Raw genomic sequence first — 54,672 nt, forward strand, 5'->3', positions numbered from 1 at the left:
ATCTTGGTGGTCAGTCCACCTCGGGAACGCCCCAGCGCCTGATCTTTGGCCCCCCTTTTCCGCTCGTCGCCTGCTGGTGGGCGCGAACGATGGTGCTGTCGATCATCAGATACTGGTTGTCGCGATCGGCGGTCAGAGCAGCGAACACGCGCTCCCAGACGCCGGCATGGCACCAGCGGCTGAAGCGCTGATGCACCGTTTTCCACTTGCCGTACCGTTCCGGCAGGTCGCTCCAGTGTGCGCCCGATCGCAAAACCCACAAACATCCGTTGACGAACAGTCGATTGTCCGCAGCCGTACGTCCCGGGTCGCCAGCTTTCCCCGGCAGCAGTGGCGCAATCCTCGCCCATTGCGCCTCCGTCCGCTCATATCGTTTCGCCGCCACCATCTGCTCCGTGTCTCGAATCACGGAACTCTATGAATCAGCGATCAAACCGCTTGGGAATCCTGAATGTCGATCGGTCCTAGGGAACGAGAAATATGTCTTCGCCGGCGGCGTTGTTGCCGCCTTTGAATGCAAATTGACCTTACGGACCAGCGACATCAAGCGAGCATTTTCAACCGCGTCCATTGTCAAACGAAAGGCGCCCACCCGCCTAGGAACCCCATATGACGAATTGAACGGGGCACCAATTTTTGGATTGTTGGCCCATTCCAAGTCTTTGGGTAACGACCAAGGCTGGCACCGCTTATATGACGCGGTTCAAAAGTACGCCGCTGAAACCTCTGATCATCCTCGCGAATTGCTAGACGTCATTTGCGTTGCAGATACAGCTACAATTGCCTTGGGCAAGCATGTTTTGGTCGGCAAGGGGCTAAGCGAACAAGAACTCCAAGAGCTTAATGAGATCGGCGAGCAAAGCGCCGTTGCAGCAATGTACGTGGTCCAAGACGAAGCTAAGCGCCATGTAGACCTAGATTTCTCTGGAGCAATCTTAGCTGGCCTCGTTTACGACCTCACCTACAGGATGGCTTTCGACGACCCGACGATTCGTCCTTGGGCAGATCATCTGTCGGGCTTAGGATTCTATGGCGGAATTGGAATCCCGCTCTATTGTTCGGAAGAAGTTCTATCGGACGAAGTGCGCCAGCGTCTCAAGCACGACGGAGCCAGCAAAGACCATTGGAGCAAATGGAATCGAAATTTGCCTTAGCAAGTAGCCCGAATGAGCGAAGCGATATCCGGGGTCACCGGCCGAACAAGTTGACGGCCTCCGCATGTCGCTTCGCTCATGCGGGCCACAACAACCGCCCCTCGCCTCCGCGCTACACCGCCCAATAGTTCGGGTGCGTGTACGTCTGCGAGCGGTCGCCCCAGTCGAATTCGTCGCCGTCGAATTCGGACGGCCCGGCGCGCAGATCCTCCAGCGTCACCTCGGCCTCGAAGGCCTGGCGCACAGGATCGAATCGCAGCGCGGCCCATCTGACGGGATAGTGGTGGTGGGTACTCAGCACGCCGCCGGTCTTGATGATGGCGTAGGCCACCGTTCCGCTCACCTTGTCGAGCATCAGCCGCTCGATCGACCCGAGCTTGGCGCCATCGCGCCCGAAGACGCAGACATGCTCGACCCGGTCACTGGGCACCAAGGTATGATGCATGGCATCCTCCCTGTGTTCCGCTTATTTGCCCGATAATATATGCCTGCCGCGCTGGTGAGCCAATGGGGCGCGGCTCGGCGACAGGCCGCAGGGGCCGGTTGGCTCTACCCTGCGGCGGCGGACGCTTGCACAATTTCGGATTAATAAAAACGTACCGCTGATTTGCCCGACGCGTCAAGTCGCTTTTCCGAGTCTCGGCGGCAGCCTGCTCCTTTGCATGGGGTTGTTTTCGATATTTTGGGACACCCCACGCACCTTCCGCCTACTCGGTCCGTCTGAGGAACGCCCCGAACGCGCGCGGGCCATCGCCGACCTTGACCTCGCCAATCACCTTCAGCTCGGCGGCGTCGATCACGCTCAGCGTGTTGCTCTCCCAGTTCGCGACCAGGATACGCTTGCCGTCGGCGGTCGCCTCGATGCCTTCGGGGTAATCGCCGACCGTAATCCGCTTCATGGGCTGCAACGTCACGAGGTCGAACACGCTGACCTTGCCGTCATACTGGTCGGTGACGAAGCCGCGGCCCTGCGCCAGCGCCACCGCGTAGGGGCGCAGGCCGACATGCACGCGGCCGATCTCGCGCGCGGTCGCGACGTCGATTACCGAGACGTCGTTGGTGCCGACGTTGGCCGTGTAGGCACGCTTGCCATCGGCATCGATGGTGACACCAAACGGCCGACTCCCGACCTTCACGATCCCCCTCCGCTCGCGCGAGGCGGTATCGATGATGGAGACGCTGTCATCGTCGCGATCCGCCGACAGCAGCAGCAGCCCATCCGGTGTCACCGCCAGCCCGGACGGCGATGCACCGACCGCGATACTTGCGACGACACGCCGCTCTCTGGCATCGATCACCCGCACCGCGGCGGCGTACCAGTCGGCGACATAGACCATCGCGCCGTCGGGCGCGACCGCGATGCCGAGCGGCCCGCCGCCGACATCGACCCGGCCCACCACCTTTCGCGCCGGCGCGTCGACTACCGTGACCGCCTTGGCATCCGGGCTGGTCACATAAGCGAAGCGGCCGTCATTGCTGACGGCAACGCCGGCGGGCTTGCCGCCGATCGCGATGGTCGCGACCGGCTTCGAGGTCGCGAGATCGACCACCGTGAGATCGTCGCTGAGCTGGTTGGTGACGAACGCCTCCTCGGCGCGCGCGGCGCCGAGGCTGGCAAGCAGCGCGACGAGCGCAATCGCGCGCACGCTCAGGTCCCGCTCTCGATCTTCTTCTTCAGCGCTTCGAGCCCGGCCTTGTAGAGCCCGCTCACCGCCTTCACCGCGGCCTCGTCGCTCAGCTCCGGCGGCGGGTCGTTGTTGGGAAAGCCGCGATAGAACGCGCCGTTCCATTCCAGCTTCGACTTGCCGTCGGGCGCCGGCGACACCGTCAGCGTCGAGGAATAATTGGTGACCGGCAGCACCTTCACATCGACGGCCGTGATCCGGTACGAATAGCTCATCATCTCCGGCTCGTATTTGTAGAGCTCCTCGTCGACGGTGGCGCCGGGCCCCAGCGTCAGCCGCCGGGTGGCGCCGATCTCGTTGCCCTTCTCGCCCTCGGTCTTGGTGACGCCGGCGAGCCAGCTCATGTCCTGGAAATTGCTGATCACCGCCCACACCTTGGCCTGCGGTGCGTCGATCTCGATCGATTCCCGCACCTTCTGGCGGGTCGGCCCATGGGCCCAGGCGGCCCCCAACACGGCCAATGCCGCCACCACCACGAAAGTCCGTGCGATCGACCGCCTCATCCTTGGTCCTCTCCCGATGTCTGTCGGCCCTGCGCCGCCTGGCGCATGCCGCAGTTTATGATTGGAGGTTCTAGACTAGACCGGCAACCTGCTTCTTGCACCAGAGCGAACTCGCACCCGCCGGCTTCCCCGGGAGGCAAGTCCGCCGGGCGGTGGTCTCACTCCTCGATCGCCGCCTCGACGAACCCTTTCGGATCGTCGCAGAACTCGCGCATCAGCCGGTAGTGATCGGTGTCCCTCAGGCTCACCGGCTCCAGTGCGTATTTGCTCAGCCGCAGCAGCGTCGCATTCGGATAGGCCATCAGCACCGGCGAATGCGTCGCCATGATCACCTGGCAGTGGCCGGTGCCGTTCATCCGGTGCAACAATTTGAGGAATTCGATCTGCCGCGACGGCGACAGCGCGGATTCCGGCTCGTCGAAGATGAAGATGCCCTGCCGCTGGCAACGCTCGTTGAAGAAGCGCAGGAAGCCTTCGCCGTGGGAATAGGACAGGAAGTTCGGCGGCACGTCCCCGACATCCAGCGCGGCCTCATCGACATAGCGCGCCACCGAGAAAAAGCTCTCGGCGCGGAAGAACCAGCCATTCGTGATCTTAGGTAGCCAGCTGGCACGCAGCGCCGACGCAAGCGAGCCGCCCATCTTCTCAACGGCATTGCCGTGGTCGACCGCGCGATAGCCCTTGCCGCCGCCGGCGTCGTCATAGCCGGCCATCACGGCGATGCCTTCGAGCAGCGTCGATTTGCCGGTGCCGTTCTCGCCGACGATGATCGTGATCGCCTTGTCGAAGCTCAGCTCGAAATCGTCGCGCAGCAGCGGCAGTACGAACGGATAGGCATCGCGGTTCGGAATTCGCGCAGGATCGAGCCAGACCCGCTTCAGATACGGCGCAGGCATGTTGATCGGGCGGTTTCGTCTGGCCATGTGCGCGGATCCGGGGAAACAATGGCGGGCGGCCCAGTTTATGATAAGAGCCCGCAACAATCCTAGATGGCCGGATGCCCCATGCCCAGCAAGTCTTACGCACTCTTCCGCAAGGCTGTCAGCACCGAACAGCAGGTCGTCTGCATCTATGACGGCCGGCCGCGCGAACTCTGTCCGCACATCATCGGCCACAACAAGAGCGGTGAAGAGGTCGTGCTGGCCTGGCAGTTCGCCGGCTCGAGTTCGGGCAGGCTGCCGCAATGGCGCTGCCTGCGGCTCGCTCACGTCCAGCGACATTAGCCTGCGCAACGGCCCTTGGCACGAGGGCGGATCGCATCGCACCGAGCAGACCTGCGTCAGCGAGATCGACCTCGACATCAACATCCATGTCCGCAAGCGGAGGTGAGCGGCCCCTGCGCCCCCTGGTCAAGAGAGGGCGGCGAAGGCGGCAAGCCTCGGACAATTCATGTCGCGAGAATGCGGATATGTGACTCGCAGATCGCGCAACAAATTAGGTGTCGTCCCGGGCAAGCGAAGCGCGACCCGGGACCCATAACCACCGAAGGTCATTATTGCATAACGCTGGAGCCACAGCTCGCTTCGACAACGAATGTCTGTGGTTATGGGACAGCGGAGGCCGCGGCGCGATATCGGCTCCGGCGAACGCCAGGACGACCGCCGGGAGAAAGCGCCCGCCCCTACGGCTGCTCCGCCTCCGCCAGCACCTCCAGCGCCAGCTCCATCGTCATCAGCACCGGATTGTCGCCGCGCACCAGGCGTCCCTCGGCGATGCCGCCGAGATAGTCGACCAGCGCGATGTCGAGCTCGGCATGCAGCCGGCCATCCGCGTCCGGTGCGATCTCGCCCGCGGTCACCGCGAGCTCGGTCGCGAACGGCACCACGCTGTGGCCGTCGGTGAAGACGGCGCCGATGGTCGAGCCGACGCCGCCATGCAGCCGCGCGCGCAGGATGCCGTGCTGGCGGCAGAAGGCTTCCAGCGCGCAGGCAAAATCCTGGTTCGGCCGCAGCCGCAGCGCGAAGGCATGGCTCGTGGTCCTGGCCCCACGCGGCTCGGCTGCGACCGGACCGAACAGCTTGAAATTGGTTTCGCTGTCCGCCTCGGCCAGGAACGTCGCGCCGTCAATCCCGAACGCGTTCACCTCGAACGGCTCGGCGACAATGGTTTCTTCCGGCAGCATGTGGCCGCCATTGAAACGGCCGTCGGCCTCAGTCCACAGGCCGTGGCAATGAAAGAACGGCGCGCCGTCGCGTTCGCCGAAGGTCAACGCCGCCAGCTTGAGCCGGGTCACGCCGTCGGGACGGAACGTGTCGCTGTAGAACGCGGCGTTGACGCCGTCCTTCGATAGCGCCGGCATCACATAGGCGAACGGCCCGAGCGCGCCGCTTTTCGCGCTCAGGACGCCGCTGCAAAAGCCCTCCGCCGCAAAGCCGCTGCGCACGGCTTCGAGCAAGGGAATGCCGGCCTCGAGCACGAATGAAAAGGCGCGGCCGCGCGCGCTGACCCATTGGATGCGCTCTGGATGCGGAGCGCCAGGCTGGGCGATGCTGCGCATCGCCTCACGCTCCCGTCGATTTGGCGATCACCTCGAGCAATCCGCGCGCCTCGAGTTCGTCGCGGATCAGCCGCTTCGGCACCTTGCCGTAGCCGGACTTCGGCAGCGCCTCCCAGAAGAAGAAGCGTTTCGGCATCTTGTAGCGCGGCACTTTTGGCGCGAGATAGGCGGCAAGCTCCGCCTCCGCGACCGCCTCGGCGCCCTCGCGCGCGACGCAGACGGCGACGCCGACCTCGCCCCAGAAGGGATCGGGTACGCCGAGCACCGCGACCTCGCCGACCGCGGGATGGGTCAAGAGCTTCTCCTCGATCTCGCGCGGATAGATGTTGGAGCCGCCCGAGATGTACATGTCGGAGGCACGGCCGGTGATGTAGACGAAGCCCTCCTCGTCCATGTGGCCGAGGTCGCCGGTGCGGAACCAGCCGTCGCGAAACGCCTTCGCATTGGCCTCGGGGTTGTCGTAGTAGCCCGCGAACACGCCGGGACCGATCACGCAGATCTCGCCGGTCTCGTGCGCCTTCAGCTCGCTTCCATCGTCGCCCTGGATCGAGACCTGCATCCCGGTGCGCTCGAAGCCGCAGGTGCCGATCCGCGCATGCGGCCCGTCCTCGGGATCGTGCAGGCCGGGCGGCAGCACGGTGATGTTGCCGGTGACCTCGCCGAGACCGAAATACTGCACCAGCACGCCGCCGAGCTTGTTCAGCGCCGCCTTCTGGTCCTCGCGATACATCGGCGCGCCGGCGTAGATGATGTAGCGCAGCGAGGAATGGTCGTGCTGGTCGGCGGCGGGATGCTCGACCATCATCTTCAGGATGGTCGGCACCGTGAACATGTTGCTGACGCGATGCTTGGCGATCAGCCGGAAGGCTTCGGCGATGTCGAACTTCTCCGACGGCAGCAGGATGGTCGGCACGCCGCGCGCGGTCTGCACCAATTGATGTACGCCGGCGCCATGCGACAGCGGCGCCACCACCAGCGAGGCGTCCTCTTCCGTGGTGCCGGGCATCAAGTCGGCGAGATGGTTGGTGATGACGAAGGCCATCTGGCCATGGGTCAAGACCGCGGCCTTGGAGCGGCCGGTGGTGCCGGAGGTGAAGAAGAACCAGCAGGGATCGTCGTAATCGACGGTAACGTTCTCGACCACAGCGCCGGCGTGCTTGGCGATGACGTCGCCGAGCGTCGCCTCGCCGAACGTGCCCTCCTCCCCGATCCGCCAGACGAATTCGAGCGCGGGATGGGCGGCCGCCTTGGCATGTTCGGGGAAGTCGGCGTGGCACAGAAACGCCTTGGCGCCGGAGGCCGCCCCGAGATAGGCGACCTCGTCCGGCATCAGGCGGAAATTGGTCGGCACCCAGACCGCGCCGAGCCGGAAGGCCGCGAACATCGACCAGAACATCTCGTCGCAGTTCTTGGAATGCACCAGGATGCGGTCGCCCTTGACGATGCCGCGCGCCGCCAATGCCGCCGCCAGCGCCGAGACGTTCTGGTCGATGTGACGCCAGGACCAGGCCTTCTCGTTCCAGACGAAGCCGGGGCGATCGCCGTGGCGGCGGGCGTTCTGTGTCAGGATGTAGGCGAGGTTCATCACCCGGCGCGACACCCGCGCGATCCCGCCGCGCGGCGCGGCAGCAGCCGTCCCGCTCATTGCCGCCCCGCCGATACGCACAACAGACAGGGCAAGGTCAGGACGATCATCGGGTGTTTCCTCGGTCAGAACCGGGCGTCTTCAAGCGCCGCAAGGGATTGGTACCGCCCGGTTTATCGCCAAGCCGCCGCCTTCGGCAAGGCCCGCCGGGCGCGGCCCGATGATACCGCGCGCCGGCGGCGGTCAACCCGTTGTTTTCTGCCCAGCCCGCTACTGCGGGTGCTTGGCAAGTTCCTGCTCGCTCAGGTTCCAGTCCTGCCACAGCTGCAACGCGCCTATAAAGGCGACCAGCGCGCCGAGCAGGATGTGCCAGAACTGCAGCGCGTGGTCCTCGGCGTAACCAAAGACCATGGGCGATGCCATCAGCCAGAGACCGAGCAGGATGCTGGCCACCTCCTCCCAGCGGTGCAGCGCGACATATTCGAGCTGGGCGATGCCGAGCACCAGCATGCCGACCATGAAGCTGTTGAGGACGAGGTGGCTGCGCTCGATATCGACGGCGCCGCTCACCTGCATCGGAAACCAGGGCGAGACCATGATCAGCACGCCGAGCAGCATGCCGAGCCAGTCCTCCCAGGGACGGTGTGTGTTGAATAAACGATTGTCCGACATGACGAACCTCCTCCGACAAGAGGCATACGTCGGCGGCCGGCTCCGCCACTCCGTACCAGACGACCATCCAGCCGCATCAGGGGCGTATGTCTGTCATCAAACGTAATCGAACTGCATCCATCCGCAAGGCCCGTCCCGCGTATGTGCGACACGGCAGGAGCGATCGTTGCCGGCAAGATGTCACCGCGCTCCGCCGAGCCGCGCCAGCGCTCCCTTGGCGCTCTGCAAATCGGGCTGCAGCTCGAGCGCCTTGCGGAAATCGGCCGCCGCGCCCTTTTTGTCGCCGAGCCGCAGCTTGGCCTGACCGCGATTATTCCAGGAATAGACGTCGTTCGGATCGTATTGCAGCGCCTTGTCGTAATCGGCGAGCCCGCCCTTGTTGTCCCCTTGAAAGAGACGGATCATGCCGCGGTTGCGCCAGCCGCGCGCATCGGTCGGCGCGATCCTCGCAGCCTCGCCATAGTCGGCGGCGGCGCGATCGAGCTGCTCGGTATCGCGATAGACATTGCCGCGGTTGATGTAGGCGAGCACGTTGGGCTCGAGCTTGATCTCGGTGGTGAAGTCGGCGATCGCATGCGCCGCGTCGCGCTTGCGGTAGTAGACGAAGCCACGATTGCCATAGGCGGTGGCGAGCTGCGGATTGTATTTGATGGCGAGGCTGAGATCGGCCAGCGCGCGGTCGAGATCGCCCTTGTTGAGCCAGGCATCGCCGCGATTGTTGTAGGCCAGCGCAAATGCCGGATCGATGCGGATCGCCTCTTCGTAATCGGCAATCGCATGATCGAGATCGCGCTTGAAGGCGTAGACGCGGCCGCGATTGGTATAGGCGCAGGCGTAGGCGGGATCGAGCTTGATGGCCTCGTTGAGGTCGGCGAGCGCTGCATCGAGCTCGCGCTTCTCGGTCAGCCCATGGCCGCGATTGCAATAGGCCCCGGCCAGCCGCTTGCCGGTCTCGGTCTTGCCGTCGATCACCGTGGTGCAGGCGGCCACGCGGTCGCCGGGCGCCGTCGTCAGGCCGACGCAGGTCTGCCAGCTCGGATCGTCGCCGGCGGCGGCTTGCGGCGGGTCTGGAAGCGTCAACGCGGCGCCGAGCAACACGGCGGTCAGGCAGGCCAAAATGCGCATATCGTCAATCCACAAATGCCAATTTGCGGGTTGGTCGCGGCTTTGCATCGGCGGGTTCACACGCTTACATCAGGGCCTGCGAATCAACCGGGATTTTGCGATGGCCGCCGTCCGCGACAACAGGGACCAAAACCGCTTCGAACTCGACACCGAGGGCGGCCTCGCTTTTGCGAATTACCGGCGGACGCCCGCGGCCGTGATCATCACCCATACCGAGACACCGCGCGCCCTGCGCGGCCGCGGCATCGCATCGGAGCTGGTCAGGGGGGCGCTGGAGCTGATCCGCACCGACGGCCACAAGGTGATCGCCGGCTGCGGCTTCGTGGTCGACTACCTCAACAAGCATCCGGAATACGCGGATCTTGCAGGTTAGAGCCCTGCCCCTCAGACGATCTTGATCGACATATCGGGCAGGCCCTCGAGCTTGCACAGCAACACGTCGCCCTTGACGACCGGGCCGACATTCTCCGGCGTGCCAGAATAGATGATGTCGCCGGCCTTCAGCTCGAAGGCCTCGGAAAGCTTCGCGATCTGCTCGGCGACGCTCCAGATCATGTTCTTCAGATCCGAGCTCTGCCGCACCGTGCCGTTGACCGCGAGCGATATCGCACCTTGCGTGAAGTGGCCGGTCTTATCAGCCGGATGGATCGGCCCCAGCACTGCGGCATGATCAAAGCTCTTGCCGATCTCCCACGGCTTCTTTTCCGCCGCCATGCCGTTCTGCAAATCGCGCCGCGTCATGTCGAGGCCGAGCGCGTAGCCATAGACGTGGTCGAGCGCCTTGTCGGCTGGGATGTTGGTGCCGCCGGATTTCAACGCGGCGACCAGCTCGACCTCATGGTGATAGTTCTTGGTCAGCGACGGATAGGGATGATCGGCGACCGTGCCGATCGCGACATTCTGGATCGCGTCGGTCGGTTTCTGGAAGAAGAACGGCGGCTCGCGGGTCGGATCGGAGCCGCGCTCGATCGCATGCGCCGCGTAGTTGCGGCCGATGCAGTAGATGCGGCGGACCTGGAACACTTCGCTGGCGCCAACGATCGGGATCGTCACCGCCGGTACCGGAAACATCGCCTTCGACGCGGTCTCGGCATGGGCCGGCGCGGATTGCGCGGCGGCGCCGGCCAGTGCGAGGGCGCCGGTCGCAAGCATCGTCCGGCGATCGAGATCAGTCATGAGCGTTCTCCTTCTTGTTCGCCGATCTATAGATGCTCGCCGATCCATAAAAAAGGCCCGCGCTGGCGCGGGCCCTGGCCGTGTGCGGGATGATGATCCGCTCAGTGCTTGATGTCCGGGGGCAGCTTGCCGCCATTGGCCGCGAGCTTCGTCATCACCTGCTTGTGCAGCCAGATGTTCATGCTGGCGGAATCGCTGGTGTCGCCGGAGTAGCCGAGCTCCTTGGCGAGCTCCTTGCGCGCCGACAGGCTGGAGTCGATGTCGAGCGCCTTCATCAGGTCGACGATCGAGGTGCGCCATTCGAGCTTCTCGCCCTTCGCGGCCACCGCCTTGTCGAGAATGGGGGCGACGTCAACGGACTGCGCGGGCGCTGCGCCGGCCGGCACCGCTGCAGGAGACGACGATGCACTGCCGGATCCACCGGCGGGAGCTGCGCTTGTGGCCGATCCGCCTGCGGGCGCGGCGCTGGCGCTGCTACCGAAGATCGCGCCCATGATTTTTCCGAAAATGCTCATCGTTCGCTCCCAAGACTGTTGAGATGTGAAAGCCAGACGGCGCTGGGACGCCTGACCGCGGTCGCAGTTGAAGTCTATAGCCCCCTCCATAGCTTGCCAATGCGACATTCACTTAAGCGTGAGTGCTTTTGCCACGGTTTGGGAGTAGCCTTGCCGGACAGTTCGCGACACGGCCAGTTCCCTGCTCTGTCTTTCGCGTCTGGCTTGCTCGTGATCGCTTCGAGAGGCGGTACGTTTGTGCCCTGTTGCGGGCGCAGAATGCGACCGCCCAGAGGGAGACAACGACCATGGCCACGTCATACCAAGGCAATGTCAGTTCGATGACGCAGAGCGGACAAGGCGCCGCGTCTGCGCCGGTCATCCGCACCATCGGCTTGTCCGATTTGCATCATGCGCTGCGTCTCGGCTGGGAAGACTTCAAGGCGGTGCCAAGTCACGCCATCGTCCTCTGCCTGATCTATCCGGTGCTCGGCCTCGTGCTTGCGCGCACCGTGCACGGCTATTCCGTGCTGCCCCTGCTGTTTCCGCTGGCCGCGGGCTTTGCCCTGCTCGGCCCGTTTGCCGCCATCGGCCTCTACGAAATGAGCCGCCGCCGCGAGGACGGCGGGGAAGCATCTGCGTGGGATGCCATGGAGGTATTCCGCTCACCGTCATTCGGCGCGATGCTTGGGGTCGGAACGCTGCTTTTCGCACTGTTCGTGACCTGGATCGCCACCGCCCAGGCCATCTACACGGCGGTGTTCGGCTATGAGACCGCGGCCAACATTCCCGATTTTGCCGCGCGCGTGCTGACCACCCAGCAAGGCTGGTGGCTTGTCGTGGTCGGCTGCGGCGTCGGCTTCCTGTTCGCGCTCGTCGCGCTTTGCATCAGCGTGATCGCCTTCCCCATGATGCTCGACCGCCAGGCGACCGCCGGCGAAGCCATGGTGACGTCGATGCGCGCCGTCGCACAGAACCCGGTGCCGATGGCGGCCTGGGGCCTGATCGTCGCGGTGCTGCTGGTGCTGGGCACGATCCCGTTCTTCCTCGGGCTTGCCGTGGTGATCCCGCTGCTTGGTCACGCCACCTGGCATCTCTATCGCGAGGTCATCGTCAAGGATCCGAATGCGCGGCCGGTGATCCCCGAACCGCGCGAGCGCAAGCCCGCCGCGGACTTCCCGGCCAATCTGTTTCCGTGGCGGCGCAGCGATCGCGGCTAAGCGCCGCTAACCGGATTCGTAAACGTCAAAGCAACCGCCGGCCGATATGTTCGGCCGGCGGTTTATCGTTCAGGATCGTCAAATGGGTGTGAAACTGGCGTGGCATTTGCAGCGCTGCCTGAGAAAAAACGGCTCGGTCACGAGCCTTGTTTTGGCCGCTGTTGCCGCGAACATACCCGCCGCCCTTCGCGACCAATCGACGACATCGCAGACTCCGGAGTGAATTGCCTATGACCTCTCGCTCTTGCTTTCGCACGCTCGCCATCGGCGCGTGGCTCCTGACCTCGACGGCATCGGCGCTGGCCGCTCAATGCGGCACGGGCACGTTCGAATCCTGGCTCGACGATTTCAAGAAAGAGGCTGCGACGAAGGGCATTTCGCAGAACGCGATCCAGGCCGGGCTGGCTGGCGTCACGCAGGACAAGGCGATCCTCGCCCGCGACCATTCGCAGCAGGTGTTCAGCCAGACCTTCGAGCAATTCTCGAGCCGCATGGTGCCGCCGCGGCTCAATCGCGGCTCCGACATGATGAAGCGCTACGGCTCGGTGCTGTCGCGAATCGAGGAGGCCTACGGCGTACCGGGCGAAATCCTGGTCGCGATCTGGGGACTGGAGACCGATTTCGGCGTCAACACCGGAAAGTTTCCGACCATACGTTCACTGGCGACGCTCGCCTATGATTGCCGCCGCTCCGACATGTTCAAGGCCGAGTTGATGGATGCCTTGCGCATCGTCGAGCGCGGCGATCTGCCGCCGCAGGAGATGCGCGGCGCCTGGGCCGGCGAGATCGGCCAGACTCAATTCATGCCGTCGTCCTACATCAAGTTTGCGGTCGACTTTGACGGCAACGGCAAGCGCGACCTCCTGCACAACGTGCCCGACGTGCTGGCGTCGACGGCGAACTACCTGAAGAGCTATGGCTGGAAGAAGGGCAAGGGCTGGGAGCCCGGCAGCGAGAATTTTGCGGTGATCCAGCAGTGGAACAAGAGCGAGGTCTACGCCAAGACGATCGGCTACTTCGCCACCCAGCTCGCCAAGGCTCCGTAGCGCTTTCACACCAGCTCGCGTGGCGCAGCGAGCCAAGGACGAGGCCACCCTTCTGCTCTGACTAGATCAAAGCCGGTCCAGCTGCGGATGAATCAAAAAGGGCCGACTGCCCCAGGCAATCGGCCCCTATCGCCATGATCAAAACCTACTTCGCCATGCTGGCTTCGGCAGCCTTGCTGAGATGCGCGCCGCAAGCACCCCACTGGTTGTTCAGCATCGCGTCCTGAGCGAGCGAGACTTCCTTCTCCGCCGCGAATTTGACCTCATTGTCAGCCATAGCTTCGACTGCAGCTTCGGTCTTGCCGAGATTGGCACCGCTGCAGCCGAGGCCCGCGTGATGACGATGCGCGGCCTGAGCGGGAGCGACAGCGTAGGCAACGGCAGCCACGGTGGCTGCTGCGATCAATGTCTTAATCATGGGATGATCCATCTGTTGTTCTTGGACAGATCCCAGCGTGATTGCGGAATCTGCGGAACGATTATTCGCTGTTCCCGACACCGTTCAGAATGAACTTCGCGCGATACAAACGTGATGAGCGCTGCGCGCGCATCGCGCATGCGTTGCATAGTGTTTTGATTACATGTCGGTAAGGAAGCGGCGCCGCAATAGCTTTGCTCGACGCGTTCACTTCAATCGAGCTGCACTTCCGATAATCAGCAGCGCGTTCGCGCGGCCGGCGAAAATCTGAGCGGGCGGGAGGGGCCGAACTACCTCCGAGGTCAATGCGACTGATTGACGCTGCGTCCGCCTAGGTGCCAACCCTATCATACTATGAATATTAAATCATTCATACGGCAATATTCCGCATGCGAATCACGCATGGAACACGCCGCCGTGATCTGGCGTCAGACGCGCGCCATCCCTTGACCGAACGGTCTGTAATTACCATATGAACGGCGTAGTTCAAGTCACTACCATTCTTCTAACTGACTGATCTCAAGAAGATTTTGACGCCGTCGCCCGGCTCTGCGGAACTTTGGTCCGCTGGACCTGGCTCGATGCGCCAAACGGTTAAGCGGTGCTTATCGCCGCTATGCGTTTTGAGCTTAGCTGCATCGCAACATCGGAACTACCGCACTGCACTATATCATCTATATTCACTTCAACGATAAGGCTTTTGAAAAGCTGAATCTGAATTACTAGGAGACTACCATGTTGCTCTCGCTCATCCGCATGATCCAGGCTTTCCGGGATTATCAGCGCAATGTCAGCGAACTGTCCCAGCTCAGCGATCGCGAACTCGCCGATATCGGCCTCGACCGCTCGGACATTCCGCGCGTTGCCGCCGGCACCTACAACGGCTAATCGGCCGCAAGCCATCTGCTAAACGGATAACGCCCGCCTCCACAGCGGGCGTTGTCGTTTGTGGTGCGGTTTCAGATGCATATGAGATCAAAACGCGCTAACGCTGCGCGATGACACCGCATCAATCCCCTTCCCAACCCGTGCACATCGTGGGCGCGGGGCTCGCCGGCTCGGAAGCCGCCTGGCAGGTCGCCAATGCCGGCGTCCGCGCCGTGCTGCACGAAATGCGCCCGCACCGGATGACCGAGGCGCATCGGACCGAAGGCTGCGCCGAACTGGTCTGCTCGAACTCCTTCCGCTCCGACGATGCCGCCAACAACGCGGTCGGGCTGCTGCACGCCGAGATGCGGCGGCTGGGCTCCCTGATCATGCGCTCGGCCGACGCCAACCAGGTGCCCGCCGGCGGGGCGCTGGCGGTCGACCGCGACGGCTTTTCGGCCGCCGTCACCAAGGTGCTCAACGAACATCCGCTGATCGAGATCAGCCGCGAGGAAGTCGCAGGGCTGCCGCCGGCCGACTGGAGCAACGTCATCGTCGCGACCGGCCCCCTCACCTCGGCACCGCTTGCCGACGCCATCAGGCTTCTGACCGACGAGAGCGCGCTGGCATTCTTCGACGCGATCGCGCCGATCGTGCACAAGGATTCCATCGACATGTCGGTGGCCTGGTTTCAGTCGCGCTACGACAAGGTCGGCCCCGGCGGCACCGGCGCCGACTACATCAACTGCCCGATGACGAAGGAGCAGTATGACGCCTTCGTCGCGGCGCTGCTCGACGGCGAGAAGGTCGACTTCAAGGACTGGGAGACCAACACGCCCTATTTCGACGGCTGCCTGCCGGTCGAGGTGATGGCCGAGCGCGGTCACGAGACGCTGCGCCACGGGCCGATGAAGCCGGTGGGATTGACCAATCCGCATAACCCGACGGTCAAGCCGTATGCGATCGTCCAGCTGCGGCAGGACAACAAGCTCGGCACGCTCTACAACATCGTCGGCTTCCAGACCAAGCTGAAGCACGGCGCGCAGCAGCGCGTGTTCCGCACGATCCCCGGCCTCGAGAACGCGGAGTTCGCCCGCCTCGGCGGCCTGCATCGCAACACCTTCCTGAATTCGCCGAAGCTGCTCGACGGGCAGCTACGTCTGCGCGCGCAGCCGCGGCTGCGCTTCGCCGGGCAGATGACAGGCTGCGAGGGTTACGTCGAGTCGGCCAGCGTCGGCCTGATCGCCGGCCTTTGTGCCGCCGCCGACATGCGCGGTGCCGCGCTGACGCCGCCGCCGGCGACGACCGCGCTCGGCGCGCTGCTCGGCCACATCACCGGCGGCCACATCGAAACGATCGAGGCCGGTTCGCGCTCGTTCCAGCCGATGAACATCAATTTCGGTCTGTTCCCGCCGCTGGCCAGTGCGCCGACCAAGAAGCCGGACGGCTCGCGGCTGCGCGGCAACGAGAAGACCGTCGCCAAAAAGCAGGCGATCAGCGCGCGCGCGCTCGCCGATCTCGACCACTGGATCGCAGAGCATCTGCGCGTTGCGGCAGCGGCCTGACAGTCATGAGCTTGCCGAAAGACGATGACGCCACCCTGTCGGTGCGGTGGAGCCAGGGCGTGCTGCTCAAGCGCGACGTGTTCTCGACCGTCGAGCGCGGCCGCTTCCGCGCCGATGACGGCGAGGTCGACGGCGTGCTGCGCCGGCTCGATCAGGTGCCGTTCTGGTCGTTCGCCCTGGCGCTGCATCTGTTCTCCCGCGAGCGCCGCGCGCTGACCTTGGCGCGCGACCTCGACGTCGGGCCGAAGCTGTTGTGGGCCGGCCGTCGCGCACTGGTGCGCGGCTTCATCGACGGCGCGGCGCTGCATCTGGCGAAGCCGCACGGCGACGTCGCCTATTTTCGTTCCGCCAAGGCCGCGTTGCGCAAGCTGCATCGCGCCGGTATCTGCCACAACGATCTCGCCAAGGAGCAGAACTGGCTGGTCGGCCGCGATGGCCGCGCCTACCTCACCGACTTCCAGCTTGCCGCCTGCTTCAAGACCCGCAGCCGGCTGTTCCGCATCGCCGCCTATGAGGATCTGCGGCATCTGTTGAAGCACAAGCGCAGCTACGCGCCGGAGGCGTTGACGCCGAAAGAGCGCAAGGTGCTCGCAAAGAAGTCCGCGGTCGCCAGCATCTGGCTCAAGACCGGCAAGAAGGTCTATCAGGCGATCACGCGCGGCATCTTCAATTTCACCGACCGCGAAGGCGGCGGCCGGAGGCTGGTCAACGACGCCCCGGTATTGATCGATCTGATCCGCAAGAATCCGCAGGTGCGCGACACCGCGATCGTCGCCTTTGCCGACCGGCGCGTCGGCGTCGGACTCTACGCCTTCGTCGAGGCGGACCAGTCCGCGCTGGAAAAGACGCTGCGCAACGAGCTTGCCGCGGCCGGGGGCGTCAAGCCGCCCGAACACATCCAGATCGTGCACGCGCTGCCGCGCGATGCCGCCGGCAAGCCGCGCACCGAAATCCTGCAGCTCGTCGCCATGAACCAGATCGACCTGATCGAACCGATGATGCGCAGCGACGCCGATCGCGAGTTCCTCAAGGACATCCTCGAGCAACGCAAGAATCTGCGCGACCGCTTCAATTTTGAAGTCGCCGAGATGGACCGGCCGGCAGGTTAGCGCGCGCTTGTCGGCGCGGGGCCCTCGACAAACGCGGCGCGAAGCTTCACTCTTTGCGAGGGGTAGCGCGCTCAAGGGACAAGTTTAATGCCACTCACCCGTGGCCGGATCGGGGGATACGATTCCGAACGACTGGCGTTCGGATTCACCATGATGAACGGCGACCAGGAAATCGAATGCCAGATCAGCGACGCCGCACTGGACGAGTTGGCCGGCACGCGTGGAACGGCGAGCATGGCGCGGCAAGCCCAGTTCGTTGCGCTGCGCGACGCGGTCGAACAGATCGCATCCGACATCTATGACAGCGGCCCGATGGTCAAGGGCAGAACGATCCGGATCTTCACCAAGCACATCCCGAAGGAGCAGAGCTAGCGACCGAACTCCTCCGTGCGCGCGGCTCGCCACAACGTCCAGAGCGTGCGCAGGCGCGAAACCGGCTTCGGCGAGAACGGGTCGTAGTCCTCCCTCCTCGCCCGGTTCAACTCGCGCCTCACGCAAGCGAGCGGCAGGAAGATCGGCCTCACGCCGGACGGGACATCCGCAAGCAGCCCGAATGCGGTCTTGAGATGGCCCTGGGCCTCGTCCGCAAGCTGATCGATGGCGGCACGGATGTTCGGCGTCACCTTGCCGGCAAACACCTCCTCCTTGCTGCCGCCGTGCTGCTGCAGCAGCTGTAACGGCAGAAACAGCTGCTGCTGTGCGGCGTCGCGTCCGAACGAAGCGATGACCTGCGCCATGCCCTGGGCAAGACCCGCATGACGGGCCAGGTGATCGATCGCCTCCGACGGTCGCGCCACCACGCGCGTAGCCTGCGAGAACAGCACTGAGGACGTGGCGTCGAGATAGCCCTCGAGCGCGGTCAGCGACGGCATCGGGTCGTTGTAGAGATCGAACTGGTGCTCCTCGACCAGCCGGGAGAATGGCGAGACCGGCAGACGGTGATTGCGGATCGTGTGCAGCAGTTCTGCCGCGACCGGATTGCCCTCGACGCCGCCATGGCCCGCGCCGGCCAGCATGTCGGTCCACCATTGCAGCCGCATCTCGCCGGGCAGCGGCTGGCTAACCTGCTCGTGCACGCGCGAGACCTCGATGTTGAAGGCATAGATCGCAAGCATCGCCCGCCGTTCCGGACCCGGCAGGAACAGGGTCGACGCGTAGCGTACGAAGTCATGGCTCCGCACCAGATCGGCGCAGAAGGCCGCGCCGTCCTTCGGTGCCTCCGTCGCGCTCATGGCACCGCGATCAGCGCCGCCGCGACGCGACGCCGCTCGCCCAGCATGATGTTGTAGGTGCGGATCGCGGGTCCCGTCTGCATCGGATCGAGCACCACCCGCACGGCCCGCAGGGCCTCGCGCAGGCCCTTTGGCGGGACCCAGACGTCGGTGCCGGTGCCGACGATCAGCGTGTCGATCGCATTGGCGGCCGCGAACACCTTTTGCAGCGAGTATTCGTCGATCTCCTGCGGCCTGGTGACCGGCCAGGCCCAGATCGAGTCAGGCAGGCACAAGAGCGAGCCGCGGTGCGACATATCGGCAAACGCGAAGCCGCCCTTGCCGTAGGCCTCGATCGGCGCCGACCTCGGAAGATGGGGAGCGTCCGAGGAGTTGCTCATGACCGGCTACTTCTTGGCTGCCGCCGTGTCCGGCTTCTTGGCCGGCGCGTCCTGCGCCGCCTCTCCACCCCGCGTGGTGTGAACACCGAGATAGATCAGGATCGGCGCCGCGATGAAAATCGAGGTGTAGGTGCCGACCAGCACCACGCCGAACATCATGACCGCGGTGAAGCTGTGGATCGCCTGGCCGCCGAACAGCAGCAGCGCGAGCAAAGCCAGCGTCACCGTGACGTGGGTGATGATCGAGCGCGACAGCGTCGAATTGATCGATTCGTTCAGCAGCTGCGGCATCGGCATCTTCTTGTAGCGCCGCAGCATCTCGCGGATGCGATCGTAGATGACGACGGTGTCGTTGAGCGAGTAGCCGAGAATCGTCAGCAGCGCCGCGATGCTGGTAAGGTCGAAATCGACCTGGGTGATCGACATGAAGCCGATCGTGAGCACGATGTCGTGGACGTTGGCGATCATGGCGCCGAGCGCGAACTGCCATTCGAACCGGAACCAAAGGTAGATCAGGATGCCCATGATCGCGAACATCAGGCCGATCATGCCGTAGGCCAGCAGTTCGCCGGAGACGCGCGGTCCCACCACCTCGACGCGACGGTAGTCGACGGATTCGCCGAGCGCGCCGCGCACTTTCGTCACCGCATCCTGCTGCGCCTTGTCGCCGCCGGGCTGCTCGGCGACGCGGATCAGGACTTCCGCCGGACCGCCGAACTGCTGCAGCTGCACCTCGCCGAGGCCAAGACCGTTCAAGGTGGTGCGCATCGCGGCGATGTCGGCAGTGCCGGATTTCGCCTGCACCTCCAGCAGCGTGCCGCCCTTGAAGTCGATGCCGAAATTCAGGCCGTGGGTGAAGAACAACGTGATGGCAAGGATCGAGAGCAGCGCCGAGATCGGGAAGCTGATGCGGCGAAAGCGGGTGAAATCGAAATGGGTGTCGTCCGGCACGATGCGCAGCGGCGGCAGCAGGCCGAGCGCCGCGACCACGGTCAACACGGCGATCAGGATGCCAAGGCCAATGAGAACGGTATGAGTCACAACAGGCCTCTCAGATCGGCACGGTTTGCGGCCGCTTCCACCGCACCCAGCCGGCGACGATCAGGCGCGTCAGGGTAAAGGCGGTGAACACCGTGGTGATGATGCCGATGCCGAGCGTCACGGCAAAGCCGCGGACCGGTCCGGTGCCGATGTAGAACAGCACGGCGGCGGCGATGAAGGTGGTGATGTTGGAGTCGAGGATGGTCGCCAATGCCCGCTTGAAGCCGGCGTCGATCGCCGAGATCGCGCTGCGGCCGCCGCGCAGTTCCTCGCGGATGCGCTCGTAGATCAGCACGTTGGAGTCGACCGCGATGCCGACGGTGAGCACGATGCCGGCGATGCCCGGCAACGTCAGCGTGGCGTTGAGCAGCGACAGCAGTCCGAAGATCATGGCGACGTTGATCGCCACCGCGATGTTGGCGAACACGCCGAACAGCCGATAGGTGATCAGCATGAACACGATGACCAGGATCGAGCCGACATAGGCCGCGAGCTCGCCCTTCTCGATCGAGTCCTGCCCGAGGCCGGGACCGACGGTACGCTCTTCGATCACGGTCAGCGGCGCCGGCAGCGCGCCGGCACGCATCAGGATCGCCAGATCGTTGGCCGACTGCACCGTGAAGCTGCCAGAGATCTGGCCCTGTCCGCCGGTGATCGGTTCACGGATCACGGGTGCCGAGATCACCTTGTTGTCGAGCACGATCGCAAACGGCTGGCCGACATTTTCGGCCGTCGCCTGGGCAAATTTGCGCGCTCCCGACGTATTGAACTTGAAGCTGACGATCGCCTCGCCGGTGCGCTGGTCAAAGCCGGGCTGGGCATCGGAGAGCTCGCCTCCGGAAACCAGAACCTGCTTCTTGACGACATACGGAACCGGCGGCGGTGACGCGCTCATCAAGAGCTCGGAGTCCGGTGGCAGGCGGCCCTGCTGGGCCTGGTCCGGCGACACCGAGCTGTCGACCATGCGGAATTCCATCTTGGCGGTCTTGCCGAGCAGCTCCTTCAGGCGGGTCGGATCCTGCAGGCCCGGCACCTGGACCAGGATGCGGTCGGTGCCCTGACGCTGGATCACCGGCTCGACCGTGCCGAGCTCGTTGACGCGCCGTTCGACGATCTGGATCGATTGCTCGATGGTCTGCCGGATGCGCTCGGTGATCGCGGCCTGCGGGACCGTCAGGCGGATCAGGCCGCCGCCGGCGTCGGCAACCTCGAGGCTGCGCTGGCCGCTGGAGCCGAGCAGGCCGCCGAGCGGCTGGGACAGCTCGCGGAGCTTCGACAGCGCCGTCGCCTGGTCGCCTTCCCTGGAGATGCGGACTTCCACCGCGTCGTTACGCGTGTTGAGGCCGGTGTAGCCGATCTTGGCTTCACGAAGCACCTTCCGGACATCGTCGCGGATCTGGTCGAGCTTCTCCTTCTTCACGTAGTTGGAGTCGACTTCGAGCAGCAGATAGGAGCCGCCCTGCAAATCGAGGCCGAGGACCAGGCGCCGCTGCGCCCAGGCCGGCCAGGTCTTCACCTGCGCTTCGGGGAAGAAATTGGGCACGGCGCACAGGCAGACCACCAGCGCTGTCAGGATAATCCCCAGCGCTCGCCACCGCGTGAAATACAACATCGAGTTGACCCGTCAGATTCCAAAAAGGCGCCGCGGCAATCAGCTCGCGGACGCCTCGTCCTTGGCGTCGCCCTTCGCCGGCTCACCCTTGGTACGCACACCCGAGATCATCTGGCGCATCTGGCGCACGCGAACGCCGTCCGAAATCTCGAACTCGATCTGGTCGTCGTCGACCACCTTGGTCACCTTGCCGACGAGGCCGCCCGAGGTCACCACGGTGTCGCCGCGGCGGATGTTCTTCACGAGGTCCGCATGGTCGCGCACTTTCTTCTGCTGCGGGCGCAGAATCAGGAAGTACATGATGACGAAGATCAGCGCGAATGGCAGCAGCGACATCAACATGCTGTTGGTGTCACCAGTCGCTCCAGCCTGGGCAAACGCAGGAGTAATCAGCATTCGGACGATCCTCGGATAAGACGGGAAAGAACCGGCAGCGCCCTCGGATTCGGGGCGGTATGGCGGTCCGGACAAATTCGCGCGGACTATAGCGGCCGCGGTCCCAATTGCAACGTTAACGGACCTTCATTTAGGGCGCTTGCGGGACCGCCGCCAGCCCGATAAGGCTGCGCCGTCAGGAACTGGACAAATGCCGAAAAAAGCCAAGAAAACGACCAGTAAAACAACCCGCAAAACCACCCCCAAGGCTGCCGCCAAGCGCGCTGAAAACGCCGCGACAAAACGCCCGGTAACGGCGCTCGACGGCGCAGCGGCCGAGCGGATCGCGAACGCCCTGGAGGTCATCGCCAGCCGCCTCGCGGACGCCTCCCCGGCCCTCGATCCGGCCGAGACCTTCGGCGCCGCGGACGCCTTCGTCTGGCATCCGGACGGGCGCCTCGCCCCGGTGCCGCGCGTCAGCCGCGTCGAGATCGGCCTGCTCAAGGGCGTCGACCGGATGCGCGATATCCTGATGGAGAACACCGAGCGCTTCGCCGACGGCCTGCCCGCTAACAATGCGCTGCTCTGGGGCGCCCGCGGCATGGGCAAGTCGTCGCTGGTCAAGGCCACCCATGCCAGCATCAATCTCGACCGCAAGCCGGCCGACCGGCTGAAGCTGATCGAGATCCACCGCGAGGACATCGAGAGCCTGCCCGGCCTGATGGAGCTGCTGCGCGGCTCGTCCTTCCGCTTCATCGTGTTCTGCGACGACCTCTCGTTCGACGGCAACGATGCCTCATACAAGTCGCTGAAGGCCGTGCTGGAAGGTGGCATCGAGGGGCGCCCCGACAACGTCATCCTCTATGCGACCTCGAACCGGCGGCATCTGCTGGCGCGCGAGATGATCGAGAACGAACGCTCGACCGCGATCAATCCCGGCGAAGCGGTCGAGGAAAAGGTGTCGCTGTCGGACCGCTTCGGCCTCTGGCTCGGCTTCCATCGCTGCAGCCAGGACGAATACCTCGCGATGGTGAAGGGCTATTGCGACCACTACGGCATCAAGATCGCCGAGGACGAACTCGAGCGCGAGGCGCTCGAATGGTCGACCACCCGCGGATCGCGCTCGGGCCGCGTGGCCTGGCAGTACACGCAGGAGCTCGCAGGCCGGCTCGGTGTGCGGCTTAGTGGCAATTAACAGGGATGGGAGGCATAGCTCTCCCGTCATCGCCTGTGTAGCCCGGATGGAGCGCAGCGCAATCCGGGATCGTGCACGCCGCGGGTGAGCTCCCGGATTTCGCTTCGCTCCATCCGGGCTACGCGGCTGAGCGGCAAGTAATCGTCGCAGCAATCGTCAAAACAAAGCGGGGGAGGCTTGCGCCACCCCCGCTGTCTTTGTTGTGAGACTTGGAAGTCCCTTGAAGTCCCGACGCGTAGCTTACGCGCCGTTGAGGAACTGGAGCGGATCCACCGGCGACGATCCCTTGCGGATCTCGAAGTGGAGCTGCGGCGAGCCCGCCTCGCCGGACTGGCCCGACTTGGCAATCACCTGACCGCGCTTGATGGTATCGCCGCGCTTCACCAGGATTTCGCTCGCATGGGCGTAGGCGGTGACGTAGCCATTGGAATGACGGACCAGCACGAGATTGCCGTAGCCCTTCAGCTCATTGCCCGAATAGGCGACGACGCCGTCTTCGGCAGCTTTCACCGGCGTACCCTCGGGCACCGCGACGTTGATGCCGTCATTGACCTTGCCGTTGGTCTTCGAGCCGTAGGCGGTGATGACCTTGCCGCGCACCGGCCAGCGGAAGGTCGGCAACGCGCCGGTGGCCTCGCTCGACTTGGTGACGACGGGCGCTTCAGCGGCGGCCGCCGGCTGCTCGACCGTCGCGGTTGGCTGGACCAGCCGCGCGCTCTGCTGCGGCAACGCGGTTGCAACAACCTTCGGGGCCGCGACCGCCGGCGCCGGAGCCACGGCAGCAACCGGCGCGGCGGCAACAGGTTGCGCAACGGGCGCGGGTGCCGCCATCGCCGTCTTGGCGCCGGGCACCACGAGCTTCATGCCGAGGCTCAGCCGGGCCGACTGGTCGAGGTTGTTGGCGCGGGCGAGCTCGGCCACCGGGATGTGGTGCTGACGCGCGATGCTGTGCAGCGTGTCGCCGCGATTGACATAGTGGACGCCGGCGGGCGCGGCTGCCACGGCGACAGGGCGCGCGGCCGGTGCGGCCATTGCCGGCGCCGCGGCCGATGCGGTCGGACGCGGAATGACCAGCTGCTGGCCGGGCGACAGCGCGCGCGGTCCCTTGTAGCCGTTGGCGCGCAGGATCTCGGCGGTCGAGACGTTGTAGCGGCGTGCCAGCACTTCCAGCGTATCGCTGGTGCCGACGATGATGGTGGTGCCGTTGTGCCCGGCAGGGGCTGCGGCGACCGAATGCGGAACGGTGCCGGTGGATTCGATCTGCGGACGCGCGGGCGGCGGCGTGTAGGACGAGACCCCGCGCCCTCCTCCGGAGACGCCGGCATTGCCATTGGCGACCGGATAGGACTGCGGCGCCGCTGCGACCGGCGGCGGCAACGGCTGTGACTGGTATTGCGAGTACTGCGGTTGCGTTCGCGGCCGCGCGTATTGCGGCAACTCGCGCGGCGGCGGCGCCTGCTGCACGGTGCCGGTCGGCTGCGGATCAAACGCAAACGGATTTTGGGAGTAGGAGTTTTGCGAGAAGCGCGACGACATATCGGCGCTGCAACCGGCAAAAGCCATGGACATCAGCGTCAGCACCGCAACCTGCGGTACGCGACGCGAGCGAAGCAACTCAACAACCCCAGACATGGTTACTCACTCGTACGCAACAAAAGACTGTTTTGAGTAAACACGTACCGAGTAAATAACCGCTTAACCCTGCAAATAAGGCGTTGGTGCCAAGCAGCAAATCGCCAAATCTACAATTCGCGCGCGATTCCCGGCAACGCCGGCACAAAGCGGACGTCGACCAATTCCTTGCGGTCGAAGCGGTTCTCGGTCCGCACCACGCGGACGAGGGTCTGGATACCCTGATGCGGCCCGACCGGGGCGATCAGGATGCCGCCGGGTTCGAGCCGCTCCAAGAGCTTCTCCGGGATCTGCTCCATCGCCGCGGTGACGATGATGCGGTCGAAGTCGCCTGCCCCGGCCGGAACGTTGAAACCGTCCCCGAGCAGCACCTCGATATTGTAATAACCCAGCTTTTCGAGGCGCTTGCGGGCGCCGTCGGCCAGCGTCCGGTAGCGCTCGATGGTCAGCACCTGCTTGCACAACCGGGACAGCACGGCCGCCTGATAGCCCGAGCCGGTGCCGATTTCGAGCACGCGATGGTCCTTCTGCAGTTTCAACTGCTCGGTCATGTAGGCCACGACGAAAGGCTGGCTGATGGTCTGCCCACAGGCGATCGCAAGCGCGCTGTCGCGATAGGCCTCGTTGCGATCGCGCGGATCGACGAAGACCTCGCGCGGCACCTCCTCCATCGTACGCAGCACCGCCTGATCGCTCACCCCACGCCGCCGCAGGGTCAGCTGAAACATCATCTTCTCGGTCGGATCGGGGTTCACGGCCATGTTCATCAGCGTCTCTGGGCGGCAGCGCGGAATCTTGCCCTCTAGTGTGCTGAATGCGAAGTTCGTGCGATTTTTCGCGGCAGCCACTTTCACGAACTTCGCATTCATAAAGCACACTAGAATCATAAGTTTGCTAGTGTCCTTATCGAATACGAAGTTCGCTCCGAAGGTGCGGCAAATGATGCGAACTTCGGATTCGGGACACTAGATGCCATTGAAATCCGAAATACCGCGTTAAGGAAAAATTTCCCGTCGCGTTTTGTTCCCGGCCAGGAACCATCGCCAGATTTGGCATTGGCGCCGGCCCGGCCCCCTCACATATAATTGGCGGCGATGCGCAGTTAACGTCTGGGTGGCGCAGATCAGGGCGCTCGTAGGGTCAACACACCTCGCTGGCTGTTGGGCAAATCTTGCGCAGCAAAGCCCGCCAGCGCGATGCGGAAAACGCTGTGGCGCGCCGGAAAAGGACCAATTCCCGAACGTTTGCATTGCGCGCTGTAATGTTATTTGCGAGCCTGATTCAGGGAAGGGCAAGGATTCCATCATGACAGCGATACGGCCGGCGGGCTGTTCAGTTTTCCTCGTAGAGGACGAGGTCATGATCCGGATGATGGTCGCCGATATGCTGGAGGAACTCGGCCATAGCGTTGCGGCCGAGGCCGGCGAGATCGGCGAAGCGGTCAAGCTTGCGCAATCGACCGAATTCGACCTCGCGATCCTCGACGTCAACGTCAATGGCAAGGTGATCACCCCGGTCGCCGAACTGATCAACGCCCGCAACCGCCCCTTCATCTTCGCGACCGGCTATGGCTCGTCCGGCCTGCCTCCGGAGTATCGCGACCGTCCGGCGCTGCAAAAGCCCTTCCAGCTGGAAACGCTGGCCCAGGTGATCTCCAGCGCGATGAAGGGCGCGCCGGTCTAGCCGCAAGTTGCGCGCGTAGCCCGGATGGAGCGAAGCGTAATCCGGGGACTTCACAATACGGGTTCCGGATTTCGCTTCGCTCCATCCGGGCTACAGATTCCCCGAGGATTACTTCAGCGTATCAATCAGCGTTTCCGAAAATGCTTCATCGGTGCGGTCGAGCCGCAGCGGTGTGACCGAGACGTAGCGCGCCGCAAGCGCGGCGAGATCGGTGCCTTCGGCCGGCGCATCCATCATCGCCGCGCGCTCGAAGCCGATCCAGAAATACGGATTGCCGCGTCCGTCGTGACGGCGATCGATCTTCAGGAACCCCTGATTGCGCTTGCCCTGCCGCGTGATCCGGATGCCCTTCACGTCATCGGGCATGCAGGACGGGAAGTTGACGTTGATGACGGTGTTTCTGGGGACGCCGGCGCCGATCACCTTGCGAATGATGTCGGGTCCGAATTTCAGCGCGGTGTCCCACAGCGGCGCGTTGCGCGTCTCAATGGAGAATTCCTGCGACAGCGCGAATGACGGAAAGCCCAGAATGGTGCCTTCGAGCGCGCCGGCGATGGTGCCGGAATAGACCACGTCCTCGGCGACATTGCGGCCCTTGTTGACGCCGCTCAGCACGAGATCGGGCAGCTTGTCTCCGAGAATGTGGCGCGCGCCCATGATGACGCAATCGGTCGGCGTGCCGCGCACCGCGAAGTGACGCGGGCTGACTTCGCGGAGACGCAGCGGATCGTTGAGCGACAGCGAATGCGAGACGCCGGACTGATCGAGCTCGGGGGCAACGATCCAGACGTCGTCGGACAACGCGCGTGCGATCTGCTCGACGACCTGCAGGCCTGGAGCATGGATGCCGTCATCATTGGTGCAGAGAATTCGCATCCGTCAAAGTGCCTTTTGTTCCGATTCGGCGCGGGTATCTTACGCTGCGGCTTCTTGAGTTGACTGCCGTCTTAACCGGCTAGGGCCGCGGAGGCAAACCTGGCGATGGCCCGCGCCATCGTGCCGACGTCACGCGCCATGGACGGACAAATCGCGCGCTGCCGGCGATCTTGCGCTCGAACACCGGCCAGGCTGCTCTGGCCGGCCGCCGAACAACCGCGATCACGGGCGTTGGCCGCGGCGCCTCCGGCACTTTGACCCGTGGGGTCTGACGCAGTTCGGCCCCGAGCCCCCGGGACGCGACAGCTTCTGACCTTGGAGGCTCGGGCTTGGCAGGTTCAGGCTTTGCTTCAACCTTGGGAGCTTCAGATTTGAGAGCTTCAACCTTGGGAGCTTCAACCTTGGGCGGCTCAACCCTCCGAGCTTCCGGCCTGGCCGGCTCAAGAGCAATTGGTGCGGTTTGGCGAGGCTCAGGCTTGGGAGGCTTCGGAAGCTCCGATGTGGGGAGCTCGGACTTGATGGGATCGGCCGTGATGGGATCGGCCTTGGCCGGCGCGGTCGTGAGCGACTCAGCCTTCGGAGCTTGTAACGCGCGAGACTCAGCCCTGGACGGTTCGGGGGCGACCGAAGCCGCTTGGGGGAGCTCGGACCGCGCCGGCTCGACCTTCCGAGGCTCAACCCCGAGCGGTTCGGGTTTGGGCGGCACCGGAGCGAGCGCTTCGCCCGGCGCCGTCGCAGCCGATTTCGATTTCAGCCTGGCCAGCAGCTCCTCGATCGAGGGCACCGATGTCGCGTCAAGCGGCGCGCGCGGCGCGGCCGGCGGCGTCGCCCGGACCGGCGGTGGCGGCGACGCAATCGGTGCAGGTGGTGGCGGCAGATCTGCCGGCGCCAATTGGGCGAACTTGCCGCGCGCGATCTCCAGCGCCTTGTCGAAGTCGGGCCTGTCGATCCAGGCCTTCGATTGCACCTCGGTCACGCGCGCGTCCCACAGGCGCGCGGCCTCGATGTCGTAATAGCCCATCTGCTTCTGATTGATCAGCTGCAGACCGTGGCCCGTGACGGCCCATTGTCGACCTAGCCAGTGGATGTCACGGTGCAGCGGCATCACACTGGCCCTCGCCTCACATGCCGTGCTCGATGACCTTGAGCCCGCCCATATAGGGCTGCAGCACATCGGGCACCGCGATCGAACCATCCTGCTGCTGATAAGTCTCCATGACGGCGATCAGAGCGCGCCCGACCGCCGTGCCGGAGCCATTCAGCGTATGCACGAAGCGCGGCTTGCCGTCGGGGCCGCGATAGCGCGCGTCCATGCGACGGGCCTGGAAATCGCCGCACACCGAGCAGCTCGAAATCTCGCGATAGGCGCCGCCATCGCCCTGCCCCGGCATCCACACTTCGATGTCGTAGGTCTTCTGCGCGGAGAAGCCCATGTCGCCGGCGCACAGCGTCATTACGCGATAATGCAGGTCGAGCTTTTGCAGAACCTGCTCGGCGCAGGACAGCATGCGCTCGAGCTCATCCTTGCCGGCTTCCGGCGTCGTGATCGACACCAGCTCAACCTTTGTGAACTGGTGCTGGCGGATCATACCGCGCGTATCGCGTCCCGCCGCGCCGGCTTCGGCACGGAAGCAAGGCGTCAGCGCGGTGAGCCGCATCGGCAGCTCCTTCTCGTCGAGGATGGATTCGCGCGCGAGGTTGGTCAGCGAGACTTCGGCGGTCGGGATCAGGCCGAGGCGCTCGCTGCGCAGATCGGCATTCGGCGACGCGAGCAATTCGCCCTTGATCGCCCAGAACTGGTCGTCCTCGAATTTCGGTAGCTGTCCGGTGCCGAACATCACGGCGTCGCGCACCAGCAGCGGCGGATTGATCTCGGTATAGCCATGCTCGCCGGTGTGCAGGTCGAGCATGAATTGCCCAATCGCGCGCTCGAGCCGCGCCAGCCCCTTCTTCAGCACGACGAAACGTGCGCCGGACAGTTTCGCCGCCGCCTCGAAATCCATATAGCCGAGCGCGGTGCCGAGATCGTCATGCAGCTTCGGCGCAAAGCCGTAGTCGCGCGTCTTGCCGTACACATGGTGCTGGACGTTGCCGTGCTCGTCGGTACCGTCGGGCACCTCGTCGAGCGGCAGGTTCGGAATCGACGACAGCTCTTTGGTCAGCTGTTCATCGGCCGTCTTCGCCGCCGCCTCGAGTTCTGGCATCGTGGTCTTCAGCTCGGCAACTTCAGCCATCAGCTTGGCCGCGCGCGCCTCGTCCTTTGCCTTCTTGGCCTCGCCGATCTCCTTCGAGGCCGCATTGCGCCGCGCCTGGGCCTGCTCCGACGCCAGGATCGCCGCCCGCCGCTTCTCGTCGATCGCCAGCAGCGACGGCGACAGGGCCTCTAACCCGCGGCGCTTCAGGCCGGCGTCGAAGGCTGTCGGGTTGTCGCGGATCGCTTTGATGTCGTGCATAAGTCAGTCCTGGCAGGCTATGCGTAAGCAACCAACATTGCGTTGGCAAACTACGGTTTGCAGTTCCACTACCACGACCGTCATCGTCAGCGAAAGCGGGTGATCCAGCATTCCAGAGACGTCGGCGTGTCACCGAGAAGCCGCGGCGTACGGGATACCCCGCTTTCGCGGGGTATGACACCGACTGTGAGGTGAAATCACCCTATTCGGCCGGATTGGTCGCCCCGGACGCCGCATTCGAGGTCGCGGCCTTCTTCTCCACGATCCGGACCGCGATAATGGCGCCCTCGTAGAGCGCGAGCAGCGGGATCGCGAGCGAGGCCTGGCTCAGCACGTCGGGCGGCGTCAGCACAGCGGCGATGATGAAGGCGATCACGATGAAGTAGCGCCGCTTCTCCTTCAGCATCTTCGAGGTGACGATGCCGATGCGGCCGAGCAGCGTCAGGATCACCGGCAGCTGGAACGCGATGCCGAAGGCGAAGATCAGCGACATCATCAGCGAAAGATATTCGCCGACCTTGGGCAGCAGCTGGATCTGCGCGGTCTCCGCGCCGCCGGCCTGCTGCATGCCGAGCGAGAACCGCACCAGCATCGGCAGCACAACGAAATAGACGAGCGCCGCGCCCATCACGAAGAACACCGGGGTGGCGATCAGATACGGCAGGAACGCGTTGCGCTCATGCCGGTAGAGACCGGGCGCGACGAATTTGTAGATCTGGGTGGCGACGATCGGAAACGAGATGAAGCCGGCGCCGAACAATGCGAGCTTCAGCTGGGTGATGAAATATTCCAGCAGCGCGGTGTAGATGAACTTCGAATTCTCCGGCCCCGCGATCCAGACGAACGGCCAGACCAGCACGTTGTAGATCTGCTTGGCGAAGAAGAAGCAGATGATGAAGGCCACGCCGAAGCCGAGCAGCGCCTTGATCAGCCGCGAGCGCAGCTCGATCAGGTGATCCATCAAGGGGGCCTTGCTGGCCTCGATGTCTTCGGCGCTCATGACGCCCTCGCGTCCTTGAGCGCGTCGGGCTGTACCGGCGTCACGTCCTGCGGCGCCGGCTCGGCCTTCACCTCATTGGTGATCGCAAGCGGCTCGCTGGCTGCCGCGTGCGCCTCGGCCTCGACGAAGGTTTCCGGCGTCGGCTCGACGGGAGTCGTGGGCGTCACCGGTGTGTCACTTGACGCCACCGGTGCGTCGATTGCGGACGCAACCTGCGCATCGACCGGCTTGTCGATCTGCAGGGCGTCGCTGACGTCCTTCTGCAGCGAGGTCATGATGTTGCCGCTGGTGATGCCGGTTGCGGCCTCCTTGACCTCGTCAAAGCTCTTCTTGAGGTCGGCCATCTCGGCCTCGCGCATGGCTTCCTGGAACTGGCCCTGGAATTCGGAGGCCATCTTGCGGGCCTTGCCCATCCATTGCCCGACCATGCGCAGCACGCCCGGCAGTTCTTTCGGGCCGATGGCGATCAGCGCGACGACCGCGATGACGACCAGTTCACTCCACCCGATATCGAACATGAATTCTTCCGCCTAAGCGCGCCGCCATCGGCCCCATCGCTCCTAACAGGATCTGGGGCTGCCGGCGCCTTTTCTCAATCGGCGTCCATAGCGCGTCTGTGCGACGGCGTCACCGTTTCGCGCAAGAAAAAACGTCGAAATATGCGTCAGTACAAGCGCGTTAGACGGCCTTGCTGCCGACGTCCTGGCGCGCGGCCGACGTCGCCGCATTGTGATCGATCGACTTGGTGGGCTCGGTCTTCTCGGCGACCTTGTCGTCGTCCTGCATGCCCTTCTTGAAGGCCTTGATGCCCTGGGCGACGTCACCCATCAGATCAGAAATCTTGCCGCGTCCGAACAGCAGCAGGACCACTGCGATCACGACGATCCAGTGCCAAATGCTCAACGAACCCATCCTGCAACCCTCCAGAAATGGCCGGCGGACCGGCCTGAACTTTGCCGGAAGGTAGGCCCGCGGGGTGTCAAAAACAAGGACCTCGGCCGCGGCAAATCGCTGTCGCGGCTACGTAATATTGCTAGGCTTAACCGGGAATATTCAGGCTTATTCGCCCTTGTCCTCGGTGTCGGCGTCATCACCCGCGTGGTCGGCGCGGTCTTCCGGCTCGCCGGTGTCAGGTTCGGCCGCATCCGCGTCAGAGGGAACGTCCGCCTCGACCTCCGCTTGGGCGGTCGTTTCGACCTCAGCAGTCCCGACCTCATCAGTCGTTTCTGCGTCGGCCTTCGGTTCCTCGGCTTCCGGCTCGACGGCCGGCGCCAGCAGCAGTTCCAGCGTATCACCCGGCTCGAGCGGCTCCTCGTCCTCCCGCAGCGTCGCGTCATCCGACGGCGACGGAACGGAAAATCCGGTCGGCAGACGCGAGTCGAGCAGACCCGTGCCCTTCAGCTCCTCAAGCCCCGGCAGGTCGCCGAGCGCTTCCAGGCTGAACTGCGACAGGAACGCGTCGGTGGTTCCGAAGGTGAGCGGACGGCCCGGGGTCTTGCGGCGGCCGCGCGGCCGGATCCAGCCGGTCTCGAGCAGCACGTCGATCGTGCCCTTCGACGTGACCACGCCGCGAATCTCTTCGATCTCGGCGCGAGTCACCGGCTGGTGATAGGCGACGATCGCCAGCACCTCGATCGCGGCGCGCGACAGCTTCCGCGTCTCGGTGCTCTCGCGCGTCATCAGCCACGACAGATCGCCGGCGGTGCGGAACGTCCACTTGTTGGCGACACGCACCAGGTTGACGCCGCGCGGCGCGTATTCCGCCTGCAGCTGCGCGAGCGCCGCCTTGACGTCGACGCCGTCGGGCATCCGCTTTGCCAGCGTTGCCTGATCGATCGGCTCGGCCGATGCAAACAACAGGGCTTCCAGGAGCCGCAATTCCTCAGGACGCGCCACCGGATCCATAGGAGAAACCTCCTCCTCGGGCTCTTCTCTGCGCACTTCCGCCAAGCTTGCCATGGGCTTGCTCTCCTTCTTCCACTTACTCAACCGACAGGTCCGGCGCTGCCATTGCGGCCTGCGCTTGACGCTTTCGGAAATAGATCGGCGCGAACGCCTGCTTCTGGTTGATCTCCATCTCGCCCTCGCGAACCAGCTCGAGGGCGGCAGCGAAGCTCGATGCGAACACCGTCGCCTTCTGGGTGGGATCGGCGACGTAATTCATCAGATACTCGTCGAGGCAGCTCCAGTCCTCGGCGATGCCGACCAGCCGCTCCAGCGACGCACGCGCTTCGGCCAGCGACCATACGGTACGCTTTTGCAGATGAACCGTCGTCAGCACGCGCGACTGGCGCTGCGTGGCGTAGGCCGACAGCAGGTCGTACAGGGTCGCGGTGAACTTCGGATGCTTGATCTCGGCGATCGATTCCGGATTGCCGCGCGGAAAGATATCGCGCTGGAACTGGGGCCGGTTCATCAGCCGGTTCGCCGCCTCGCGGATCGCCTCCAGCCGGCGCAACCGGTTGGCGAGCGCGGTCGCCATTTCCTCGGCGCTCGGCCCCTCCGCGCTCGGCGGCTCGGGCAGCAGGAGCCGCGACTTCAGGAACGCCAGCCACGCCGCCATCACCAGATAGTCGGCCGCAAGCTCGAGGCGAATCTTGCGGGCAGCCTCGATGAACGAAAGATACTGGTCGGCAAGCGCAAGGATCGAGATCTTCGACAGGTCGACCTTCTGCTGCCGCGCCAGCGTCAACAGCAGGTCGAGCGGGCCCTCATAGCCCTCGACGTCGACCACCAGCGCCGGTTCGCCCTCGGCGAGGTCGGCCGGCCGCCCGGTATCAAACGAAAGAATTTCAGCGGTCATGCCGTCCCTACCCGATCCAACAACGCATCCAGTTCAGCTCGTGCCGCCTGCCGGTCGAGCGGCTCAGGCGGCTTGCGCGCGGCGAGCGTCGCCTTGGCGCGCTCAAGCGCCTTGCCGGTCAGTTCCGGCGTTTCGCGTGCGACCTCGCGCATCTCGTCAATATTGCCGTTGCATTGCAGAACCATGTCGCAACCGGCGGTGACGATGGCGCGGGTCCGCTCGGCAATCGATCCGGCCAGCGCATTCATCGACACGTCATCACTCATCAACAAACCCTGGAACCCGATCAGGCCGCGAATCACCTGTTCGATGATTGTCGCAGAAGTCGTCGCCGGATGGACGGGGTCGAGCGCGCTAAACACAACATGTGCAGTCATGGCCATCGGCAGATCCGCAAGCGGCTGGAACGCGGCAAAATCGGTCCGTTCCAGCTCGGCCCTGGCGGTATCAACGGTCGGAAGCCGGAAATGGCTGTCCGCCGTGGCCCGGCCATGGCCGGGAATATGCTTGAGAACCGGCAGTACCCCGCCCTGTTCCAGCCCGTCCGTGACCGCGCGGGCGATTGCCGCGACCTTGCCGGGTTCAGTTCCATAGGCCCGGTTGCCGATCACCGCGTCCGCCCCGGCCACGGGAACATCGGCCAAGGGCAGGCAATCGACGGTGATTCCGAGATCGGTCAGATCGGCCGCAATCAGCCGTGAACTGAGCCGGGCTGCCGCAAGCCCGAGCTTCGGATCGATGTCGTAGAGCGCCCCAAAGCTCGCGCCCGGCGGATAGGCCGGCCAATGCGGCGGGCCGAGCCGCTGCACCCGCCCGCCTTCCTGGTCGATCAGGACCGGGGCATCGGCGACGCCGACTGCGGACCGGAGTTCCCCAACAAGAGCCGCCACTTGGGCAGGAGTCTCGATGTTGCGCTTGAACAGGATGAAGCCCCATGGCCGCTCGGCGCGAATGAATTCGCGTTCGGCGTCGTTGAGGATCAGCCCGGATATGCCCGTGATGAATGCGCGGTTCGTCATTCGGCCGATTAGGCCGTATGCAGCTCACGGGTCAAGGAAACGGCCTTTAATTTCTTTGGATGAGGCACTGCGGTCCACCCGCCGACATCAGGCTCTTGCACACTTGGCTCGCCTCTTCCGAGGACGCGAACGGGCCCGCGAAGGCGCGGTAGTAGACGCCTTTCTCTCCGAGATCGACGCGCTTCACCACCAAGGGCTGCGAACCGAGCACGTTGCGATACTTGCCCTGCAGCGTCCGGTACGACGCCTGGGCGTCTGCCTCGTTCTTCTGCGAGGAGACCTGGACCAGATATCCGCCGCCCCCGACCGGAGCCGCCGAGGTCGAGGCCACCCGGGTCGGAGGTGCGGCCGGAGCCGCCTCAGCCTGGCCGGGAACAAGCGACATTGGCGAGTTGACGCTGGCGTTGGCCGCAGCCGGGTTGCCGCGCGACACCGGAGACTTCGCCGCCGCCGGAGGTTTCGCCGGCACGGTTGCGGTGGCCTGCGTGCCATCGGGCGTATCGCCCTTGACCGAGAGCGTGCGGACCTTGCGCGGCTCGTTGTTCGGCAACGTGCCGTTCGCGGTGATCGGCGCCGGCGCCGGCTGTGCCGTCTGCACGCTGGCGGGCGGCGGTGGATTCGCATTGGCGTTCAGCGGCGGAAACACGACGCGCGGTCCGGCGGTCTTCGAATTGACGTCGACCGGCGTCTCTTCGCGCGACACGATCTTCTCGGTGCCGTCGCCCGTCGCCATGCGGTCCGGCGTCTTGGCCGGCGCGTCGGCCTGGGCCGGGATCACCTTGGTCGGCGTGTTGTCAGCCTTGATGATCGGCGGCTCACCGCTGCGGGGCGAACCGACGTAGGTCCGGTAGGCATACGCGCCACCGACACCGAACACGCCGAGCGCCAGCACCGCGGCGACCGTTATCAGGCCGCTGCGCCGCCGGCGGGGCTCGGGTTCTTCCTCGTAGGCCTCCTCATAGGCATAGGGATCGTCCGGATAGGCGGGATCGCGCTGCAGGTCCTGCTCGCCGGCTTCCAGCTGGCCGTAGAGCGCGTCGTCATAGCGCGACGGATCCTGACTCTGACCGCCACTCTGATAGTGCGGCTCCTCGTCAAATGCCTCCGGCTGCCGAGGGGCCTCGAGCGGCCGATACTGCGCCACCGGCGCGGGCGCGGGCTGCGCCTGCTGAGCCGCGTAGCGATGCAACGGATGCACCGGCTTCGGCTGGTAGTCCTGCTCGGGCTCTTCGTCTTCGATGTTCTGCACGGGAGGCGGAGCGACAGCCTCCTGCCGCGCGCGCTGCATCCAGGGCGGCGGGCCCGCGGCCGGCGCATCCTCGTCCGCGGCCTGCGGCTCGTATTGTTGCGGCCGCGCGTTGGCGCGCGACTGCAGCGGTCGCGGCGGCGGCTTGTTCGCGCTGCCGAAGGGATCCGTCTGGCCGATCAGCCGTGCCAGTTCGGCAAGCGGATCGCTGTCGGCCTTGGAAGCCGTGTCGGCGGGAAAATGTCGGTCCTGATATCGATCAGCCATTGTGATCATGCATCCCCTTCGGGACAGCGCCAAGATCGCCGGCACAGCCGGTCCGAACGAGTTGGCCCCTGCCAGATGCCCTCACAAATCCCCACTCGTGAGGGCCTAATGCCCCTGCCTACCGCATCTCGGTCGGAGCGTGGACGCCTAGAACAGCTAAGCCCGATGCCAGAACCGAGACGACGCCCTGAACCATTGCCAGTCGCGCCCTCGTGATCTCTGCATCATTATTGATAATGAAGCGTAAATAGGGCAAATCGCGCCCCTTGGTCCAAAGCGCATGAAATTCACTGGCCAAATCATAGAGATAAAAAGCGATTCGGTGCGGCTCATGTGCCACCGCGGCAGCCTCGATTATCCGCGGATAAAGCGCAAGTCGCTTGAGCAGCTCGAGCTCGGCCGGGTCGGTCAGCCGCTCGACCGTAACATTACGGAGATAGGCCAGCCGGGCCTCATCGGTCTCGGGCAGATCGGGAACCGCTTCCTCCCGCGCGTTGCGGAAGATCGAATGGCCGCGGGCGTGGCCGTACTGGACGTAGAAGACCGCGTTGTCCTTTGACTGCTCGATCACCTTGGCGAGGTCGAAATCGAGCACCGCGTCGTTCTTGCGGAACAACATCATGAATCGGACAGCGTCGGAGCCGACCTCGTCGACCACCTCGCGCAGCGTGACGAATTCGCCGGACCGCTTCGACATCTTCACCGGCTCGCCGTCGCGCAACAGCTTCACGAGCTGCACGATCTTGACGTCGAGCACAGCCTTGCCCGCGGTCACCGCCTTCACGGCGGCCTGCATGCGCTTGATGTAGCCACCATGATCGGCGCCGAACACGTCGATCAGATTGGTGAAGCCACGCTCGAATTTGTAGCGGTGGTTGGCGATGTCGGATGCGAAGTAGGTGTAGGAGCCGTCCGACTTGATCAGCGGACGATCGACGTCGTCGCCATAGGCGGTGGCGCGGAACAGCGACTGCTCGCGGTCCTCGTAGTCCTCGACCGGCTTGCCCTTCGGGGGCGGCAGGCGGCCCTCGTAGATGTCGCCCTTGGCGCGCAGGAAATCGATGGTCTCGGCGACCTTGTTGTTTCCTGACGTGATAAGCGAGCGCTCGGAGAAGAACACGTCGTGATGGATATTGAGCGCGGCGAGATCGCCCTTGATCATCTCCATCATCATATCGATCGCCTTGTCGCGCACGATCGGCAGCCACGCGGCTTCGCTCATGTCGAGCAGCTTCTTGCCATATTCCTTGGCGAGTGCCTCGCCGACCGGCACGAGGTAATCGCCGGGATAGAGCCCTTCCGGGATCGCGCCGATGTCCTGGCCCAGCGCCTCGCGGTAGCGCAGGAACGCCGAGCGCGCGAGCACATCGACCTGAGCGCCGGCGTCGTTGATGTAGTATTCGCGGCAGACGTCGAAGCCCGCGAATTGCAGCAGGCTGCACAGCGCGTCGCCGAACACGGCGCCGCGGCAATGGCCGACATGCATCGGTCCGGTCGGGTTGGCCGAGACATATTCGACATTGACCTTCTCGGCCTTGCCGATGTCGCTGCGCCCGTAAGCCGAGCCGGCGGCCAGCACGGCACGCAGCGCGTCCGCCCAGACCTGCGGCTTCAAGGTCAGGTTGATGAAGCCGGGCCCGGCGACATCGACCGAGGCCACCAGCGCATCGGCGCGCAGCCGCTCGGCGATCTTGTCGGCGAGCTCGCGCGGCTTGGCCTTGGCATCCTTGGCGAGCACCATCGCGGCATTGGTCGCCATGTCGCCATGGCTGGCGTCGCGCGGCGGCTCCACCACAACGCGGGACAGATCGATGCCGGCGGGCCAATTGTCCTCGGCTGCGACAGCGGCACAGATCGCGTGCACGCGCGTCAGCATGTCGGCAAAAAGGTGTGGTGAAGCAGTAGTGTCGGCCATGGCAGGGCGCTAACGCAAATCCGGGGTCGAGTCAAAAAGCCTTTGGTGCTCGATCAGGGCGAAACGGTCGGTCATCCCGGCAATGAAATTGCCGATCCGCCTGTTCCGAGCGCTTCCGGTCTCCTGCACGCTGCCCTCGATCCATTCCGCCGGCAGGTCTTCAGGCGATTGCTGGTAGCGCTCGAACAGATTGCGGACCACCTCCTCCGCCTCCCCCATCACCAGCATCACCCGCTTGTGGCGATACATCCGCCGGAACAGGAACGCCTTGATCGCCGCCTCCTGCTCCGCCACCTCGGACGGAAACGCAATCAGCGGGGCATTGTGGTGGCGCACGTCGTGGGCCGATTGCGGCTGCGCGGCCGCGAGGCGCCGACTCGCCTCGTTGAAGACCGCGCTGATGAAGTGTGAGATCAGCTCACGCACCAGTTCGGCGCCGCGCCGGACCTCGTCGAGCCCGGGATAGTGGCGGTCGATCTCGGCGATGATGTCGGCGGTCAGCGGCATCTCCTTGAGGTCGTCGACCGCGAAAAGACCGGCACGCAGGCCGTCATCGATGTCGTGCGCGTCATAGGCGATGTCGTCGGCGAAGGCCGCGATCTGCGCCTCGAGCGAGGCATAGCTCCAGAGCTCGAGGTCGTGGCCCTTGTTGTAGTCGGCAATTCCGATCGGGATTCCACTCCCTAGGTAGCGGCCGGCCGGTGCGCCACCGCGTTCGGTCAACGGACCGTTGTGTTTGACGATCCCTTCGAGCGATTCCCAGGTCAGGTTCAGCCCGCCGAATTCGGGGTAGCGATGCTCCAGCGAGGTGACGACCCGCAGCGCCTGCGCATTATGGTCAAAGCCGCCGTCATCCCTGAGGCATTCGTCGAGCGCCCGCTCCCCGGCATGGCCGAACGGCGGATGGCCGAGGTCATGCGCCAGCGCCAGCGTCTCGGTCAGGTCCTCGTCGACCCCGAGCTGGCGGGCCAGCGCCCGGGCGATCTGCGCGACCTCCAGCGAATGGGTCAGCCGCGTGCGGTAGTGATCGCCTTCGTGGAAGACGAAGACCTGCGTCTTGTGCTTGAGGCGGCGGAACGCGGTGGAATGAATCACCCGGTCGCAGTCGCGCCGGAACGGGCTCCGGGTCCGGCTCGGCGGCTCCGCGACCAGCCGGCCGCGGCTGCGATCGGGGTCGCAGGCATAAGGCGCGCGGGGGGCAGCCATTCCGACCGACACTGTATTTTAGTCCTTATCCATTTGATTCCATGGTCCGACGCACTTAACTATGACTGAGGCGGCCGACCAAATGAATTGGGGATGACGCCGGGCCTGATCCGGATCGGATCATGCTCAAATAGGGTTTCGGAGACCGACATGACTGCTGCCATCACCGTCAGCGAACGGGCCGCCCGCCGGATCGGGCAGATCCTCAGCAAGGAAGGCGAAGGCGCCAAGCTGCGCATTTCGGTCGAGGGCGGCGGCTGCTCTGGTTTCCAGTACAAGTTCGACGTCGAGCGCACCCAGGCCGATGACGACCTCGTGATCGAACGCGACAGCGCGGTGGTGCTGATCGATCCCGCCTCGGTCCCGTTCCTCGCGGGCTCGGAGGTCGACTTCGTCGACGACCTGATCGGCGCCTCGTTCCGCGTCGTCAATCCGAACGCCACCGCCTCCTGCGGCTGCGGCACCAGCTTCTCGATCTAACGCTTCGCGATCCCGGGCGGTTTCTCCCGGCGCGCCGGTTTCCGGCTCGCGCCGAATGCTCGGCTATTCCGCCGCGACCACCTGCGGTCGCTCGACGTCGCCGCCCGCCTCGGCTTGCGGGTCGAGCTTGCGGCGCAGCCTGCGGTCGATGCGGTCGAGATAGATGTAGATCACCGGCGTGATGAACAGCGTCAGCAGCTGCGACACGCAGAGGCCGCCGACCACGGCGACGCCGAGCGGTTGACGCAGTTCGGCGCCGGCACCCGCGCCGAGCGCGATCGGCAGCGTGCCGAAGATCGCCGCGAACGTCGTCATCATGATCGGACGGAAGCGCAGCAGTGCCGCCTCGCGGATCGCGTGCTCGGCGCTGAGGCCGACGCGGCGACGCTCCAGCGCGAAGTCGACCATCATGATCGCATTCTTCTTGACGATGCCGACCAGCATCACGATGCCGATCATCGCAATCACAGACAGCTCCATCCCGAACATCATCAGCGTCAGGATCGCGCCGATACCGGCCGACGGCAGGCCGGAGATGATGGTGATCGGGTGGATGAAGCTCTCATAGAGAATGCCGAGGATCACGAAGGCTGCGAACACCGCGGCGAGGATCAGCACGCCCTGCCCGCGCAGCGAATCCTGGAACACCTGCGCGGTGCCGGAGAAGCCGGTCACAATCGTCGGCGGCAGGTTCGCGGTCTGCTCGAGTTCGGTGATCTTGTCGACCGCGTAGCCGAGTGAGGTGCCCGGCGCGAGGTTGAACGAGATCGTCACCGCCGGCTGCTGGCCCTGGTGGTTGATCTGCAACGGCCCGACCGTCGGCACCAGCCTCGCCACCGCATCCAGCGGAATGGTCTGGTTGTTCGCGGTCTTCATGTAGAGCTTCGAGAGGTCGGACGGATCGACGCGGAACTGCGGCTGCACCTCGAGGATGATCTGGTAGTCGTTCGACGGCATGTAGATGGTGCCGACCTGCCGCGCGCCATAGGCGTTGTAGAGCTGGTTGCGGACCTGATCGACGGTGACGCCGTAGACCGCCGCCTTCTCGCGGTCGATGTCGACCGTCATCTGCGGGTTCTTGATGTACAGGTCGGTGGTAACGTCGAGCAAGCCCGGAATCTTCTCGATCTTGTCGCGCATCTCGGGCGCCAGCCGGTACAGCGCCTCGGTATCGCCGCTCTGCATCACATACTGATACTGGCTCTTGGAGATGCGCCCGCCGATGCTGAGGTTCTGGATGCTCTGGAAGAACGCCTGCATGCCCGGGATCTCGCGCGCCTTCTGCCGCAGACGGCCGATCACCACGGTGGCGTTGTCACGCATCTTCTGCGGCTTCAGCGCGATGAACAGACGGCCGTAATTCGCCGTCGGATTGGGACCGCCGGAGCCGACCGTAGAGTTGATGTACTCTATCGCCGGATCGGTCCGCAGCACCTCGACCAGCGCCTGCTGGCGCACCTTCATCGCCTCGAACGAGGTGTCGGTCGCAGCCTCCGTCACGCCGATCAGAAAGCCGGTGTCCTCCTGCGGGAAGAAGCCCTTCGGCACGATCATGTAGAGGTAGATGGTGCCGCCCAGCGTAGCCAGCGTCACCACCAGCATCAGGGCCTTCTTGGCCAGCACCCAATCCAGCGCCCATTCATAGGCCCGCAGCCAGGCCTCGAACATCGCCTCGAACGCCCGCAGCACGACGTTCGGCCGCTTGGTCGCGTCATGCGCGCGCAGCACACGGGCGCACAGCATCGGCGTCAGGGTCAGCGACACGAAGCCGGAGACGATGATCGCAACCGAGATCGTCACCGCGAATTCGCGGAATACGCGGCCGACGATGCCGCCCATCAGCAGCACCGGGATGAACACGGCGATCAGCGAGAAGGTGATCGAGATGATCGTGAAACCGATCTCGCGGGCACCCTTCAGCGCCGCCTCGAACGGCTTCATGCCGTGCTCGATGTGGCGGACGATGTTCTCCAGCATGACGATGGCGTCGTCGACCACGAAGCCGACCGAGAGCGTCAGCGCCAGCAGCGTCATGTTGTTGATGGAGTAATCCAGCGCGTACATCGCCGCGCACGTGCCGAACAGCGAGATCGGCACCGCGAGCGCCGGGATGAAGGTGGCAGAGGCCGAGCGCAGGAACAGGAAGATCACGAGGATCACGAGGCCGATCGCGATCAGCAAGGTCTCCTCGACGTCGCTGACCGCCTGGCGGATCGAGACCGAGCGGTCCATCATGACCTGCATGGTCACCGAGGGCGGGATCGCGGCGCGCAGCGCCGGCAGCTTGGCCAGCACGGCGTCGACCACCGCCACGGTGTTGGCGTCGGGCTGCTTCTGGATCGCGAGCACGATCGCCCGCTCGTCGTTCATCCAGGTCGCGATCTTGTCGTTCTCGACGCTGTCATAGACCTTGGCGATCTCGTCGAGTCGGACCGGCGAGCCGTTGCGCCAGGCGACATAGATCTGGCGGTAGTCGGCCGCCTTGTCCATCTGGCCGGAGGCCTGCAGCGCGACGTCCTGCTTGGGGCCATTCAAGGTACCGACCGGCGTCGACGAATTGGCGCGCGACACCGCGGCGCGGATATCCTCCATCGAGACGCCGCGCGCGGCGGCGGCCTCCGGATCGGCCTGAACGCGGATGGCGAATTTCTGCGCGCCGTAGATCAAGACCTGGGCGACGCCCGGCAGCTGCGACAGTGCCTGCCCGATCGTGATGTCGCCGTATTCGTTGACGCTCGACAACGGCAGCGTCGCCGAGCCGAGCGAGACGAACAGCACCGGGAAGTCCGCCGGGTTCACCTTCCGGAAGCTCGGCGGGATCGTCATCTCGATCGGCAGCCGGCGCTGCGCGATCGTCAACGCGGTCTGCACGTCGAGCGCGGCGGCATCGATGTTGCGGTTGAGGTCGAACTGGATGGTGATGACGCTCGTGCCCTGCGAGGAGTTCGAGGACATCGAGGAGATGCCGGCAATGGTCGAGAGCTGGCGCTCGATGATGCCGGCGACCGAGGCCGCCATGGTGTCGGCGCTGGCGCCGGGCAGGGTCGCGGTCACCGCGATGGTCGGGAAGTCCACCTTGGGCAGCGCCGAGACCGGCAGCAGGCGGAAGCCGAACACGCCGAATGCGATGATCGACGCCGTGATCAGCGTCGTCATGACCGGGCGGCGGATGCAAAGCTCGGAGAGCGTCATCGGTCAGGCTCCGGCCTTGCGCGCCCGCAGTTCAACCCGCGATCCCTCCGAGAGCAGCAGCTGGCCGTCAACGACGACGCTTTCATCGCCCGCCAATCCGTCTGAGATCACCGATGAGCCCTGGAAGGTGCGATCGACCTTGACCGGCCGGACCTTGGCAACGCCGTCCTTGACGACGAAGACGAAATTGCCGTTCTGGCTGCGCTGCACCGCGACCGTCGGCACCACGACCGCGTCTTCGCTGCGGATGATCAGCTTGGTCTGCACGATGGTGCCGGGCCAGAGCGTCTCGCTCTCGTTGTTCATGATGCCGCGCACGGTCACCATGCCGGTGGTCGCGTCGACGGCGTTCTCCACCATCGCGACCTTGCCGCGCTCGGAGCGCTGGTGGCCGGGAATGGTCGCGATCACCTTTGAATCGCCCTTCCCCATGGCGTCGCGCAGATCGACCAGCGCCCGCTGCGGAATCGCGAAGGTGACGTAGACCGGTGCCATCTGGTTGATGACCGCGAGCGGCTGGGTGTCGGCGGGGCGGACGAAGTTGCCGACCTTGACGTTGGCGGCGCTGATCCGTCCCGCGAATGGTGCGCGGATGACGGTGTAGCTCTTCTGGACGCGGAGGTTCTCCAGCGCGAAGCGGTCGGCCTTGATGGTGCCGATCAGGACGTCGGACTGGGTCTTGGCGTTGTCGAGGTTGACCTGGGTGGTCGCACCCTTGCCGACCAGTTCGGTGTAGCGGCGGAGGTCGCGCTGCGCGCCCTCGAGCTGGGCCTGGTCGCGGGCCAGGACGCCCTCGGCCTGTTCGATCTGCGCGTCGATCTGCCGCGCGTCGAGGGTGAACAACAGGTCGCCTTCATTGACCCTGGCGCCGTCCTCGAAATGCACCGAGACGATGGTGGTCTCCAGCCGCGACTTCAGCGCCACGCTGGAGATCGGCGTGACCTGTCCAATGGCATCGACATCGACCGGAACCGATTTGCGTTCCGCCTTAGCGAGATCCACGGACACCACGCGCGGCCGCGCCGTCCCTTGCGCGGTGGCGGCGCCGCCACCCATCCATGAAGTGCGGGTCATGTAAGCCGCCCCGGCCGCAATGCCGAGAACAGCGACAGTCAGAACCAAATTGCGTTTTTTCATAAGTTTTGCACGTGCGCCGCCGGCTTCCCTTGAAGGCCGGTGCGCGTCGTCACTCCCCCATCGGCAATTGTTGCGCCTTGTTTCCTGAGAGGGTTAGCACAGGCGGACCGCCCATGGTATGCCACCTAAGTGAAATAGTGCGGCTTCAATCCGGTCATTTGCATGCGCATCGCCGGACGTTTTGAGTAACCGGGCCGCATCCGTTCTGCTTCATTGAGCTTTCGAATCGCGACCTTATGTCCACCTCCGTCCTTGTCTGCCCCTGGGAAGAAGCTCGCGAACGCTCCCGTGCCATCCGCTACAGCGTCTTCGTCGAGGAACAGCGGGTGCCGGTAGAACTGGAATGGGACGACATGGACGCATCGAGCTGGCATGCGCTGGCGTTCGCCGACGACGGTGCGCCCTTGGCCACGGGCCGGCTGCTGCCGGACGGTCATATCGGCCGCATGGCCGTGCTCAAAGCGGCGCGCGGCACAGGCGTAGGCGCCCGCGTGCTGGACGCGCTGATGGCCAAGGCGGCCGAACTCGGCTATCCGGAACTGATCCTCAACGCGCAGACGCACGCGGAGCCGTTCTACGCACGCGTCGGCTTCGAGCGGATCGGCGCGGAATTCGAGGAGGCCGGCATCCCGCACATCGAGATGCGGAAGCGCTTGGTCTAAGCGGGGCGGCGCTCGGTCACGTGCCCCCACAATGAAGGAAGTCCGATGGCAGTTCGCATCGCTACGTGGAACGTCAACTCGGTCCGGCAACGGATCGAACTTCTGGTCAGCTGGCTGAAGGAGTGTTCCCCCGACATCGTCTGTCTGCAGGAGATCAAATGCGTCGATGACGCGTTTCCCCGCCTCGAAGTCGAGGCGCTCGGGTACAATGTCGTCACCCACGGCCAGAAGACCTTCAACGGCGTCGCGCTGCTGTCGAAGCTGCCGTTCGACGAAACCAAATCGGGCCTCGCCGGTGACGACGAGGACGCCCATGCCCGCTTCCTCGAGGGCGTCGTCACGCTGAAGCAGGGCGTGATCCGGGTCGCGTGCCTTTATCTGCCCAATGGCAACCCCGCCAATACCGACAAATATCCGTACAAGCTCAAGTGGATGTCGCGGCTTCTTGAGTACACGCGGGAACGGCTGAAGGCCGAGGAGCCGTTGATCCTGGCCGGCGATTTCAACGTCATCCCGGCCGCGCGCGACGTCTACAATCCCGCCGCCTGGGCCGATGACGCCCTGTTTCGGCCTCAGACCCGCGAGGCCTTCCAGTCGCTGCTCGGCCTCGGCCTGACCGACGCGCTGCGGGCGGTCAATGACGAGCCGGGCCAGTACACTTTCTGGGACTACCAGGCCGGCGCCTGGCAAAAGAACTGGGGCCTGCGCATCGACCACCTGTTGATGTCGGCACAAGCGAGCGACCGGCTGATCGACGTCGGCATCGACAGCTATGTGCGGGCTTGGGAGAAGCCGTCCGACCATGTCCCGGTCTGGGCCGATCTCGATTTCGAGATCGCCTGACCCCGCCGGCCGGCGGGAAGATCAATCCCGGCGGCCCTGCACCCAGTGCTCGAGCATCTGCAGCGCCATCGCGCGATCGTCCTCGGAGGCCTTGGCGATCGCCCGGTTGTAGCTTTCCTTGATCCAGGCCTCATCCGGCGTCGCGCTGTCGCGCGCCAGCGTCAGCCACATCAGGCCGCGGGCCCGCTGCGGCGGCAGGCGGTCGCCGTTGAACAGCATCTGGCCGAGCAGCGCCTGCGCCTGATGCTGGCCCTTCTGGGCGGCAAGCCCGAGCCAGCGCGCGCCGTAGCGGAAGTCGTCCCGCGAGGCGTCCGGCGTCTTCAGGTAGAGCCGGGCAAGGTCGTATTGGGCGTCGGCATTGCCGAAATAGGACGCGGCATAGGAGAACATCTCCCGCGCCCGCTCGGTGTCCGCCTTCACCTTGGAATTGGGAATGCCGCTCAGATAGTAGCGGCCGAGCGCGACGAAGGCGTTGGCCACGATCGAGGCCTGCGGTGCCGACGGCGAATCCTCGGCATGCGCATTGGCGATCCGGCTGAAATATTCGAAGGCGCGCATGTCGTCCCGGATGACGCCGTCGCCCTCGGCGTACATCTTGCCGAGCTTCCACTGCGCGACGGGGTGGCCGCCTTCGGCCTGGTACTGCAGCGTGCTGAACGACGAGGTCGGCGAGGTCGCCGCAGGCGCCACTGGAGTGGCGGCCCGTTTCAGCGCGCCGGCGGTCCCCGGCTGCGGGGAAACCACAGGAAGAACCGTATCTTGTGGGTTGACCGGTGCGCCGTCGAATCCGAATCCGGGGCCCGCCACCGGGATGGCCCCTAACGCAAACGCCAATATCGTACGCCTAAACGTCCGCATAACACTGTTTCTCGTACGCGCCACCCGGATGGGTGACTGCGCCATCCACCGCCGGCCCCACTTGCTCGGCGTACTTCCACAGCGCACCAGATGTATGGTTCGTCGCGCGAGGGGCCCATTTGGTCTTACGATTTGCGAGTTCGGCGTCGCTCAAATTTACGTTAAGGGTGCCGGCGACCGCATCGATCTCGATGATGTCGCCGTCTTGCAACAACCCGATCGGCCCGCCGACGGCCGCTTCAGGTCCAATATGTCCGATGCAGAAGCCACGGGTGGCGCCGGAGAACCGGCCATCGGTGATCAGGGCAATCTTGCCGCCCATCCCCTGCCCGGTCAGTGCCGCCGTGGTCGCCAGCATCTCCCGCATGCCGGGACCGCCCTTCGGCCCCTCATAGCGGATCACGATCACCTCGCCTTCCCTGTAGGTGCGCTTCTGCACCGCCTCGAAGGCGTCTTCCTCGCGGTCGAAGCACCGGGCCGGACCGGTAAACCTCAGGTTGGACATTCCCGCGACCTTCACGATCGCACCCTCCGGAGCGAGATTACCCTTTAGCCCGACAACGCCACCCGTCACGGTGATCGGATTGTCGGCGGGCCGCACCACATCCTGGTGCGGATTCCATTTCACGCTTTTGAGGTTTTCGGCGATCGTTCGGCCAGTGACGGTTAGGCAATTCCCGTGCAGGTGGCCATTGTCGAGCAGCGTCTTCATCAGCAGCGGAATGCCACCTACTTCAAACATGTCTTTGGCAACATAACGGCCGCCCGGCTTCAAATCCGCGACGTAAGGAGTCTTTTTGAAGATTTCGGCAACGTCGAACAAATTGAATTTAATGCCGCACTCATGGGCGATCGCCGGCAGGTGCAGCGCAGCATTGGTCGAACCACCTGAGGCTGCAACCACGGCCGCAGCATTTTCAAGGGCTTCGCGGGTGACGATGTCGCGGGGCCGGATGTTTTTCTCGATCAGCTCCATCACCTTCTCGCCGGCGGCGGCGCAGAAGGAGTCGCGGATCTCGTAAGGCGCCGGGGCCCCGGCGGAATACGGGAGCGCAAGGCCGATCGCCTCGGAGACGGTCGCCATGGTGTTGGCGGTGAACTGGGCGCCGCAGGCGCCGGCCGACGGGCACGCCACCCGCTCGATCTCGTCGAGGTCCTCGTCCGACATGGCGCCGACCGAGTGCTTGCCAACCGCCTCGAACATGTCCTGGACGGTGACCGGCTGGCCGCGGAAGTTGCCCGGCAGGATCGAGCCGCCATAGATGAAGATCGACGGCACGTTGAGGCGGACCATCGCCATCATCATGCCCGGCAGCGACTTGTCGCAGCCGGCGAGCCCGACCAGCGCGTCATAGGAGTGGCCGCGGACCGTCAGTTCGACCGAATCGGCGATGCATTCGCGCGACGGCAGCGACGAGCGCATGCCGTCATGACCCATCGCGATCCCGTCGGTGACGGTGATGGTGCAGAACTCGCGCGGCGTGCCGCCGGCCGAGGCCACGCCCTTCTTCACCGCCTGCGCCTGGCGCATCAGCGAAATGTTACAGGGAGCGGCTTCGTTCCAACATGAAGCAACGCCGACAAAGGGTTGATGAATCTGGGTTGTCGTCAGCCCCATCGCGTAGAGATAGGAACGGTGCGGAGCGCGCTCGGGCCCTTCGGTCACGTGACGGCTGGGCAGCCTGCCCTTGATGTTCGTCTTGGCGTCCATCGCACCCCTGTTCCCGGCGCTCTTTCCTCCATCAACGCCGGAACCCAAAAAAATGTCCCGCCGTCGGAGCGCTGGCTATTCAGCTAAGTGAATATCCTTTCATGTCGGGGTGTGGCTAAAAAGCGGCGCGAGTGCGGACCGGGTGCTTTTAAGGTTAAATGTTCAAGCACCGTTGCAACATCGCAACAATCGTGGCCGCCGGGCAACCATGTATTATCAGTCCTTATAGGGACCTGACGGGGACCCGACCACCTGCAATTTACCCGGCGGCCAGCTTCGGTGGCGACGGAGGTGACCAGCACTCCGTGCGATTCCTGCCGTGCTCCTTGGCCTGGTAGAGCGCCGCATCGGCAGCCTTCATTAGGGCATCGATCCCCGGCATGCTTGTGAGCGCCTCGGCAACGCCGATGCTCACCGTGAGTGATACCGGCCGATCATCCGCACCCACCGTCAGCGCTTCCGCCCTCTTGCGGATGCGTTCGGCGACGGTTCGGGCGCGCGACAATGTGGTCTCCGGCAGCAGGACGGCGAACTCCTCGCCTCCAACGCGGCCGACGACGTCGGACTTGCGCTTGCCCCGAATGCATATCCCGGCAACAGCCTTGATGGCCTCGTCACCGACCGCATGTCCGAAGCGGTCATTGATGCTCTTGAAGTGATCGATATCGACCATCAGCACGGATACCGAACGATAGTAGCGCTGGAACCGGCTCCACTCCGCATCCAGCGTCGTCAGGAAGTGCCTGCGGTTGAACAATCCGGTGAGCGGATCGGTGGTCGCGAGCACCTCCAGCTGCCGTGCGTTGCGTACGAGATCGGTCACGTCGACGAAGGTCAGCATGCGACCGCCGTTTGCCATCGTCGAGCAATGGATCCTGATATGGCGACCGTCCGGCGTCTGCACGTCGCGCTTGTGATCGCCTGCCTTGATCTCCGCAATCCGCTTCGCAGGAAAGGCCCTGATCTGCTCCGGGGTCGCGCCCGTCGGAGCGGCGCGGCGGTTGCGCGTGAGCAGCGTGATGTATGCCGGATGCCGCGCGACCTCCTCCTCGCTCACCTCCCAGAATTCCCGCATTCGCCGATTGAGGAAGATCGCATTGAGATCGCGGTCGAGCAGGACGACGCCGTCCTCCACAGTCTCGAGCGCGCCGGTCAGCACCTTCAGCTTGTCGGACGCGCGCACGATGTCGGTCACGGGCGTGTAGCTCACCATCCGGCCGCCGTCGGGCAGCGGCGTGCACTGACATCGAACCACGTCGCCATTGCTGCGCCTGAGATCGATCGGGCTCGGGTCCCCGACGTTCACGAGGCGGACGCGCTCGGCAACATAGGCTTCGAGTTGCGCGGCCGGCAGCTCGTAGGCCATCGTCTTGCAGCCGTGATGCATCAGGTCGGTGAAGCTGGGGTTGCGGTCGGCCACCTCGTCCGGAAGCCGCCACATGTTCCGAAACGCGCGGTTGATGAACTGGGCCTTCAGCTCCACGTCCAACAGCAGGATGCCGACGGGTATCTGATCGAGCGCCGCGCGCAGCGCCAGCATGTGCCCGCGCAGAATATCGCCGCTGCGCCGCTCCGGAATGGCGGCCGGCGCAGGAGCGGCAGGCGTGGGCGCCGCAGCGTTGGCCTGCTGCTCTTCAAAAGCCAGGCCGAGCTGGCGGTCCGATTGCCACAGCCGTTTGCATGGCTTCACCTGATTGCTGCCGACGAGCAACAGTTGAATGTGATCGGGAATGCCAACGACACTTTCGAGTTCCACGGTGGCGCCCGTCTCCGTGAGCTGGCGGACCGTGCAGTCGAAGGCCGACCGGCCGAAGTTGAAGACGATCTTTCCGGCCAGAAACGTTCGGCCGCGGGAAGCTGACACCTGTCCGGACATAGCGAGAATCCACCTGGAGCAATTGCGAGCCCCCTCACCTCAGCACGTTTGAGTCACCAAGCCATGAACGCTTTCCGGAGGGTTTATCGGGAGCCGAGCCGATGACGCCGGCTGTGTGCGCCGCAAAACGGGTTCCATTCGGTGGAAAGGACTCGCTCGTAGGGTGGAGCGAAGCGATACCCATCATTCGCGCCGCGGATACTGAATCGATGGGCTTCGCTGCGCGCTACCGATCCGATTACGGCTCCGCCGCATCGTCCTCATATCCGAGCGCTTCGATTTGCCTCCGGAATTCCTCGAAACGCTCATGCGCTTCCGCCTTCGCTGTTCGAGCTACGGCGGACAAGTCGCTCCCATCAATCGGTCAAAGTCACTGCCGGGAAGAATTTAGTTCTACCCTATAATTATGCTGTGTTAGACGCAGTCCGAGTAGTAGCGTCGCAACTCCCTCAGTAACAGTGTCAGGGAAACGCCGGCCATGTCTGCTCTCCAAGCAAAGCTGGAACGATTTGAGATCCTCGCCGACGAATGCGAGCTGATCGCTAGCAGGACGCTGGATGGGAGCAACCGCGAGCTATACCAGCGGCTGGGCGGGCACTATCGCGAGCTGGCGACCGATATGAGGGCCGTGATCGCGACGATCAATGCTCCTGCGGCGTAAGAAAAAGGGCCGCTCGAAACAACAAGCGGCCCAAGTCTAGGGAGGAAACGCCCTCAAGGAGGGCGGCGATAGCGCGAGGCGCTGTCGCACGCTACGCATATGGGTTGAGAGTCCAGCATCGGGAGCCCAGACTGCGCAAGCCAGAGGCGCGACTATGAGCCTTGAATCTGCGCTTCGCAGCGCATAACTCCGAACGCGACCGCCGACGATTGAGGCGGCTACGATCCCAAATCGCTCCAAGCATCCCACAATTTACGATTTGGCGAGCCGCGTGCGCTTCGCGTTGAGCGCGGACGCAACACGGCTGACCGGCGGACGGCCGAGCAAGCCGGCCATCTCGTTGGTCGCGGCCAGCAGTCTGTCCATATCGATCCCGGTCTTCACGCCCATGCCCTCGAGCATGTAGACGACGTCCTCGGTCGCAACGTTGCCGGTGGCGCCGGGGGCGTAGGGGCAGCCGCCGAGCCCCCCGGCGGCGGCATCGATGACGCGAACACCCTCTTCCATGCCGGCATAGAGATTGGCCAGCGCCTGGCCGTAGGTGTCGTGGAAGTGCATCCCGAGGTTGCCGACCGGCAACTCAGAACCGACCGCACGCAGCATCTGTTTGGCCTTCAGCGGCGTGCCGACGCCGATGGTGTCGCCAAGCGAGATCTCGTAGCAGCCGAGATCCCACAGCGTCACCGCGAGGTCGGCGACCGCCTTCGGCTTGATCTCGCCGTCGAACGGACAGCCGAGCACGCAGGAGATATAGCCACGCACCTTGACGCCGTCGGCCTTGGCGCGCGCCAGCACCGGCTTGAAACGCTCGATCGATTCCGCGACCGAGCAATTGATATTGGCGCGCGAGAAGCCTTCGGAGGCCGCCGCGAACACCGAGACCACCGCGGCGCCGGCCGCGCGCGCGGCGTCATAGCCCTTCTCGTTCGGCACCAGCACGTGGAATTCGGCGCCCTTGATGTGGCTGACGCCGCGCAGCACCTGGTCGGAGCTCGCCATCTGCGGGATCGCCTTCGGCGACACGAAGGCGCCGACCTCGACGGTATTGAGCCCGGCCGCCACCAGCGCCTCGACGAAGGCGATGCGCGCCTCGACGCTGACCGGCGTCTTCTCGTTCTGCAGGCCGTCGCGCGGCCCCATCTCGACGAGCTGGATCTGATCGCTCATGATGCGGCCGCAGGTTCGACTTCGGCAAGCTCGACGCCCTCGCCGACGATGTCGCCGACCTTGCATTTGAGCTTCTTCAGCAGCCCGGCATAGGGCGCGCGCAGGGTCTGCTCCATCTTCATCACTTCCAGGGTGAGGATCGGGGCGCCCTTCTCCAGTGTCGCGCCCTCCTCGGCCAGCAGCGCCACCACCGTGCCCGGCAAGGGCGCCACGATCTTGTCCTCGCCGACCTGCTCCTCGCTCTCGCCGCCGAACGGATCGACCCAGTGCAGGTCGAAGCGGCCGTTGCGGGTGCGCAAGTAAAGCTCGTGGCCCTCGATGACCGAGGCTATACGCGACTTGAGGCCGTTGAGCGTCAGGTCGAAGCCGTCATCGCCGGCTGACGAGATGGCGAAGACGAGTTCGCGCCCGCCGACGGAGAGCGTCGACGGTCCGTTGCCATAGTGCAGCGTGATGGTCTGGGCAGGCTCATGGCCCTGCCGGAACGAAAACACCCGCTGACGGCGGCCGACCGGCATCCAGCCGAAGGCCTGCCAGGGCGAGTTGGCCTCGCGTCGCGCCGCCTTCTGCTCGTCGTTGACGATCGCGGCCACCGCCGCGCAAAGCTCGAACTCGCCGGCCGTGCCCGTGCTCGATGTCAGGTTCTTCAGCTCGCGCTCGATGAAGCCGGTGTCGATCGCATTGGCTCGCGTATCCTTGTGCGTCACCAGCGCCGACAGGAACGGGATATTGGTGACGATGCCGCGGACATCGGTCTCCTGCAGTCCGCGATTGAGCTTGTCGATCGCGCCCTCGCGCGTCGGCGCCCAGGCGATCACCTTGGCGAGCATCGCGTCGTAGTACGGCGAGACGTTATCGCCGCTGCGATAGCCGGCATCGATGCGCAGGCCGTCGCCTTCCTGTGGCGTGCGCCAGGTCTTGATGCGGCCGACCGAGGGCATGAAGTTCTTCTGCGGGTTTTCCGCGTAAACGCGCGCCTCGATGGCATGCCCGTTCAGCCTGATCTCGTCCTGCTTCAGCGGCAGCGCCTCGCCGAAAGCGACGCGGAGCTGCCATTCAACGAGATCGACGCCGGTGATCAGCTCCGTGACGGGATGCTCGACCTGCAGGCGGGTGTTCATCTCGATGAAGAACACGTCCTTACCGTCGGAGACGAACTCGATGGTGCCGGCGCCGATATAGTTGACCGCGCCGGCGGCCTTGCGGGCGGCCTCGCAAACCGTCTCGCGTTGCGCGGCGTTCAGCGTCGGCGACGGCGCCTCCTCGATCACCTTCTGGTGACGGCGCTGCAGCGTGCATTCGCGCTCCCACAGCGAGAGCAGATTGCCGTGGCTGTCGCCGATGATCTGCACCTCGATGTGGCGCGGGTTCTGCACGTATTTCTCGATCAGCATGCGGTCGTCGCCAAACGCCGCCTTGGCCTCGCGCTTGGCGCTGGTGATCGCGGCCGTGAGCTCAGCCGCCGAATTGACCACGCGCATGCCGCGCCCGCCGCCGCCGGCGGACGCCTTCACCAGCACCGGGAAGCCGATCCGGTTGGCGGCTTCCGCCAGCGTCGCCTCGTCCTGGGCCTCGCCGTGATAGCCCGGCACCAGCGGCACGCCGGCCTTCTCCATCAGCGCCTTCGAGCCGGACTTCGACCCCATCGCCGTCATCATCTCGGCGGTCGGACCGACGAACACCAAACCTGCTTCAAGACAGGCCTGCGCGAACTCGGCATTTTCAGACAGGAAGCCGTAGCCAGGATGCACCGCCTCGGCGCCGGTCTCCTTGGCGGCGGCGATGACGCGCTCGATGTTGAGATAGCTGTCGCGCGCCCGGGCAGGCCCGAGCAGCACGGCCTCGTCGGCGAGCGCGACATGCATCGCGTCGCGGTCGGCCTCGGAATAAACCGCGACGGAGCGCAGCCCCATGGCGCGCGCCGAGCGGATGACGCGGCAGGCGATCTCGCCGCGGTTGGCGATCAGAAGCGTGCGAAAACGCCGGGTGAGTTTTGAGCGGTCCATGATCAGATCCTGGGTCACATCCTGAACAGGCCGAATTTCGTCGGCTCGATCGGCGCATTCGCCGCCGCCGAGAGGCCGAGCCCGAGCACGAGGCGCGTATCGGCGGGATCGATCACGCCGTCATCCCACAGCCGCGCCGTGGCGTAATAGGGATTGCCCTGCTTCTCGTATTGCGCGCGGATCGGCTCGCGGAACTTGTCTTCCTCTTCCGCCGACCAGCTCTCGCCCTTGGCCTCGATGCCGTCGCGCCGCACCTGGCTCAGCACCATCGAGGCCTGCTCGCCGCCCATCACCGAGATGCGCGCGTTCGGCCACAGCCAGAGGAAGCGCGGGCTGTAGGCGCGGCCGCACATGCCGTAATTGCCGGCGCCGTAGGAGCCGCCGATCACGACGGTGAATTTCGGCACCCCGGCGGTGGCGACCGCCGTCACCAGCTTGGCGCCGTCGCGCGCGATGCCGCCGGCCTCGTACTTCTTGCCGACCATGAAGCCGGTGATGTTCTGCAGGAACACCAGCGGAATGCCGCGCTGGCAGCACAGCTCGATGAAATGCGCGCCCTTCAGCGAGCTCTCGCTGAACAGGATGCCGTTGTTGGCGATGATGCCGACCGGATAGCCAAAAATATGGGCGAAGCCGCAGATCAGCGTGGTGCCGTAGAGCTTCTTGAACTCGTCGAATTCGGAGCCGTCGACGATCCGCGCGATGATGTCGTGCACGTCGAACGGTTTTCTGCCGTCGGCGGAGACCACGCCATAGATCTCCTCGGCCGGAAACAGCGGCTCCTGCGCAGGGCGCATGTTGAGCTGTGCCTTCACCGGCTGCTTCAGCGTGCCGACGATGCGGCGCGCGATCCCGATCGCGTGGGCGTCGTTCTGCGCGTAGTGATCAGTGACGCCCGACTGCCGCGAGTGGACATCGGCGCCGCCGAGCTCTTCGGCGGTGACGACCTCGCCGGTCGCCGCCTTCACCAGCGGCGGACCGCCGAGGAAGATCGTGCCTTGATTCCGCACGATGATGCTCTCGTCGGA

The 54,672-nt window shown here is 64.7% G+C and carries 53 protein-coding genes and 3 pseudogenes (1 of these 56 only partly in view); 16 read left to right on the forward strand and 40 right to left on the reverse strand.

Translation table 11 applies throughout. The features are described from left to right. Nucleotides 1–388 (reverse strand): annotated as a pseudogene (locus Q2M23_RS33520) (IS5 family transposase); the annotation flags it as partial. Nucleotides 389–395: 7 nt separating this feature from the next. Here Q2M23_RS33520 and Q2M23_RS33525 point away from each other — a divergent pair. Next, entirely contained in the window at nt 396–1,154 is a 759-nt protein-coding gene (locus Q2M23_RS33525; protein ID WP_316398345.1) for a hypothetical protein, read from the forward strand. 112 nt (nt 1,155–1,266) lie between these two features. Here Q2M23_RS33525 and Q2M23_RS33530 read toward each other — a convergent pair whose 3' ends face one another. From Q2M23_RS33530 to Q2M23_RS44175, 5 genes and pseudogenes are all read right to left on the reverse strand, one after another. After that, nucleotides 1,267–1,599, reverse strand: a complete 333-nt coding sequence (locus tag Q2M23_RS33530; protein WP_316398346.1) for a PRC-barrel domain-containing protein — start codon at nt 1,597–1,599, stop codon at nt 1,267–1,269. Nucleotides 1,600–1,861: 262 nt separating this feature from the next. Next, entirely contained in the window at nt 1,862–2,800 is a 939-nt protein-coding gene (locus tag Q2M23_RS33535) for a cytochrome D1 domain-containing protein (protein ID WP_316398347.1), read from the reverse strand. Between the two features lie 2 nt (nt 2,801–2,802). After that, on the reverse strand, nt 2,803–3,342 hold the full coding sequence (locus Q2M23_RS33540) for an SRPBCC family protein (protein WP_316398348.1): 540 nt from the start codon (nt 3,340–3,342) through the stop codon (nt 2,803–2,805). 158 nt (nt 3,343–3,500) lie between these two features. Next, nucleotides 3,501–4,055, reverse strand: a complete 555-nt coding sequence (locus Q2M23_RS33545) for an AAA family ATPase (RefSeq protein WP_410469804.1) — start codon at nt 4,053–4,055, stop codon at nt 3,501–3,503. Then, nucleotides 4,047–4,157: pseudogene (locus tag Q2M23_RS44175) on the reverse strand (AAA family ATPase); the annotation flags it as partial. The gene Q2M23_RS33545 and the pseudogene Q2M23_RS44175, both read right to left, overlap by 9 nt. Before the next feature lie 189 nt (nt 4,158–4,346). Between Q2M23_RS44175 and Q2M23_RS33550 the strand changes: the two are divergent. Beyond that, complete coding sequence (locus Q2M23_RS33550; protein WP_316398350.1) at nt 4,347–4,565, forward strand: hypothetical protein; 219 nt, start codon at nt 4,347–4,349, stop codon at nt 4,563–4,565. A gap of 398 nt (nt 4,566–4,963) precedes the next feature. On the opposite strand, the gene Q2M23_RS33555 is transcribed toward Q2M23_RS33550, so the two are convergent. The 4 genes from Q2M23_RS33555 to Q2M23_RS33570 all read right to left on the reverse strand — a co-directional run bounded on the left by Q2M23_RS33555 (nt 4,964) and on the right by Q2M23_RS33570 (nt 9,221). Continuing rightward, on the reverse strand, nt 4,964–5,839 hold the full coding sequence (locus Q2M23_RS33555; RefSeq protein ID WP_316398351.1) for a PCC domain-containing protein: 876 nt from the start codon (nt 5,837–5,839) through the stop codon (nt 4,964–4,966). Between the two features lie 4 nt (nt 5,840–5,843). Then, nucleotides 5,844–7,484 carry an acyl-CoA synthetase gene (locus tag Q2M23_RS33560; protein WP_316398352.1) on the reverse strand — a complete coding sequence of 547 codons (1,641 nt, stop codon included), beginning with the start codon at nt 7,482–7,484 and terminating at the stop codon, nt 5,844–5,846. A gap of 210 nt (nt 7,485–7,694) precedes the next feature. Further along, nucleotides 7,695–8,096, reverse strand: coding sequence for an SPW repeat protein (locus Q2M23_RS33565; protein ID WP_316398353.1), 402 nt, complete (start codon nt 8,094–8,096; stop codon nt 7,695–7,697). 180 nt (nt 8,097–8,276) lie between these two features. Then, on the reverse strand, nt 8,277–9,221 hold the full coding sequence (locus tag Q2M23_RS33570) for a tetratricopeptide repeat protein (protein WP_057018521.1): 945 nt from the start codon (nt 9,219–9,221) through the stop codon (nt 8,277–8,279). A 100-nt stretch (nt 9,222–9,321) separates the two neighbouring features. On the opposite strand from Q2M23_RS33570, the gene Q2M23_RS33575 reads away from it, so the two are divergent. Then, complete coding sequence (locus tag Q2M23_RS33575; protein WP_229189821.1) at nt 9,322–9,594, forward strand: GNAT family N-acetyltransferase; 273 nt, start codon at nt 9,322–9,324, stop codon at nt 9,592–9,594. Between the two features lie 11 nt (nt 9,595–9,605). On the opposite strand, the gene Q2M23_RS33580 is transcribed toward Q2M23_RS33575, so the two are convergent. Both Q2M23_RS33580 and Q2M23_RS33585 read right to left on the reverse strand, forming a co-directional pair. Beyond that, nucleotides 9,606–10,397 carry a fumarylacetoacetate hydrolase family protein gene (locus tag Q2M23_RS33580; protein ID WP_141340426.1) on the reverse strand — a complete coding sequence of 264 codons (792 nt, stop codon included), beginning with the start codon at nt 10,395–10,397 and terminating at the stop codon, nt 9,606–9,608. A 101-nt stretch (nt 10,398–10,498) separates the two neighbouring features. After that, entirely contained in the window at nt 10,499–10,912 is a 414-nt protein-coding gene (locus tag Q2M23_RS33585) for a DUF3597 domain-containing protein (RefSeq protein ID WP_057018523.1), read from the reverse strand. 287 nt (nt 10,913–11,199) lie between these two features. On the opposite strand from Q2M23_RS33585, the gene Q2M23_RS33590 reads away from it, so the two are divergent. The 3 genes from Q2M23_RS33590 to Q2M23_RS33600 all read left to right on the forward strand — a co-directional run bounded on the left by Q2M23_RS33590 (nt 11,200) and on the right by Q2M23_RS33600 (nt 13,157). Further along, nucleotides 11,200–12,111, forward strand: a complete 912-nt coding sequence (locus Q2M23_RS33590; protein ID WP_057018609.1) for a DUF2189 domain-containing protein — start codon at nt 11,200–11,202, stop codon at nt 12,109–12,111. Nucleotides 12,112–12,193: 82 nt separating this feature from the next. Next, the gene (locus Q2M23_RS33595) at nt 12,194–12,334 is read left to right on the forward strand and encodes a hypothetical protein (protein WP_168858624.1); all 141 of its coding nucleotides are present in this window, start codon (nt 12,194–12,196) and stop codon (nt 12,332–12,334) included. Between the two features lie 7 nt (nt 12,335–12,341). Then, entirely contained in the window at nt 12,342–13,157 is an 816-nt protein-coding gene (locus Q2M23_RS33600; RefSeq protein WP_057018524.1) for a lytic transglycosylase domain-containing protein, read from the forward strand. Nucleotides 13,158–13,302: 145 nt separating this feature from the next. On the opposite strand, the gene Q2M23_RS33605 is transcribed toward Q2M23_RS33600, so the two are convergent. Next, entirely contained in the window at nt 13,303–13,587 is a 285-nt protein-coding gene (locus tag Q2M23_RS33605) for a hypothetical protein (RefSeq protein WP_057018525.1), read from the reverse strand. 723 nt (nt 13,588–14,310) lie between these two features. Here Q2M23_RS33605 and Q2M23_RS33610 point away from each other — a divergent pair. From Q2M23_RS33610 to Q2M23_RS33625, 4 genes are all read left to right on the forward strand, one after another. After that, nucleotides 14,311–14,463: a DUF1127 domain-containing protein gene (locus Q2M23_RS33610; RefSeq protein WP_016846063.1), complete on the forward strand. Its 153-nt coding sequence runs from the start codon at nt 14,311–14,313 to the stop codon at nt 14,461–14,463. Nucleotides 14,464–14,573: 110 nt separating this feature from the next. Further along, a complete protein-coding gene (trmFO, locus tag Q2M23_RS33615; RefSeq protein ID WP_141340427.1) occupies nt 14,574–16,007 on the forward strand; it encodes a methylenetetrahydrofolate--tRNA-(uracil(54)-C(5))-methyltransferase (FADH(2)-oxidizing) TrmFO in 1,434 nt (477 codons plus the stop codon). A 5-nt stretch (nt 16,008–16,012) separates the two neighbouring features. Continuing rightward, a complete protein-coding gene (locus tag Q2M23_RS33620; RefSeq protein WP_316398354.1) occupies nt 16,013–17,116 on the forward strand; it encodes a serine/threonine protein kinase in 1,104 nt (367 codons plus the stop codon). Between the two features lie 87 nt (nt 17,117–17,203). After that, entirely contained in the window at nt 17,204–17,488 is a 285-nt protein-coding gene (locus Q2M23_RS33625) for a DUF1488 family protein (protein WP_168858625.1), read from the forward strand. On the opposite strand, the gene Q2M23_RS33630 is transcribed toward Q2M23_RS33625, so the two are convergent. From Q2M23_RS33630 to yajC, 5 genes are read right to left on the reverse strand one after another with little or no spacing between them, the layout of a single operon-like run. Next, on the reverse strand, nt 17,485–18,348 hold the full coding sequence (locus tag Q2M23_RS33630; protein WP_316398355.1) for a phytoene/squalene synthase family protein: 864 nt from the start codon (nt 18,346–18,348) through the stop codon (nt 17,485–17,487). The two genes, Q2M23_RS33625 and Q2M23_RS33630, sit on opposite strands and share 4 nt — an antisense overlap. Beyond that, nucleotides 18,345–18,728, reverse strand: a complete 384-nt coding sequence (locus Q2M23_RS33635) for an Mth938-like domain-containing protein (protein ID WP_018271534.1) — start codon at nt 18,726–18,728, stop codon at nt 18,345–18,347. Before Q2M23_RS33635 ends, Q2M23_RS33630 begins: the two co-directional genes overlap by 4 nt. Before the next feature lie 6 nt (nt 18,729–18,734). Further along, on the reverse strand, nt 18,735–19,769 hold the full coding sequence (gene secF / locus Q2M23_RS33640) for a protein translocase subunit SecF (protein WP_168858627.1): 1,035 nt from the start codon (nt 19,767–19,769) through the stop codon (nt 18,735–18,737). A 10-nt stretch (nt 19,770–19,779) separates the two neighbouring features. After that, nucleotides 19,780–21,381 (reverse strand): protein translocase subunit SecD, encoded by a 1,602-nt coding sequence (gene secD, locus Q2M23_RS33645; protein WP_316398356.1) that lies wholly within the window; start codon nt 21,379–21,381, stop codon nt 19,780–19,782. Nucleotides 21,382–21,420: 39 nt separating this feature from the next. Continuing rightward, nucleotides 21,421–21,777 carry a preprotein translocase subunit YajC gene (gene yajC / locus Q2M23_RS33650; RefSeq protein WP_026192737.1) on the reverse strand — a complete coding sequence of 119 codons (357 nt, stop codon included), beginning with the start codon at nt 21,775–21,777 and terminating at the stop codon, nt 21,421–21,423. 190 nt (nt 21,778–21,967) lie between these two features. On the opposite strand from yajC, the gene Q2M23_RS33655 reads away from it, so the two are divergent. Next, the gene (locus Q2M23_RS33655; protein ID WP_316398357.1) at nt 21,968–22,951 is read left to right on the forward strand and encodes an ATP-binding protein; all 984 of its coding nucleotides are present in this window, start codon (nt 21,968–21,970) and stop codon (nt 22,949–22,951) included. A 240-nt stretch (nt 22,952–23,191) separates the two neighbouring features. On the opposite strand, the gene Q2M23_RS33660 is transcribed toward Q2M23_RS33655, so the two are convergent. Together Q2M23_RS33660 and Q2M23_RS33665 are read right to left on the reverse strand one after the other, a co-directional pair. Beyond that, nucleotides 23,192–24,583: a LysM peptidoglycan-binding domain-containing M23 family metallopeptidase gene (locus tag Q2M23_RS33660; protein WP_076828627.1), complete on the reverse strand. Its 1,392-nt coding sequence runs from the start codon at nt 24,581–24,583 to the stop codon at nt 23,192–23,194. A gap of 110 nt (nt 24,584–24,693) precedes the next feature. Continuing rightward, nucleotides 24,694–25,350: a protein-L-isoaspartate(D-aspartate) O-methyltransferase gene (locus tag Q2M23_RS33665; protein ID WP_316398358.1), complete on the reverse strand. Its 657-nt coding sequence runs from the start codon at nt 25,348–25,350 to the stop codon at nt 24,694–24,696. A 538-nt stretch (nt 25,351–25,888) separates the two neighbouring features. On the opposite strand from Q2M23_RS33665, the gene Q2M23_RS33670 reads away from it, so the two are divergent. Continuing rightward, nucleotides 25,889–26,266, forward strand: a complete 378-nt coding sequence (locus Q2M23_RS33670) for a response regulator (RefSeq protein ID WP_026192734.1) — start codon at nt 25,889–25,891, stop codon at nt 26,264–26,266. Nucleotides 26,267–26,374: 108 nt separating this feature from the next. Here Q2M23_RS33670 and surE read toward each other — a convergent pair whose 3' ends face one another. The 12 genes and pseudogenes from surE to Q2M23_RS33730 form a co-directional block, all read right to left on the reverse strand. After that, nucleotides 26,375–27,142, reverse strand: coding sequence for a 5'/3'-nucleotidase SurE (gene surE, locus Q2M23_RS33675; protein ID WP_028332131.1), 768 nt, complete (start codon nt 27,140–27,142; stop codon nt 26,375–26,377). Between the two features lie 79 nt (nt 27,143–27,221). Continuing rightward, a complete protein-coding gene (locus Q2M23_RS33680) occupies nt 27,222–28,250 on the reverse strand; it encodes a hypothetical protein (protein WP_316398359.1) in 1,029 nt (342 codons plus the stop codon). 13 nt (nt 28,251–28,263) lie between these two features. Further along, nucleotides 28,264–29,595: a serine--tRNA ligase gene (serS, locus tag Q2M23_RS33685; protein ID WP_229192059.1), complete on the reverse strand. Its 1,332-nt coding sequence runs from the start codon at nt 29,593–29,595 to the stop codon at nt 28,264–28,266. A 202-nt stretch (nt 29,596–29,797) separates the two neighbouring features. Beyond that, nucleotides 29,798–30,595 carry a twin-arginine translocase subunit TatC gene (gene tatC / locus Q2M23_RS33690; RefSeq protein WP_316398360.1) on the reverse strand — a complete coding sequence of 266 codons (798 nt, stop codon included), beginning with the start codon at nt 30,593–30,595 and terminating at the stop codon, nt 29,798–29,800. Further along, complete coding sequence (gene tatB, locus Q2M23_RS33695; RefSeq protein ID WP_229192060.1) at nt 30,592–31,113, reverse strand: Sec-independent protein translocase protein TatB; 522 nt, start codon at nt 31,111–31,113, stop codon at nt 30,592–30,594. Before tatB ends, tatC begins: the two co-directional genes overlap by 4 nt. Nucleotides 31,114–31,273: 160 nt before the next feature. Next, entirely contained in the window at nt 31,274–31,507 is a 234-nt protein-coding gene (locus tag Q2M23_RS33700; RefSeq protein WP_016846882.1) for a twin-arginine translocase TatA/TatE family subunit, read from the reverse strand. A gap of 162 nt (nt 31,508–31,669) precedes the next feature. After that, nucleotides 31,670–32,554, reverse strand: a pseudogene (scpB, locus tag Q2M23_RS33705) (SMC-Scp complex subunit ScpB); the annotation flags it as partial. 22 nt (nt 32,555–32,576) lie between these two features. After that, entirely contained in the window at nt 32,577–33,398 is an 822-nt protein-coding gene (locus Q2M23_RS33710) for a segregation and condensation protein A (protein WP_050420355.1), read from the reverse strand. Continuing rightward, nucleotides 33,395–34,417 carry a beta-N-acetylhexosaminidase gene (nagZ, locus tag Q2M23_RS33715; RefSeq protein ID WP_316398361.1) on the reverse strand — a complete coding sequence of 341 codons (1,023 nt, stop codon included), beginning with the start codon at nt 34,415–34,417 and terminating at the stop codon, nt 33,395–33,397. The genes Q2M23_RS33710 and nagZ overlap by 4 nt, the downstream gene beginning before the upstream one ends. A gap of 46 nt (nt 34,418–34,463) precedes the next feature. Then, on the reverse strand, nt 34,464–35,930 hold the full coding sequence (locus Q2M23_RS33720; RefSeq protein ID WP_316398362.1) for an SPOR domain-containing protein: 1,467 nt from the start codon (nt 35,928–35,930) through the stop codon (nt 34,464–34,466). A 118-nt stretch (nt 35,931–36,048) separates the two neighbouring features. Then, on the reverse strand, nt 36,049–37,845 hold the full coding sequence (gene argS / locus Q2M23_RS33725; RefSeq protein ID WP_316398363.1) for an arginine--tRNA ligase: 1,797 nt from the start codon (nt 37,843–37,845) through the stop codon (nt 36,049–36,051). Nucleotides 37,846–37,854: 9 nt separating this feature from the next. Further along, on the reverse strand, nt 37,855–39,063 hold the full coding sequence (locus tag Q2M23_RS33730) for a deoxyguanosinetriphosphate triphosphohydrolase (RefSeq protein WP_229192063.1): 1,209 nt from the start codon (nt 39,061–39,063) through the stop codon (nt 37,855–37,857). Between the two features lie 138 nt (nt 39,064–39,201). Here Q2M23_RS33730 and erpA point away from each other — a divergent pair, with 138 nt between their 5' ends. Then, nucleotides 39,202–39,531: an iron-sulfur cluster insertion protein ErpA gene (gene erpA / locus Q2M23_RS33735; protein ID WP_016846874.1), complete on the forward strand. Its 330-nt coding sequence runs from the start codon at nt 39,202–39,204 to the stop codon at nt 39,529–39,531. Between the two features lie 63 nt (nt 39,532–39,594). On the opposite strand, the gene Q2M23_RS33740 is transcribed toward erpA, so the two are convergent. Both Q2M23_RS33740 and Q2M23_RS33745 read right to left on the reverse strand, forming a co-directional pair. After that, nucleotides 39,595–42,723, reverse strand: a complete 3,129-nt coding sequence (locus tag Q2M23_RS33740; RefSeq protein WP_057018544.1) for an efflux RND transporter permease subunit — start codon at nt 42,721–42,723, stop codon at nt 39,595–39,597. Nucleotides 42,724–42,726: 3 nt separating this feature from the next. After that, nucleotides 42,727–43,860 (reverse strand): efflux RND transporter periplasmic adaptor subunit, encoded by a 1,134-nt coding sequence (locus Q2M23_RS33745; protein ID WP_057018545.1) that lies wholly within the window; start codon nt 43,858–43,860, stop codon nt 42,727–42,729. Nucleotides 43,861–44,096: 236 nt separating this feature from the next. Here Q2M23_RS33745 and Q2M23_RS33750 point away from each other — a divergent pair, with 236 nt between their 5' ends. After that, nucleotides 44,097–44,522, forward strand: coding sequence for a GNAT family N-acetyltransferase (locus Q2M23_RS33750; RefSeq protein ID WP_057018546.1), 426 nt, complete (start codon nt 44,097–44,099; stop codon nt 44,520–44,522). A gap of 45 nt (nt 44,523–44,567) precedes the next feature. Further along, nucleotides 44,568–45,365, forward strand: coding sequence for an exodeoxyribonuclease III (gene xth, locus Q2M23_RS33755; RefSeq protein WP_316398364.1), 798 nt, complete (start codon nt 44,568–44,570; stop codon nt 45,363–45,365). A 21-nt stretch (nt 45,366–45,386) separates the two neighbouring features. Here xth and Q2M23_RS33760 read toward each other — a convergent pair whose 3' ends face one another. From Q2M23_RS33760 to Q2M23_RS33770, 3 genes are all read right to left on the reverse strand, one after another. Beyond that, complete coding sequence (locus Q2M23_RS33760) at nt 45,387–46,223, reverse strand: tetratricopeptide repeat protein (RefSeq protein WP_316398365.1); 837 nt, start codon at nt 46,221–46,223, stop codon at nt 45,387–45,389. Next, nucleotides 46,210–47,934, reverse strand: coding sequence for a dihydroxy-acid dehydratase (gene ilvD, locus Q2M23_RS33765; RefSeq protein ID WP_057018548.1), 1,725 nt, complete (start codon nt 47,932–47,934; stop codon nt 46,210–46,212). The genes Q2M23_RS33760 and ilvD overlap by 14 nt, the downstream gene beginning before the upstream one ends. A 259-nt stretch (nt 47,935–48,193) precedes the next feature. Next, nucleotides 48,194–49,810 carry a sensor domain-containing diguanylate cyclase gene (locus Q2M23_RS33770; protein ID WP_057018549.1) on the reverse strand — a complete coding sequence of 539 codons (1,617 nt, stop codon included), beginning with the start codon at nt 49,808–49,810 and terminating at the stop codon, nt 48,194–48,196. A gap of 478 nt (nt 49,811–50,288) precedes the next feature. On the opposite strand from Q2M23_RS33770, the gene Q2M23_RS33775 reads away from it, so the two are divergent. After that, the gene (locus Q2M23_RS33775; RefSeq protein ID WP_016846867.1) at nt 50,289–50,471 is read left to right on the forward strand and encodes a hypothetical protein; all 183 of its coding nucleotides are present in this window, start codon (nt 50,289–50,291) and stop codon (nt 50,469–50,471) included. 252 nt (nt 50,472–50,723) lie between these two features. On the opposite strand, the gene Q2M23_RS33780 is transcribed toward Q2M23_RS33775, so the two are convergent. The 3 genes in view from Q2M23_RS33780 to Q2M23_RS33790 are tightly spaced (at most 14 nt apart) and all read right to left on the reverse strand, a layout consistent with a single transcriptional unit that may run on beyond the window. Next, nucleotides 50,724–51,638, reverse strand: coding sequence for a hydroxymethylglutaryl-CoA lyase (locus Q2M23_RS33780; RefSeq protein ID WP_316398366.1), 915 nt, complete (start codon nt 51,636–51,638; stop codon nt 50,724–50,726). Further along, nucleotides 51,635–53,644 (reverse strand): acetyl/propionyl/methylcrotonyl-CoA carboxylase subunit alpha, encoded by a 2,010-nt coding sequence (locus tag Q2M23_RS33785; RefSeq protein WP_168858637.1) that lies wholly within the window; start codon nt 53,642–53,644, stop codon nt 51,635–51,637. The genes Q2M23_RS33780 and Q2M23_RS33785 overlap by 4 nt, the downstream gene beginning before the upstream one ends. 14 nt (nt 53,645–53,658) lie before the next feature. Beyond that, on the reverse strand, nt 53,659–54,672 hold the 3' portion of the coding sequence (locus tag Q2M23_RS33790) for a carboxyl transferase domain-containing protein (RefSeq protein ID WP_057018551.1). The gene runs 591 nt beyond the window's last position; the window shows 1,014 of its 1,605 coding nt (coding positions 592–1,605); its start codon lies beyond the right edge, outside the window; its stop codon occupies nt 53,659–53,661.

It is taken from the genome of Bradyrhizobium sp. 33ap4 (assembly GCF_032654765.1).
GTDB classification, from domain to species: Bacteria; Pseudomonadota; Alphaproteobacteria; order Rhizobiales; family Xanthobacteraceae; genus Bradyrhizobium; species Bradyrhizobium australafricanum.

What these genes read in the sequence shown, in the direction of transcription:
- surE (WP_028332131.1), bottom strand. Translation starts at nt 27,142, where the DNA reads ATGCGAATTCTCTGCACCAATGATGACGGCATCCATGCTCCAGGCCTG.
- Q2M23_RS33655 (WP_316398357.1), top strand. Translation starts at nt 21,968, where the DNA reads ATGCCGAAAAAAGCCAAGAAAACGACCAGTAAAACAACCCGCAAAACC.
- Q2M23_RS33600 (WP_057018524.1), top strand. Translation starts at nt 12,342, where the DNA reads ATGACCTCTCGCTCTTGCTTTCGCACGCTCGCCATCGGCGCGTGGCTC.
- ilvD (WP_057018548.1), bottom strand. Translation starts at nt 47,934, where the DNA reads ATGGACGCCAAGACGAACATCAAGGGCAGGCTGCCCAGCCGTCACGTG.
- yajC (WP_026192737.1), bottom strand. Translation starts at nt 21,777, where the DNA reads ATGCTGATTACTCCTGCGTTTGCCCAGGCTGGAGCGACTGGTGACACC.
- Q2M23_RS33665 (WP_316398358.1), bottom strand. Translation starts at nt 25,350, where the DNA reads ATGAACATGGCCGTGAACCCCGATCCGACCGAGAAGATGATGTTTCAG.
- Q2M23_RS33610 (WP_016846063.1), top strand. Translation starts at nt 14,311, where the DNA reads ATGTTGCTCTCGCTCATCCGCATGATCCAGGCTTTCCGGGATTATCAG.
- Q2M23_RS33660 (WP_076828627.1), bottom strand. Translation starts at nt 24,583, where the DNA reads ATGTCTGGGGTTGTTGAGTTGCTTCGCTCGCGTCGCGTACCGCAGGTT.
- Q2M23_RS33760 (WP_316398365.1), bottom strand. Translation starts at nt 46,223, where the DNA reads ATGCGGACGTTTAGGCGTACGATATTGGCGTTTGCGTTAGGGGCCATC.
- Q2M23_RS33785 (WP_168858637.1), bottom strand. Translation starts at nt 53,644, where the DNA reads ATGGACCGCTCAAAACTCACCCGGCGTTTTCGCACGCTTCTGATCGCC.
- Q2M23_RS33670 (WP_026192734.1), top strand. Translation starts at nt 25,889, where the DNA reads ATGACAGCGATACGGCCGGCGGGCTGTTCAGTTTTCCTCGTAGAGGAC.
- Q2M23_RS33630 (WP_316398355.1), bottom strand. Translation starts at nt 18,348, where the DNA reads ATGAGCGCGACGGAGGCACCGAAGGACGGCGCGGCCTTCTGCGCCGAT.
- Q2M23_RS33750 (WP_057018546.1), top strand. Translation starts at nt 44,097, where the DNA reads ATGTCCACCTCCGTCCTTGTCTGCCCCTGGGAAGAAGCTCGCGAACGC.
- Q2M23_RS33605 (WP_057018525.1), bottom strand. Translation starts at nt 13,587, where the DNA reads ATGGATCATCCCATGATTAAGACATTGATCGCAGCAGCCACCGTGGCT.
- Q2M23_RS33745 (WP_057018545.1), bottom strand. Translation starts at nt 43,860, where the DNA reads ATGAAAAAACGCAATTTGGTTCTGACTGTCGCTGTTCTCGGCATTGCG.
- Q2M23_RS33700 (WP_016846882.1), bottom strand. Translation starts at nt 31,507, where the DNA reads ATGGGTTCGTTGAGCATTTGGCACTGGATCGTCGTGATCGCAGTGGTC.
- Q2M23_RS33710 (WP_050420355.1), bottom strand. Translation starts at nt 33,398, where the DNA reads ATGACCGCTGAAATTCTTTCGTTTGATACCGGGCGGCCGGCCGACCTC.
- nagZ (WP_316398361.1), bottom strand. Translation starts at nt 34,417, where the DNA reads ATGACGAACCGCGCATTCATCACGGGCATATCCGGGCTGATCCTCAAC.
- secD (WP_316398356.1), bottom strand. Translation starts at nt 21,381, where the DNA reads ATGTTGTATTTCACGCGGTGGCGAGCGCTGGGGATTATCCTGACAGCG.
- Q2M23_RS33570 (WP_057018521.1), bottom strand. Translation starts at nt 9,221, where the DNA reads ATGCGCATTTTGGCCTGCCTGACCGCCGTGTTGCTCGGCGCCGCGTTG.
- trmFO (WP_141340427.1), top strand. Translation starts at nt 14,574, where the DNA reads ATGACACCGCATCAATCCCCTTCCCAACCCGTGCACATCGTGGGCGCG.
- Q2M23_RS33545 (WP_410469804.1), bottom strand. Translation starts at nt 4,055, where the DNA reads ATGGCCGGCTATGACGACGCCGGCGGCGGCAAGGGCTATCGCGCGGTC.
- Q2M23_RS33775 (WP_016846867.1), top strand. Translation starts at nt 50,289, where the DNA reads ATGTCTGCTCTCCAAGCAAAGCTGGAACGATTTGAGATCCTCGCCGAC.
- Q2M23_RS33550 (WP_316398350.1), top strand. Translation starts at nt 4,347, where the DNA reads ATGCCCAGCAAGTCTTACGCACTCTTCCGCAAGGCTGTCAGCACCGAA.
- Q2M23_RS33595 (WP_168858624.1), top strand. Translation starts at nt 12,194, where the DNA reads ATGGGTGTGAAACTGGCGTGGCATTTGCAGCGCTGCCTGAGAAAAAAC.
- Q2M23_RS33720 (WP_316398362.1), bottom strand. Translation starts at nt 35,930, where the DNA reads ATGGCTGATCGATATCAGGACCGACATTTTCCCGCCGACACGGCTTCC.
- Q2M23_RS33780 (WP_316398366.1), bottom strand. Translation starts at nt 51,638, where the DNA reads ATGAGCGATCAGATCCAGCTCGTCGAGATGGGGCCGCGCGACGGCCTG.
- argS (WP_316398363.1), bottom strand. Translation starts at nt 37,845, where the DNA reads ATGGCCGACACTACTGCTTCACCACACCTTTTTGCCGACATGCTGACG.
- Q2M23_RS33740 (WP_057018544.1), bottom strand. Translation starts at nt 42,723, where the DNA reads ATGACGCTCTCCGAGCTTTGCATCCGCCGCCCGGTCATGACGACGCTG.
- Q2M23_RS33530 (WP_316398346.1), bottom strand. Translation starts at nt 1,599, where the DNA reads ATGCATCATACCTTGGTGCCCAGTGACCGGGTCGAGCATGTCTGCGTC.
- serS (WP_229192059.1), bottom strand. Translation starts at nt 29,595, where the DNA reads ATGCACGACATCAAAGCGATCCGCGACAACCCGACAGCCTTCGACGCC.
- Q2M23_RS33580 (WP_141340426.1), bottom strand. Translation starts at nt 10,397, where the DNA reads ATGACTGATCTCGATCGCCGGACGATGCTTGCGACCGGCGCCCTCGCA.
- Q2M23_RS33575 (WP_229189821.1), top strand. Translation starts at nt 9,322, where the DNA reads ATGGCCGCCGTCCGCGACAACAGGGACCAAAACCGCTTCGAACTCGAC.
- Q2M23_RS33585 (WP_057018523.1), bottom strand. Translation starts at nt 10,912, where the DNA reads ATGAGCATTTTCGGAAAAATCATGGGCGCGATCTTCGGTAGCAGCGCC.
- Q2M23_RS33770 (WP_057018549.1), bottom strand. Translation starts at nt 49,810, where the DNA reads ATGTCCGGACAGGTGTCAGCTTCCCGCGGCCGAACGTTTCTGGCCGGA.
- erpA (WP_016846874.1), top strand. Translation starts at nt 39,202, where the DNA reads ATGACTGCTGCCATCACCGTCAGCGAACGGGCCGCCCGCCGGATCGGG.
- xth (WP_316398364.1), top strand. Translation starts at nt 44,568, where the DNA reads ATGGCAGTTCGCATCGCTACGTGGAACGTCAACTCGGTCCGGCAACGG.
- tatB (WP_229192060.1), bottom strand. Translation starts at nt 31,113, where the DNA reads ATGTTCGATATCGGGTGGAGTGAACTGGTCGTCATCGCGGTCGTCGCG.
- Q2M23_RS33555 (WP_316398351.1), bottom strand. Translation starts at nt 5,839, where the DNA reads ATGCGCAGCATCGCCCAGCCTGGCGCTCCGCATCCAGAGCGCATCCAA.
- Q2M23_RS33565 (WP_316398353.1), bottom strand. Translation starts at nt 8,096, where the DNA reads ATGTCGGACAATCGTTTATTCAACACACACCGTCCCTGGGAGGACTGG.
- Q2M23_RS33620 (WP_316398354.1), top strand. Translation starts at nt 16,013, where the DNA reads ATGAGCTTGCCGAAAGACGATGACGCCACCCTGTCGGTGCGGTGGAGC.
- Q2M23_RS33540 (WP_316398348.1), bottom strand. Translation starts at nt 3,342, where the DNA reads ATGAGGCGGTCGATCGCACGGACTTTCGTGGTGGTGGCGGCATTGGCC.
- Q2M23_RS33635 (WP_018271534.1), bottom strand. Translation starts at nt 18,728, where the DNA reads ATGAGCAACTCCTCGGACGCTCCCCATCTTCCGAGGTCGGCGCCGATC.
- Q2M23_RS33560 (WP_316398352.1), bottom strand. Translation starts at nt 7,484, where the DNA reads ATGAGCGGGACGGCTGCTGCCGCGCCGCGCGGCGGGATCGCGCGGGTG.
- tatC (WP_316398360.1), bottom strand. Translation starts at nt 30,595, where the DNA reads ATGAGCGCCGAAGACATCGAGGCCAGCAAGGCCCCCTTGATGGATCAC.
- Q2M23_RS33625 (WP_168858625.1), top strand. Translation starts at nt 17,204, where the DNA reads ATGCCACTCACCCGTGGCCGGATCGGGGGATACGATTCCGAACGACTG.
- Q2M23_RS33590 (WP_057018609.1), top strand. Translation starts at nt 11,200, where the DNA reads ATGGCCACGTCATACCAAGGCAATGTCAGTTCGATGACGCAGAGCGGA.